General features: G+C 74.3%; 55 protein-coding genes (2 of these 55 running past the window's edge). 27 read left to right on the forward strand and 28 right to left on the reverse strand.

The features are described 5' to 3' along the window. On the reverse strand, positions 1–1041 hold the 5' portion of the coding sequence (glnA, locus tag ATM99_RS08030; protein WP_062102387.1) for a type I glutamate--ammonia ligase. Its footprint begins 384 nt before the window's first position; 1041 of the gene's 1425 nt are visible here — the first part of the coding sequence; the start codon lies at positions 1039–1041; its stop codon lies beyond the left edge, outside the window. A 177-nt stretch (positions 1042–1218) separates the two neighbouring features. Between glnA and ATM99_RS08035 the strand changes: the two genes are divergently transcribed. Further along, entirely contained in the window at positions 1219–1713 is a 495-nt protein-coding gene (locus tag ATM99_RS08035; RefSeq protein ID WP_062102388.1) for an RDD family protein, read from the forward strand. A gap of 52 nt (positions 1714–1765) precedes the next feature. Here ATM99_RS08035 and ATM99_RS08040 read toward each other — a convergent pair whose 3' ends face one another. Next, the gene (locus ATM99_RS08040) at positions 1766–2491 is read right to left on the reverse strand and encodes a DUF4191 domain-containing protein (protein WP_062102389.1); all 726 of its coding nucleotides are present in this window, start codon (positions 2489–2491) and stop codon (positions 1766–1768) included. Positions 2492–2519: 28 nt separating this feature from the next. After that, complete coding sequence (gene lipA, locus ATM99_RS08045; protein WP_062102390.1) at positions 2520–3533, reverse strand: lipoyl synthase; 1014 nt, start codon at positions 3531–3533, stop codon at positions 2520–2522. A 169-nt stretch (positions 3534–3702) separates the two neighbouring features. On the opposite strand from lipA, the gene ATM99_RS08050 reads away from it, so the two are divergent. Continuing rightward, on the forward strand, positions 3703–4194 hold the full coding sequence (locus ATM99_RS08050; RefSeq protein WP_062102391.1) for a flavodoxin domain-containing protein: 492 nt from the start codon (positions 3703–3705) through the stop codon (positions 4192–4194). A gap of 48 nt (positions 4195–4242) precedes the next feature. On the opposite strand, the gene lipB is transcribed toward ATM99_RS08050, so the two are convergent. Both lipB and ATM99_RS08060 read right to left on the reverse strand, forming a co-directional pair. Further along, the gene (gene lipB, locus ATM99_RS08055) at positions 4243–4923 is read right to left on the reverse strand and encodes a lipoyl(octanoyl) transferase LipB (RefSeq protein WP_062102392.1); all 681 of its coding nucleotides are present in this window, start codon (positions 4921–4923) and stop codon (positions 4243–4245) included. Between the two features lie 5 nt (positions 4924–4928). Next, entirely contained in the window at positions 4929–5432 is a 504-nt protein-coding gene (locus ATM99_RS08060) for a MarR family winged helix-turn-helix transcriptional regulator (protein ID WP_082659442.1), read from the reverse strand. Between the two features lie 48 nt (positions 5433–5480). Here ATM99_RS08060 and ATM99_RS08065 point away from each other — a divergent pair, with 48 nt between their 5' ends. The 3 genes from ATM99_RS08065 to ATM99_RS18925 all read left to right on the forward strand — a co-directional run bounded on the left by ATM99_RS08065 (position 5481) and on the right by ATM99_RS18925 (position 10291). Continuing rightward, the gene (locus ATM99_RS08065) at positions 5481–7769 is read left to right on the forward strand and encodes an MMPL family transporter (RefSeq protein ID WP_223304886.1); all 2289 of its coding nucleotides are present in this window, start codon (positions 5481–5483) and stop codon (positions 7767–7769) included. A 10-nt stretch (positions 7770–7779) separates the two neighbouring features. Continuing rightward, a complete protein-coding gene (locus ATM99_RS08070; RefSeq protein ID WP_062102448.1) occupies positions 7780–8817 on the forward strand; it encodes a Gfo/Idh/MocA family oxidoreductase in 1038 nt (345 codons plus the stop codon). 76 nt (positions 8818–8893) lie between these two features. Then, a complete protein-coding gene (locus ATM99_RS18925; RefSeq protein ID WP_150118206.1) occupies positions 8894–10291 on the forward strand; it encodes a hypothetical protein in 1398 nt (465 codons plus the stop codon). Here ATM99_RS18925 and ATM99_RS08080 read toward each other — a convergent pair. From ATM99_RS08080 to lpdA, 3 genes are all read right to left on the reverse strand, one after another. Then, positions 10263–11180, reverse strand: a complete 918-nt coding sequence (locus tag ATM99_RS08080; RefSeq protein WP_062102395.1) for a TIGR01777 family oxidoreductase — start codon at positions 11178–11180, stop codon at positions 10263–10265. The genes ATM99_RS18925 and ATM99_RS08080 overlap by 29 nt on opposite strands. A 170-nt stretch (positions 11181–11350) precedes the next feature. Continuing rightward, on the reverse strand, positions 11351–13168 hold the full coding sequence (sucB, locus tag ATM99_RS08085) for a 2-oxoglutarate dehydrogenase, E2 component, dihydrolipoamide succinyltransferase (protein ID WP_062102396.1): 1818 nt from the start codon (positions 13166–13168) through the stop codon (positions 11351–11353). A gap of 27 nt (positions 13169–13195) precedes the next feature. Beyond that, the gene (gene lpdA, locus ATM99_RS08090) at positions 13196–14578 is read right to left on the reverse strand and encodes a dihydrolipoyl dehydrogenase (RefSeq protein WP_062102397.1); all 1383 of its coding nucleotides are present in this window, start codon (positions 14576–14578) and stop codon (positions 13196–13198) included. A gap of 191 nt (positions 14579–14769) precedes the next feature. Between lpdA and ATM99_RS08095 the strand changes: the two genes are divergently transcribed. Then, positions 14770–15117, forward strand: a complete 348-nt coding sequence (locus tag ATM99_RS08095) for a hypothetical protein (protein WP_062102398.1) — start codon at positions 14770–14772, stop codon at positions 15115–15117. Between the two features lie 41 nt (positions 15118–15158). Here ATM99_RS08095 and ATM99_RS08100 read toward each other — a convergent pair whose 3' ends face one another. Continuing rightward, positions 15159–16640, reverse strand: a complete 1482-nt coding sequence (locus ATM99_RS08100) for a leucyl aminopeptidase (protein WP_062102399.1) — start codon at positions 16638–16640, stop codon at positions 15159–15161. 114 nt (positions 16641–16754) lie between these two features. On the opposite strand from ATM99_RS08100, the gene ATM99_RS08105 reads away from it, so the two are divergent. From ATM99_RS08105 to ATM99_RS08120, 4 genes are read left to right on the forward strand one after another with little or no spacing between them, the layout of a single operon-like run. After that, complete coding sequence (locus ATM99_RS08105) at positions 16755–17114, forward strand: hypothetical protein (protein ID WP_062102400.1); 360 nt, start codon at positions 16755–16757, stop codon at positions 17112–17114. Beyond that, complete coding sequence (locus ATM99_RS08110; protein WP_062102401.1) at positions 17111–17551, forward strand: hypothetical protein; 441 nt, start codon at positions 17111–17113, stop codon at positions 17549–17551. Before ATM99_RS08105 ends, ATM99_RS08110 begins: the two co-directional genes overlap by 4 nt. Positions 17552–17555: 4 nt before the next feature. Then, the gene (locus tag ATM99_RS08115; protein ID WP_062102402.1) at positions 17556–18608 is read left to right on the forward strand and encodes a quinone-dependent dihydroorotate dehydrogenase; all 1053 of its coding nucleotides are present in this window, start codon (positions 17556–17558) and stop codon (positions 18606–18608) included. Next, a complete protein-coding gene (locus tag ATM99_RS08120; protein WP_062102403.1) occupies positions 18608–18820 on the forward strand; it encodes a hypothetical protein in 213 nt (70 codons plus the stop codon). Before ATM99_RS08115 ends, ATM99_RS08120 begins: the two co-directional genes overlap by 1 nt. A gap of 54 nt (positions 18821–18874) precedes the next feature. Here the strand turns inward: ATM99_RS08120 and ATM99_RS08125 are convergent, their stop codons facing one another. Beyond that, positions 18875–20323, reverse strand: a complete 1449-nt coding sequence (locus ATM99_RS08125; RefSeq protein ID WP_062102404.1) for a PLP-dependent aminotransferase family protein — start codon at positions 20321–20323, stop codon at positions 18875–18877. Between the two features lie 62 nt (positions 20324–20385). On the opposite strand from ATM99_RS08125, the gene ATM99_RS19820 reads away from it, so the two are divergent. From ATM99_RS19820 to ATM99_RS08135, 3 genes are read left to right on the forward strand one after another with little or no spacing between them, the layout of a single operon-like run. Continuing rightward, positions 20386–20520 carry a hypothetical protein gene (locus ATM99_RS19820; protein WP_255356813.1) on the forward strand — a complete coding sequence of 45 codons (135 nt, stop codon included), beginning with the start codon at positions 20386–20388 and terminating at the stop codon, positions 20518–20520. Further along, positions 20517–21206, forward strand: coding sequence for a YitT family protein (locus ATM99_RS08130; RefSeq protein WP_223304888.1), 690 nt, complete (start codon positions 20517–20519; stop codon positions 21204–21206). The genes ATM99_RS19820 and ATM99_RS08130 overlap by 4 nt, the downstream gene beginning before the upstream one ends. Before the next feature lie 41 nt (positions 21207–21247). Then, on the forward strand, positions 21248–22000 hold the full coding sequence (locus ATM99_RS08135) for a hypothetical protein (RefSeq protein ID WP_062102405.1): 753 nt from the start codon (positions 21248–21250) through the stop codon (positions 21998–22000). Between the two features lie 49 nt (positions 22001–22049). Here the strand turns inward: ATM99_RS08135 and ATM99_RS08140 are convergent, their stop codons facing one another. Further along, positions 22050–22652, reverse strand: a complete 603-nt coding sequence (locus ATM99_RS08140; RefSeq protein WP_062102406.1) for a DUF3043 domain-containing protein — start codon at positions 22650–22652, stop codon at positions 22050–22052. A 32-nt stretch (positions 22653–22684) separates the two neighbouring features. On the opposite strand from ATM99_RS08140, the gene ATM99_RS08145 reads away from it, so the two are divergent. Beyond that, on the forward strand, positions 22685–24079 hold the full coding sequence (locus ATM99_RS08145; protein ID WP_062102407.1) for a dipeptidase: 1395 nt from the start codon (positions 22685–22687) through the stop codon (positions 24077–24079). Positions 24080–24106: 27 nt separating this feature from the next. Here the strand turns inward: ATM99_RS08145 and ATM99_RS08150 are convergent, their stop codons facing one another. The 3 genes from ATM99_RS08150 to nadA all read right to left on the reverse strand — a co-directional run bounded on the left by ATM99_RS08150 (position 24107) and on the right by nadA (position 26533). Continuing rightward, positions 24107–24625 (reverse strand): thioesterase family protein, encoded by a 519-nt coding sequence (locus ATM99_RS08150; protein WP_062102450.1) that lies wholly within the window; start codon positions 24623–24625, stop codon positions 24107–24109. A gap of 63 nt (positions 24626–24688) precedes the next feature. Then, the gene (locus tag ATM99_RS08155) at positions 24689–25288 is read right to left on the reverse strand and encodes a DJ-1/PfpI family protein (RefSeq protein WP_062102408.1); all 600 of its coding nucleotides are present in this window, start codon (positions 25286–25288) and stop codon (positions 24689–24691) included. 48 nt (positions 25289–25336) lie between these two features. Then, a complete protein-coding gene (nadA, locus tag ATM99_RS08160; RefSeq protein WP_062102409.1) occupies positions 25337–26533 on the reverse strand; it encodes a quinolinate synthase NadA in 1197 nt (398 codons plus the stop codon). Between the two features lie 85 nt (positions 26534–26618). On the opposite strand from nadA, the gene ATM99_RS08165 reads away from it, so the two are divergent. Together ATM99_RS08165 and erpA are read left to right on the forward strand one after the other, a co-directional pair. Next, positions 26619–27830 (forward strand): glycerate kinase, encoded by a 1212-nt coding sequence (locus tag ATM99_RS08165; RefSeq protein ID WP_369798033.1) that lies wholly within the window; start codon positions 26619–26621, stop codon positions 27828–27830. A gap of 129 nt (positions 27831–27959) precedes the next feature. Beyond that, positions 27960–28310 carry an iron-sulfur cluster insertion protein ErpA gene (gene erpA, locus ATM99_RS08170; RefSeq protein WP_046528576.1) on the forward strand — a complete coding sequence of 117 codons (351 nt, stop codon included), beginning with the start codon at positions 27960–27962 and terminating at the stop codon, positions 28308–28310. A gap of 106 nt (positions 28311–28416) precedes the next feature. Here the strand turns inward: erpA and ATM99_RS08175 are convergent, their stop codons facing one another. Further along, positions 28417–29565, reverse strand: a complete 1149-nt coding sequence (locus ATM99_RS08175) for an aminotransferase class V-fold PLP-dependent enzyme (RefSeq protein WP_062102452.1) — start codon at positions 29563–29565, stop codon at positions 28417–28419. A gap of 208 nt (positions 29566–29773) precedes the next feature. On the opposite strand from ATM99_RS08175, the gene coxB reads away from it, so the two are divergent. The 4 genes from coxB to ATM99_RS19695 all read left to right on the forward strand — a co-directional run bounded on the left by coxB (position 29774) and on the right by ATM99_RS19695 (position 33760). Further along, positions 29774–30643: a cytochrome c oxidase subunit II gene (coxB, locus tag ATM99_RS08180; protein WP_062102410.1), complete on the forward strand. Its 870-nt coding sequence runs from the start codon at positions 29774–29776 to the stop codon at positions 30641–30643. Then, a complete protein-coding gene (gene ctaD / locus ATM99_RS08185) occupies positions 30643–32466 on the forward strand; it encodes a cytochrome c oxidase subunit I (RefSeq protein ID WP_062102411.1) in 1824 nt (607 codons plus the stop codon). Before coxB ends, ctaD begins: the two co-directional genes overlap by 1 nt. Further along, on the forward strand, positions 32463–32861 hold the full coding sequence (locus ATM99_RS08190; RefSeq protein ID WP_062102412.1) for a cytochrome c oxidase subunit 4: 399 nt from the start codon (positions 32463–32465) through the stop codon (positions 32859–32861). Before ctaD ends, ATM99_RS08190 begins: the two co-directional genes overlap by 4 nt. Before the next feature lie 146 nt (positions 32862–33007). After that, a complete protein-coding gene (locus ATM99_RS19695; protein WP_223304890.1) occupies positions 33008–33760 on the forward strand; it encodes a VOC family protein in 753 nt (250 codons plus the stop codon). A gap of 97 nt (positions 33761–33857) precedes the next feature. Here ATM99_RS19695 and ATM99_RS08200 read toward each other — a convergent pair whose 3' ends face one another. The 5 genes from ATM99_RS08200 to ATM99_RS08220 form a co-directional block, all read right to left on the reverse strand. Further along, on the reverse strand, positions 33858–34487 hold the full coding sequence (locus tag ATM99_RS08200) for a superoxide dismutase (protein ID WP_046528572.1): 630 nt from the start codon (positions 34485–34487) through the stop codon (positions 33858–33860). Between the two features lie 124 nt (positions 34488–34611). Beyond that, complete coding sequence (locus ATM99_RS08205) at positions 34612–36366, reverse strand: ubiquinol-cytochrome c reductase cytochrome b subunit (RefSeq protein ID WP_062102413.1); 1755 nt, start codon at positions 36364–36366, stop codon at positions 34612–34614. Continuing rightward, positions 36363–37421, reverse strand: coding sequence for a ubiquinol-cytochrome c reductase iron-sulfur subunit (locus ATM99_RS08210; RefSeq protein WP_062102414.1), 1059 nt, complete (start codon positions 37419–37421; stop codon positions 36363–36365). The genes ATM99_RS08205 and ATM99_RS08210 overlap by 4 nt, the downstream gene beginning before the upstream one ends. Continuing rightward, positions 37418–38203 carry a c-type cytochrome gene (locus tag ATM99_RS08215; protein WP_062102415.1) on the reverse strand — a complete coding sequence of 262 codons (786 nt, stop codon included), beginning with the start codon at positions 38201–38203 and terminating at the stop codon, positions 37418–37420. The genes ATM99_RS08210 and ATM99_RS08215 overlap by 4 nt, the downstream gene beginning before the upstream one ends. Before the next feature lie 76 nt (positions 38204–38279). Next, a complete protein-coding gene (locus tag ATM99_RS08220; protein WP_082659444.1) occupies positions 38280–38927 on the reverse strand; it encodes a heme-copper oxidase subunit III in 648 nt (215 codons plus the stop codon). A 183-nt stretch (positions 38928–39110) separates the two neighbouring features. Between ATM99_RS08220 and ATM99_RS08225 the strand changes: the two genes are divergently transcribed. Continuing rightward, positions 39111–39527, forward strand: a complete 417-nt coding sequence (locus ATM99_RS08225) for a response regulator (protein WP_062102416.1) — start codon at positions 39111–39113, stop codon at positions 39525–39527. Then, entirely contained in the window at positions 39524–40573 is a 1050-nt protein-coding gene (trpD, locus tag ATM99_RS08230) for an anthranilate phosphoribosyltransferase (protein WP_062102417.1), read from the forward strand. The genes ATM99_RS08225 and trpD overlap by 4 nt, the downstream gene beginning before the upstream one ends. Before the next feature lie 64 nt (positions 40574–40637). Here trpD and ATM99_RS08235 read toward each other — a convergent pair whose 3' ends face one another. From ATM99_RS08235 to ATM99_RS08245, 3 genes are all read right to left on the reverse strand, one after another. Next, complete coding sequence (locus ATM99_RS08235) at positions 40638–40919, reverse strand: Lrp/AsnC family transcriptional regulator (RefSeq protein WP_062102418.1); 282 nt, start codon at positions 40917–40919, stop codon at positions 40638–40640. Positions 40920–40926: 7 nt separating this feature from the next. Next, a complete protein-coding gene (locus ATM99_RS08240) occupies positions 40927–42750 on the reverse strand; it encodes a DEDD exonuclease domain-containing protein (RefSeq protein WP_062102419.1) in 1824 nt (607 codons plus the stop codon). A gap of 71 nt (positions 42751–42821) precedes the next feature. Further along, positions 42822–44627: a long-chain fatty acid--CoA ligase gene (locus tag ATM99_RS08245; RefSeq protein ID WP_062102420.1), complete on the reverse strand. Its 1806-nt coding sequence runs from the start codon at positions 44625–44627 to the stop codon at positions 42822–42824. A gap of 233 nt (positions 44628–44860) precedes the next feature. On the opposite strand from ATM99_RS08245, the gene ATM99_RS08250 reads away from it, so the two are divergent. Next, positions 44861–45808, forward strand: coding sequence for an ROK family glucokinase (locus tag ATM99_RS08250; RefSeq protein ID WP_062102421.1), 948 nt, complete (start codon positions 44861–44863; stop codon positions 45806–45808). Between the two features lie 56 nt (positions 45809–45864). Here the strand turns inward: ATM99_RS08250 and ATM99_RS08255 are convergent, their stop codons facing one another. After that, positions 45865–46473, reverse strand: a complete 609-nt coding sequence (locus tag ATM99_RS08255; RefSeq protein ID WP_062102422.1) for a hypothetical protein — start codon at positions 46471–46473, stop codon at positions 45865–45867. A 73-nt stretch (positions 46474–46546) separates the two neighbouring features. Here ATM99_RS08255 and ATM99_RS08260 point away from each other — a divergent pair, with 73 nt between their 5' ends. The 3 genes from ATM99_RS08260 (at position 46547) to ATM99_RS08270 (ending at position 50113) form a co-directional block, all read left to right on the forward strand. After that, positions 46547–47344, forward strand: a complete 798-nt coding sequence (locus ATM99_RS08260; RefSeq protein ID WP_062102423.1) for a 1-acyl-sn-glycerol-3-phosphate acyltransferase — start codon at positions 46547–46549, stop codon at positions 47342–47344. A 199-nt stretch (positions 47345–47543) separates the two neighbouring features. Further along, the gene (locus ATM99_RS08265) at positions 47544–48761 is read left to right on the forward strand and encodes a pyrophosphate--fructose-6-phosphate 1-phosphotransferase (protein ID WP_062102424.1); all 1218 of its coding nucleotides are present in this window, start codon (positions 47544–47546) and stop codon (positions 48759–48761) included. Continuing rightward, positions 48761–50113, forward strand: coding sequence for a class II 3-deoxy-7-phosphoheptulonate synthase (locus ATM99_RS08270; RefSeq protein WP_062102425.1), 1353 nt, complete (start codon positions 48761–48763; stop codon positions 50111–50113). Before ATM99_RS08265 ends, ATM99_RS08270 begins: the two co-directional genes overlap by 1 nt. 124 nt (positions 50114–50237) lie before the next feature. Here the strand turns inward: ATM99_RS08270 and pknB are convergent, their stop codons facing one another. Together pknB and ATM99_RS08280 are read right to left on the reverse strand one after the other, a co-directional pair. Then, entirely contained in the window at positions 50238–52238 is a 2001-nt protein-coding gene (gene pknB / locus ATM99_RS08275) for a Stk1 family PASTA domain-containing Ser/Thr kinase (protein ID WP_062102426.1), read from the reverse strand. A gap of 49 nt (positions 52239–52287) precedes the next feature. Further along, positions 52288–53670, reverse strand: a complete 1383-nt coding sequence (locus ATM99_RS08280; RefSeq protein ID WP_062102427.1) for a LysM peptidoglycan-binding domain-containing protein — start codon at positions 53668–53670, stop codon at positions 52288–52290. Positions 53671–53860: 190 nt separating this feature from the next. Between ATM99_RS08280 and ATM99_RS08285 the strand changes: the two genes are divergently transcribed. After that, positions 53861–54271 carry an Rv2175c family DNA-binding protein gene (locus tag ATM99_RS08285; protein ID WP_062102428.1) on the forward strand — a complete coding sequence of 137 codons (411 nt, stop codon included), beginning with the start codon at positions 53861–53863 and terminating at the stop codon, positions 54269–54271. Between the two features lie 122 nt (positions 54272–54393). On the opposite strand, the gene ATM99_RS08290 is transcribed toward ATM99_RS08285, so the two are convergent. Beyond that, positions 54394–55512 carry a polyprenyl synthetase family protein gene (locus ATM99_RS08290; RefSeq protein WP_062102454.1) on the reverse strand — a complete coding sequence of 373 codons (1119 nt, stop codon included), beginning with the start codon at positions 55510–55512 and terminating at the stop codon, positions 54394–54396. A gap of 10 nt (positions 55513–55522) precedes the next feature. Further along, positions 55523–55694 carry the 3' portion of a hypothetical protein gene (locus ATM99_RS08295; RefSeq protein ID WP_062102429.1) on the reverse strand. The gene runs 335 nt beyond the window's last position, so the window shows 172 of its 507 coding nt (coding positions 336–507); its start codon lies off the right edge, out of view; it ends in the stop codon at positions 55523–55525.

Genomic DNA, 55694 nt, shown 5'->3' on the forward strand with positions numbered 1-55694 from the left:
GATGCACGCCGAGCGGTTGCGGGCCGAGTAGACCAGGTTGACCGGCGCCTCGAAGCCCGGCACCAGGCGGTGGTACGAGTTCACCGTCGGGTTGGTGAACGCGAGCAGCGACGGCGCGTGCTTGAGCAGGCCGCCGATGTACCAGCGGGCGATGTCCGACAGGCCGCCGTAGCCCTTCTCGTCGAAGAACAGCGGCTCGCCGTCCTTCCACAGCGACTGGTGCACGTGCATGCCCGAGCCGTTGTCGCCGAAGAGCGGCTTCGGCATGAAGGTCGCCGTGCGGCCGTTCTCGTGCGCGACGTTCTTCACGACGTACTTGAACAGCTGGACCTTGTCGGCCGACTTGGCGAGCGTGTCGAAGCGGTAGTTGATCTCCGCCTGGCCGGCCGTGCCGACCTCGTGGTGCGCGCGCTCGACCTGCAGGCCGAGGGCGTCGAGCTGCAGCGAGATCTGGTCGCGCAGGTCGGCGAAGTGGTCGACCGGCGGGACGGGGAAGTAGCCACCCTTGTAGGGCGTCTTGTGCCCCAGGTTGCCACCCTCCTCCTCGCGGCCCGTGTTCCACGCGGCCTCGACGGAGTCGATGTAGTAGTACGACGCGTTCTGCTTCGTCTCGAAGCGGATGTCGTCGAAGATGTAGAACTCGGCCTCGGGCGCGAAGAACGCGGTGTCCGCGATGCCGGTCGACTTCAGGTACGCCTCGGCCTTGGCGGCGACCTGGCGCGGGTCGCGGCTGTAGGGCTCGTCGGTGTACGGGTCGACGATGTGGAAGTTGATGTTCAGCGTCTTCTCGACGCGGAAGGGGTCGACGTACGCCGTCGTGACGTCGGGCACGAGCTTCATGTCCGACTCGTGGATGGCCTGGAAGCCGCGGATCGACGAGCCGTCGAACATCTGGCCGTCCGTGAAGAAGTCCGCGTCGAGCGAGGCGGCCGGCACGTTGAAGTGCTGCATCACACCCGGCAGGTCGCAGAACCGCACGTCGACGAACTTGACGTCCTCGCTCTTGATGAACGCCAGGACTTCCTCTGGCTTCGTGAACATCCGCTGCTCCTCGGTCGATGGTGCCCGGTCGACCCGGGCGCTGACGAGGCTAGGAGCGGGGGGTTTCCCCGTCATGGCCTCGTTGTTTCCGGCAGGTTACGCGCCGCCGCCCCGTGTAACGATCCTGCGTCTCGCCCACCGGCCGGGTGACGCGCACGCCGCACGTAGGCTGCAGGCATGGCGACGCGTGACTCCGTGGGCTCGTGGCTCGAGGGCGGACCCGGAGGTGACGGGGCCCGGGGCGGCCGCCTCGGGCTGCCCGAGGAGGGCAGCGGCTCGCTGGCGCGGCTCGGCCGTCGGCTCGCCGCTCTGGGCGTCGACTGGGTCGCGTGCCTCGCGGTCTCGGCCGTGCTGGTCCCCGTCCGCGACGACGGCCTGTTCCTGTTCCGTGGGCACGAGCTCGCGACGCTCGCGGTGTTCGCCGTCGAGAACCTCGTGCTGGTCGCGACGCTCGGTCACACGCTCGGTCACCGCCTGCTGGGGCTCCGGGTCCGCCGGCTCGCGCAGACGTCCCTGCGGGCCGCCCCGGCACCCGTGGACGGCCCGCCGGGGATCGTCCCGGCGGCGATCCGGACCGTGCTCGTGTGCCTGGTCATCCCGGCGGTCGTGTGGGACGGCGACGGGCGAGGCCTGCACGACCGCGCCGCGGGCACGGTGCTGGTCCGCCGGTAGTGCTGCTCTGCCGGTAGCGCTGGTCAGCCGGTGGCGGCGGACGGCACGCGGGTCAGCGGCCGCGCATGCCCTTGCGGTCGGGACGCGCACGCATCGGGTCGATGCCCTTGGGCACCGGCAGCTTGACCGCGCCGAGCGACGTCACGCGGCGCAGCACCTCGCCCACCTCGGCCTTGGTGAGGTTGCCCTTGAGCTTCGTGACCGCGCGGGGGAGCTTGCGCAGCGGGACCTGGCCCTCGCCGTCACCCACCTGGATCAGGTGGATCGGGGCGCCGGACACCACGCGAGCGGTGCGCTTGCGCTCGGACTCCAGCAGCTTGCCGATGCGGTGCGCCGGGCCCTCGCCGATGAGCACGACGCCCGGGCGCCCGACACCACGGAACACGAGGTCCTGCGTGCGCGGGTCTGCCGCGACGGGCTCCTGCGTGAACGTCCAGCCGCGGCGCAGCGTGCTCAGCGCGGCCAACGAGGCACCCGGCTGACCGTCGATGCGGCTGTACGCGGCGGTCTCGGCGCGACGTGCGAGCACGAACATCGCCCCCAGGAGCGCGAACGGCACGCTGATGACGAGCAGGTAGACCACGTGGCCCGTGAGCAGGCCGATGGTCACGCCGAGCGCGATCACGCCGAAGAAGATCGCGAGGATGATCCAGGTGACCGCCGGGTCGGTCTGCCGGGTGACCTGGTAGGCCTGCCAGACCTGGTGGTACCACCGGGTCTTCTTGACCTTGCCGCCCTTGGCGGGGGCGTCGGGGGAGGTGGATCGCTCGCGTGCCATGGCCCGGGAGTCTACCGGGCGTCGCAGGTCAGACCGCGCTGGAGCGAGCGAGCAGCGACGACGCCTCCTGGCGTGCCGTGGTCGGCTCGCCGAGGTGCGCGAGCGCGTCCGGGATCGGCAGGCCGCGGCGACGCATCGCCTGCCCCCACAGGCGTCCCGCACGGTACGAGGAGCGGACCAGAGGGCCGGCCATGACGCCGAGGAAGCCGAGCCGCTCGGCCTCGGCCGACAGCTCGACGAACTCCTCGGGCCGCACCCAGCGGTCGACGGGGTGGTGGCGGACCGACGGGCGCAGGTACTGCGTGATGGTCACCAGGTCGCAGCCCGCCTCGTGCAGGTCGCGCAGCGCGTCGGCCGCCTCCTGCGTCGTCTCGCCCATGCCGAGGATCAGGTTGGACTTGGTCACCAGCCCGGCCTCGCGTGCCCGCGTGATCACCGACAGCGACCGCTCGTACCGGAAGCCGGGGCGGATCTGCTTGAAGATGCGCGGCACGGTCTCGAGGTTGTGCGCGAGCACCTCGGGCCGGGACTCGTTGACGACGTCCAGCAGCTCGGGCACGGCGTTGAAGTCGGGGATCAGCAGCTCGACGCCGGTCCCGGGGTTGAGCGCGTGGATCTGGCGCACGGTCTCGGCGTAGAGCCACGCGCCGCCGTCGGCCAGGTCGTCGCGCGCGACGCCCGTGACGGTCGAGTACTTCAGGCCCATCGCCTGCACCGACTCGGCCACGCGGCGCGGCTCGTCGGCGTCGAAGTCGGCCGGCTTACCGGTGTCGATCTGGCAGAAGTCGCACCGCCGCGTGCACTGGTCGCCGCCGATGAGGAACGTCGCCTCGCGGTCCTCCCAGCACTCGAAGATGTTGGGGCAGCCCGCCTCCTCGCACACCGTGTGCAGACCCTCGCGGCGCACGAGGCCCTTGAGCTCGCTGTACTCGGGGCCGGTGGTCGCGCGCGTGCGGATCCACTCGGGCTTCTTCTCGATCGGAGTGGCGGCGTTGCGGGCCTCCACCCGGAGCATGCGGCGTCCCTCGGGTGCGATCGTCACGCGGCCAGACTAACCCGCGGCCCGTGGCCCGGCCCTGCGCGCGGGGTGTGACGGGGACCTCCGTCCCGGGCGTCCGCGCTGACCGGACGGGACGCTGGGGCCAACCGGTCCGCGACCCGCGGGGGGTCCGTGGTCGCCGAGCGACCGGCCGAGGCGAGGAGGTGGCACGGTGCACGTCCTGGTGACGGTCGCGTCGCGGCACGGTGCGACGCGCGAGATGGGCGACGTGGTCGCCGAGGTCCTGAGGTCGGCGGGGCACGAGGTCGACGAGCTCGAGCCGGACGACGTCGAGCACGTCGAGCGGTACGACGCCGCGGTGCTCGGGTCGTCGGTGTACGTCGGGCGGCTCGCGCTGGGCCTGCGCGACCTCGTGGACCGGCAGGGCGGTCAGCTGCGCGAGCGTCCGGTGTGGCTGTTCTGGTCCGGCCCCGTGGGCGACCCGCCCGTGCCGGCGACGGTGCCGGACGACGTCACGGCCGTGGCCGAGGCGGTGGGCGCGCGCGACGTCGCGGTGTTCGCCGGGCGGCTCGACCGCGACGGGCTGAACATCTCCGAGCGTGCGCTCGTGGCGCTCACCCGGGCCGACCCCGGCGACTTCCGCGACCTCGACGCGGTGCGGACGTGGGCCGAGGGCGTCGCGCGCGAGCTGCGCACGGCCTGACCCCGCGCGCCGCCGCGGGCCCGGGGCGCGTCCGGCCGACGCGTCTGCTCAGGCCGGGGCGCCCGCGCTCGCGGCGAGCAGGGGTGCGAGCGCGTCCTGCAGGTGGCCGACGACGAGCGGGGTGACCTCGGCGATCGTGACCTCGCGGCCCGCCTCGGCGCTCAGCGTGGTCACGTCGGCGTCGTCGATGCCGCACGGCACGATGCGCGAGTACCAGTCGAGCGAGGCCGTGCAGTTGAGCGCGAAACCGTGCATCGTGACGCCCCGCGCGACGCGCACGCCGATCGCGGCGACCTTGCGCTCGCGGCGCGGCACGGGGGAGGTGCCGGGCGGGTCCGCGGGGAGCCACACGCCGCTGCGCCCGTCGACGCGCACGGTCGCGACGCCGACGTCGGCGCACGTGCGGATCAGCGCCTCCTCCAGCGCGCGGACGTACCGCACGACGTCGACGGGCTCGCCGAGCCGCACGATCGGGTAGCCGACGAGCTGGCCGGGGCCGTGCCAGGTGATGCGGCCGCCGCGGTCCACGTCGACGACGGGCGTGCCGTCGACCGGGCGGTCCGAGCGCGCGGTGCGCTTGCCCGCCGTGTAGACCGGCTCGTGCTCGACCAGCAGGAGCGTGTCCTCGCGCTCGCCCGCGGCGACGGCGGCGTGCACCTCGCGCTGCAGGTCCCACGTGGGCACGTACGGCTGCAGCCGGGTGCCGAGGTCGAGCGGTTCGACGCGCATGGACGTCAGGCTAAGCCCTCGTCCGTCGAGGTCGGTCCGCCGTGCGCCGCCGTCGTGACCGGCTCGGGCGTGAGGTCCTCGGGCCGGACCACCTCGCGCAGCAGGTCGTCGAGCAGCGCCCGTCGCTCGGGGGACAGGTGACCGAGCACCTGCTCCTGCGCGGGGCCGGGGTCGGCGCACGCGGCCAGCGCCCGCGCACCGTCGGGCGTGATCGCGATGACGTGGCGGCGGCGGTCCTCGTCGTGCCGGCGGCGCGTGACGTACCCCGTGCGCTCGAGCCGGGCGACGACGCGGCTCATGGTCTGCTCGGTGACGCCGCACGCGTCGGCGAGCTCGCGCTGCGACAGCGGCGTCATCGAGACGTGCACGAGGACGGGCAGGCTCGCGTGGTTGAGCTCCCAGGACGCGAGGTGCGCGTCCCAGGCCCGCTCGACGCGGCGCGCGGCCGTCGACAGCAGGCGTCCGACCGGCCAGTGGTCGGGCCTGCCCCGCGACTGCTGCGTGCTCACTCGTCCTCCGGGTTGCCGAGGCGTCCGCGCGACGCCATGATGCTCAGCATGCTGAGGAATCCTGTGGCGCGCGCTGTCGCCGTGGCCGTCGTGCTCGTCTTCTGGCTCGGTCTCGGCTCCGTGGGCGGCATGGCCCAGGGGCGCCTCTCGCAGGTCCAGACGAACGACTCGGCGGCGTTCCTGCCGTCGTCGGCGCAGTCCACGCGGGCGGCCGAGGCCGCCCGCGACTTCGTCGACACGCAGACCCTACCCGCGCTCGTCGTCCTCGCCCCGGCGGACGGCCAGAAGGTCACCGACCAGCAGGTGCAGGCCGTCGCCCGGTTCGCCGCCGACGTGCCGACCCTGCCGTTCGACGGCGGTACGTGGGGCGACCGGCTGACGGGGGACGTCGTGGCGGTCCCGTCCCAGGACGGCGCCGCGATCCTCGTCCCCGTGCCCCTCGACGCGACGGCGGCCGAGCGGCTCGTCGACGACGAGTCGCTCACGAAGCTGCTCGTCGCGGACCTGCGCACCGCGCTCGCCGACGACCTCGGCGCCACGCCCACGCAGGCGGGGACGCTCGGGCTGCACGCGTGGGTGACCGGCCCGGCGGGCTTCGTCTCGGACCTCGGCACCGCGTTCGCCGGCATCGACGGCCTGCTGCTGCTCGTCGCGCTCGGCGCTGTGCTGCTCATCCTCGTGGTCGTCTACCGCTCGCCGTTCCTGCCGTTCGTCGTCATCCTCACGGCCGTCTTCGCGCTCGCGCTCGCCGGGCTCGTGGTCTACGAGCTCGCCGACGCCGGGATCCTCGTGCTCAACGGCCAGGCCCAGGGGATCCTGTCGATCCTCGTGGTCGGGGCCGCGGTCGACTACTCGCTGCTGCTCGTCGCGCGCTACCGCGAGGAGCTGCGGCACGCCGAGCACCCCGCCGACGCGATGCGCGTCGCCTGGCGCCAGACGCTCGAGCCCGTCGCCGCGAGCGCCGGGACGGTCGTCGCCGGTCTGCTGTGCCTCCTGCTGTCCGACCTCGCGTCGAACCGCAGCCTCGGGCCGGTCGCCGCGATCGGGATCGCCGCCGCGCTGCTCGCCGCCCTGACCTTCCTGCCGGCGGTGCTGCTCGTCGCGGGCCGGCGCTCGCGCGCGCTGTTCTGGCCGCGCGCGCCGCGCCCCGTCACGACGCCGGCCCCCGCCGCGGCGACGCACGGCGAGCACGCCGCCGCGCTGCCGCCCGCCGCGGCCGACCCGTCCGAGGGCAGCGGGATCTGGGCGCGCTGGGCGCGGTTCGTGGCCCGCCGTGCCCGACCCGTGTGGCTCGTGAGCGCCGCGGTGCTGCTCGTCGCCGCCGCGTTCGTGCCGACGTTCCGCGCGTCGGGCACGAGCCAGACCGACGTGTTCCTCACGCCGGTCGACTCGGTCGCGGGCGAGAAGGTGCTGGCCGAGCACTTCCCGGCCGGCGCCGTGCAGCCCGCGGTCGTGATCGTCGCGCAGGACGAGCTCGACGCCGTGGTCGCCGCCGCGACGGACGTCGAGGGCGTCGCGTCCGCCACCCCGTACACGGGCGCGACCGGGGCGCCGGGAGGAGCCGCCGGGGGCGCGCCGCCGGCCGAGCCCGTCGTCGTCGACGGCCGCGTGCGCGTCGACGTCGCGACGCAGGCGCCGTCCGACAGCCAGGAGGCGGTCGACACCGTCGCCGACCTGCGCGACGCGGTGGTCGCCGTCGCACCCGACGCGCTCGTCGGCGGTCCCGCGGCGCAGACGCTCGACACCCAGGTCGCCGGTGCGCGTGACCTGCGCGTGATCGTGCCGGTCGTGCTCACGGTCATCCTGCTGATCCTCATGCTCCTGCTGCGCTCGGTGGTCGCCGGGCTGCTGCTCATGGGCGCCAACGTGCTGTCGTTCGCGGCGGCCATCGGCGTCTCGGCGATCGTGTTCGACCACGTCCTGGACCTGCCGTCCGCCGACCCCGTGGTCCCGCTGTACGGCTTCGTGTTCCTCGTGGCGCTCGGCGTCGACTACTCGATCTTCCTCATGACCCGGGTCCGGGAGGAGTCGGCCGCCGTCGGCACGCGGGCCGGCGTCGTGCGGGGGCTCGCGGTCACCGGCGGCGTCATCACGTCCGCCGGCCTCGTGCTGGCCACGACGTTCGCGGCGCTGTCGGTCATCCCGCTGCTGTTCATGGCGCAGCTCGCGTTCATCGTCGCGTTCGGCGTGCTGCTCGACACGTTCGTCGTGCGCAGCCTGCTGGTCCCCGGGCTCGTGCACGACCTCGGCGCGCGCACGTGGTGGCCGTCGGCGCTCGCGCGGCGTCCCGAGCACGGGACGCACGCCGCCGCGGACGCGCCGGCGCGCCGCTCGTAGAGTGGCGGGCATGGAGCCCCTGCGCATCGGACTGGTCGGGTACGGCGGAGCGGGGCGGGGCATCCACGCCCGCCTCGCACGGGCCACGGGGCAGCAGGTCGTCGCCGTCGTGACGCGGAACCGGGCCGAGCAGGTCGCGCAGGACTGGCCCGGGGCGCACGTCGTGCCCGACGTCGACGCGCTGCTGGCGCTGCGCGACGACCTCGACCTCGTCGTCGTCGCGAGCCCGACCGGCGACCACGCCGAGCACGTGCGTGCCGCGCTGGAGGCCGACGTGCCGGTGCTGGTGGACAAGCCGCTGGCCACGACGCGCGTGCAGGCCGCGGCCCTCGAGCGGCTCGCGCAGGAGCGCGGCGGCCGGCTCACCGTGTTCCAGAACCGTCGCTGGGACCCCGAGCAGCTCACGCTGCGCGGCCTGCTCGACGCCGGTGTGCTGGGACGCGTCCACCGCTTCGAGCGCCGCTGGGAGAGGTTCCGGCCGCAGCCGCAGCACCGCTGGAAGGAGCAGGACGCCGTCGCCGGCGGCCTGCTGCTCGACCTGGGCGCGCACCTCGTGGACTCCGCGGTGCAGCTGTTCGGCCCCGTGCGGCGCGTGCACGCCGAGCTGCGCGCGCTGACGACGCCCGCGCTCGACGACGTCTTCCTGGCGCTCGAGCACGCGCCCGACGTCGACGGGCACCACGTCGTGTCGCACCTGTGGGCGGGGGGCCTCGTCGGGGCGCCGGGGCCGCGCACGCGCGTGCTGGGCGAGCGCGGCGCCTACCTCGTGACGAGCTACGAGGGCGAGCCGACACCGTTCTCGGTGCTCGACGACGCGCTCGACGCCGGGCAGGAGCCCCCGCACGAGGGCTGGTTCGTGCGGGGCGCCGAGCGCACCCCGGTGCCGCGCGCCGCCGGCGGCCACGAGGACCTCTATCGTGCCGTGCAGACGTGGCTGCGCGCCGGCGGCCCCGTGCCCGTCGACCCGGCCGACGCCGTCGCGACCGCGCGCGTGCTGGACGCCGCGCGCGTCGCCGCGGAGACCGGCGTGCCGCAGCTCCTCGGCTGACCCGCGCCGCCGGCCGCGGCACGGGCCTGTGGACGACGCGCACGCGCCGCGCCGCGGCGCGTGTTGGATGGCCGCCGTGCACACGGTCCCGCCTCCCGACGACGTCGCCCGGCTCCTGCACGCGCACGGTGCGCGCGTCGCGTCCCCGGTCGGCACCGACGGCGCGTGGTGGGTCGCGCGCCCCCTCGACGACGCGGACGGGCCGTGGCTCGAGGTGCAGGTCGCCGACGTGCCGCCCGACGCCGCGCTCGCCGCCCGCGCGGGCGCGCTGACCGGGATCGACCACCCGCACCTCGCGCGCGTGCGCGCCGTCGAGGTGCTCGGTCCCGGCCGCGTCGCGCTGGTGTGCGAGCACGTGCCGGGCCCGACGCTCGCCGCGGTCCGCGCGGCCCGGACGCCGCTGGTCGACGGCGAGGTCGTGACGGTCGCGGTGCCCGTCGCGCAGGCGCTCGACGCGCTGCACGGCGTCGGGCTCGCCCACGGAGCCGTCGGCGCGGACCGGGTCGTCGTACGGCCCGGGGGAGTGCCCGTGCTGGTCGACCTGCGGGGTGTGCTGCGCGGGGACGGCACCCCCACCGGTGACGTGCACCGGCTGCTCGCGACGCTGCTGGGCCTCATGCCTCCGCTCGACGCACACCTCGCGGCGGGGCTCGACGACGCCGTGCGGCTGCGCGACGCGCTCGAGGGGCTCCTGCGCACCGATGCCCGCGCGGCCGACGTCGTGGACACGGCGTTCGCGTGCGCGGACGCCGAGCCCGTCATCGTCCCCGACGCCGACGCCCTCGCCGGTGCGCAGGTCGCGCTCGCGCACGGCCGCACGTCCGCGCCGCGCGTGGTCGGCGAGGACCCGGCCCCCGCCCGACGTCCGCGCCGGGACCGTCGGGTGCGGCGATCACGCCGTGCCGTGGCCGGCCTCGTCGTGGTCGTGCTCCTGGGAGCCGGCGCGTGGGGCGTCCGTGCTCTCGTGGACCGGGGCGCCGCGGCCGACGCCGCACCGCACCCGTCCTCGCCCTCGTCCCCGTCGGCCCGGGTGGCGGACGCGGACCCGACGCCGGACGACGCGGACGAGCGGGCGCTGCGGGACCGAGAGGACCCCGCGGGCGCCGCCGCCGTCCTCACGCGCCGGCGCGCCGAGGCGCTCGCCACGGTCGACGGCGCCACCCTCGCGGACCTGGCCGTGGCGGGCTCACCGTCGCAGGCGGCGGACGCCGACCTGCTCGCGGCGCTCGCGGGCGCGCGCAGCGAGGGGCTCGTCGTCGAGGTCGAGGACACGACCGTGACGGGCCGCACGCCCGAGGGGGACACGACCGTCGAGGTGACGTCCGTCGTCGGGCCGCACGCGCGCGTCACGCCCGCGGGCGACCGCACGGACGTCCCGGCGGCGCCGTCGCGCACCGTCGAGCTCGTGCTCCGCTGGGCGGACGCGCGCTGGCGCGTGCTCGACGTCAGGGAGCCGAGCGGCGCGACGCCCTGAGCCAGCGCGCGACGTCCTGCGGCGTCGTGTGCAGCGGGGCGAACCCGCTGGCCCGCAGGACGGCCGGGTCGGCGCGCACCGAGCCCAGCACCTCGGACGAGAAGTCCCGCAGGGCCAGGCGCAGCACGGGTGCGGGCACCGGGACCGTCAGCCGGGCGCCCCACGCGCGCCGCAGCGCGGCGAGCAGGTCACCGTGCCGGTCGGCCGACGCGACGAGGTTGGCCGGGCCGTGCACGTCGGCCGTCAGCAGGTGCTCGATCGCCCGGACCTCGTCGAGCAGGCTGATCCAGCTCCAGAACTGCCGCCCGGAGCCCAGACGCGTCGCGACACCGGCGCGCAGGGGGAGCAGCAGCGGTGCGGCCGCACCGCCGTGCGGGCTCAGGACGATGCCCGTGCGCAGCAGAGCGACGCGCACGTCGGCGTCCTGCGCGGGGGCCGTCGCGGCCTCCCAGCGTCGCACGACGCCCGCGAAGAACGTGTCGCCCAGCGGCTCGGACTCCGCCAGCAGCGCGTCGCCGCGGTCGCCGTACGCCCCGATGCCCGACGCCTGCAGCAGCACGCGCGGCGACCGCGTCGCGTCGTCCCCCGCGAGGTCGGCGAGCGTGCGCGACAGCAGACCGGCGGTCTGGACGCGCGAGTCCACGACGGCGCGCTTGCGTGCGGCCGTCAACGGCCGGGAGGCGACGTTGACGCCCGCGAGGTCGACCACGGCGTCGGCGGCCCGCACCGCCCCGACGTCCACACGCCCGGCTGCGGGGTCCCATCCTGCCTCGTCGGCGCCCCGAGGGTCCCGGCGCACGAGGCGCACGACGTCGTGCCCCGACTCACGGAGGTGACGGACGAGTGCCGTCCCGACGAGACCGGACGACCCGGCGACCAGCACGCGCATGCCGCCACCCTAGTGACGGCCGCGCCGCTCGGCGCGGCGGGCGGGACATCGACGCCGGGCGGTCGCTGTGGGCACGCCGTGGCCCGGCCGTGCAGCGGCCGGGCCACGGCCCGACGCGGCGAGGGCCGCCCACCGGACGGTGGACGGCCCTCGCGGGGTGGTGCGTCGTGTCAGAGACCGACCTCGGACTCGAACGCGCCCTCCTCGAGGCGGTTCTTGACCGCCATGAGGTAGCGCGACGCGTCCGCGCCGTCGACCAGCCGGTGGTCGTACGACAGGCACAGGTAGCACATCGACCGGATGGCGATGACCTCCTCGCCGTCGGGGCCCTTGACGACCACGGGGCGCTTGACGATCGTTCCCGTGCCGAGGATCGCGGACGTGCCGCCGGGGACGATCGGCGTGTCGATGATCGCACCGCCCGAGCCGGTGTTCGTGACCGTGAAGGTCGCCCCCGACAGCTCGTCCGGCGTGACCTTGTTGGACCGCGTGCGGCCCGCGAGGTCGTTGATCTTGCGGGCGATCCCGGCGAGGTTGAGGTCGCCCGCGTCGCGGATGACCGGCACGAGCAGGCCGCGCTCGGTGTCGACCGCGATGCCGACGTTCTCCTGGCCGTGGTAGGTGATCGTCTTGTCCTCGAGCACCCCGTTGATCTTGGGGTACGTCTTGAGGGCCTCGACCGCGGCCTGGACGAAGAACGGCAGGAACGTGAGGTTGACGCCCTCGCGTGCCTTGAAGTCGTCCTTGGCGCGCGCACGGAGCTTCGCGATCCTCGTGACGTCGACCTCGACGACCGTGGTGAGCTGCGCCTGCGTGTGCAGGGCCTCGACCATGCGCTCGGCGATGATCTGACGCAGCCGGCTCGCCTTCTCGGTCGTGCCGCGCAGCGGCGACACGGCCGGCGGTGCCGCGGGCTTCGACGCCGCGGGGGCGGCGGCCGGGGTCGCGGCGGCGGGCGCCTCGGCGGCCTTGCGGGCCTCCTCGGCCTTGGCGGCCGCCTCGAGGACGTCCTCCTTGCGGATGCGTCCGCCCACGCCGGTGCCGGTCAGCGTGCTGACGTCGACGCCCTTCTCGGCCGCGAGCTTGCGGACCAGCGGCGTGAGGTAGGAGCCGGACGCGGCCGGTGCCGCAGCAGCCGTGGGCTGCTGGCGCGCGGCCTCCTGCGCGGCCGGAGCGGCGGCGGAGGACTGCGCGGACTCGGCCTCGGGCGCGGGCGCCTCGTAGCCGGCGGCCTGCGACGACGCCTGCTCGGCGGGCTTCGGCTCGGCGGGCTTCTGCTCCGCGGGCTTCTGCTCGGCCGGCTGCTCCGGTGCGGCGGGAGCGGCCTGCGGGGCGGGTGCCGCGGCGCCCGAGCCGACGATCGCCAGCACGGCGCCGACCTCGACGGTCTCGTCCTCGCCGACCTTGATCTCCTGGAGCGTGCCCGCGACGGGCGAGGGGATCTCGGTGTCGACCTTGTCGGTCGAGATCTCGAGCAGGGGCTCGTCGACCTCGACCTGGTCGCCCACGGCCTTGAGCCAGCGCGTGACGGTGCCCTCGGTGACGGACTCGCCGAGCGCGGGCAGCGTCACCTCCTGGCCGTCGCCGGACGGCGCCGAGGACTCGGCCGGGGCCGGGGCGTCCTCGTGCTGCTCGGGGGCCTGCTGGGCCGACTGCTCGGCCGCGGGCTCCTCGGCGGGCGCCTGCTGCGCGGGTGCCTCGGCCTGCGCGGGCTCCTGCTCGGGGGCGTCCCCGGCGGAGTCGCCGCCCTCGCCCGAGCCGATCACGGCCAGGGTCGCGCCGACCTCGACCGTCTCGTCCTCCTCGACGAGGATCTTCTCGAGCACGCCCGCGACGGGCGAGGGGATCTCGGTGTCGACCTTGTCGGTCGAGATCTCGAGCAGGGGCTCGTCGACCTCGACTCGGTCGCCGACCTGCTTGAGCCAACGGGTGACGGTGCCCTCGGTGACCGACTCACCGAGCGCGGGAAGCTGCACGTTCTCGGACATGACCGCTCGTGTCTCCTTCGATCCAGGTCAGTTGTGGGCGTGCAGCGGCTTGCCGGCGAGCGCCAGGAAGGCCTCGCCGAGCGCCTCGTTCTGCGTGGGGTGGGCGTGGACCAGCTGGGCCACGTCCTCGGGGTACGCCTCCCAGTTGACGATGAGCTGGCCCTCGCCGATGAGCTCGCCGACGCGCGCACCGATCATGTGCACGCCGACGACCGGCCCGTCCTTCTTGCGGACGAGCTTGATGAAGCCCTGCGTCGCGAGGATCTGGCTCTTGCCGTTGCCGCCGAGGTTGTACTCGAGCACCTCGACGTTCTCGTCGCCGTACAGCTCCTTGGCGCGCTTCTCCGTGACGCCGACCGAGCCGACCTCGGGGTCGGAGTACGTGACGCGCGGGATGCCGGACTCGTCGATCGTCGGGGGGTTGAGGCCCGCGATCTCCTCGGCGACGAAGATGCCCTGCTGGAACCCGCGGTGCGCGAGCTGCAGGCCGGGGACGATGTCGCCGACGGCGTAGATGTTCCCGACGCCCGTGTGCAGGCGCTCGTTCGTGATGACGAAGCCACGGTCGAGCGTGAGGCCCTGCTCCTCGTAGCCCAGGCCCGACGTGCTGGGCCCGCGGCCGACGGCGACGAGCAGGAGGTCGGCGTCGAACGTCTTGCCGTCCTCGAGCGTGACGTGCACGCCGTTGTCGTCCTGCGTGACGCCCTGGAACCGCACGCCCAGGTTGAAGCCGATGCCGCGCTTGCGGAACGCGCGCTCGAACGCCTTGGAGATCGACTCGTCCTCGTTGGGCACGAGGTGGGGGAGCGCCTCGACGATCGTGACGTCGACGCCGAACGACTTCCACACGCTCGCGAACTCCGAGCCGATGACGCCGCCGCCGAGGATGATCGCCGAGCGCGGGATCCAGTCGAGCGTGAGCGCCTGGTCGGACGTGATGACCCGCCCGCCGATCTCCAGACCGGGCAGCGAGCGTGCGTACGACCCGGTGCCGAGCACGATGTGCTCACCGGTGATCGTGCGGTCGCCGACCTGGACGGTGTTCGGTCCGGTGAGCTTGCCCCAGCCCTCGACGACCTCGATCTTGCGGGACTTGATCAGCCCCTGCAGCCCCTTGTAGAGGCGGCCGATCACGTTGTCCTTGTACTGGTTCACGCCGCCCATGTCGACGCGGTCGAGCGTCGTGTGCACGCCGAAGTGCGCGCCGTCGCGGGCGTTGTCGGCGAGCTCGGCAGCGTGCAGCAGGGCCTTGGTCGGGATGCACCCGCGGTGGAGGCACGTGCCGCCCACCTTGTCGGCCTCGACGAGGGCCACGGTCTTGCCGAGCTCGGCGGCGCGCAGCGCGGCCGCGTAGCCGCCGCTACCTCCGCCCAGGACGACGATGTCGAAAGCGGTGCCGTTGTCGGCCACGTGCGCACTCCTCGCAGGTCGGGATGGGCTGCCGCCCCATCTTGTCATCCCGGCCCCGTCGCGACGAACCGGCTAGCACGTCCCGGGGTGTGAGTCCCGCGACAGTCGTCCCATGTTCCGTCCCGCGGCGTGTGCGGGGCGCACGGCGCTCGTCCAGCGGACGTCCAGGTGCCGTCGCTACGCTGCACGGCATGGGTCTGTTCTCACGTCGTCGACCTCAGCCCACGGACGCGCCGGTGGGCCGCGAGGCGCGCGCCGAGACGCTCGCGTACCTGCGTGAGTTCGTCACGACGCGCGTCGGCGTCGAGGCCTACGTCGAGCCGCGGACCAACGTCACGCCGACGACGCTCATGCTCGTCGCGACCGACGGCGAGTGGACGCGCCGGAAGGTCCCCGACGACCGCGCGGCCGCGGCGCTCGCGCGCGACCTCGACATCCCGGTCTACGACGTGCAGCGCACCGGGTACCCGCAGCGCGTGCGCGACTGGAACGCGCGCCAGCGCCTCGAGCGCAAGCGGCGGGCGGCCGAGCGCGCCTGACGCGCCCGACCGCCCGTGTCGTCCCTGCCGCGGGACGCCGATCAGGACGCGCGCTGCTCCAGCAGACGCAGCAGCGTGCGGACGCCGACGCCGGTGCCGCCGACGGGCGTGTAGCCGAACGCCGTGCGCTCGTTGAACGCGGGGCCGGCGACGTCGAGGTGCGCCCAGGGCGTCGAGCCGACGAACTCCTGCAGGAAGATGCCCGCGGTCAGCATGCCGCCGAACCGGTCGCCGATGTTGGCGAGGTCGGCCACCTTCGACTTCAGGCCGGCGCGCAGGTCGGCCGGCAGCGGCATGGGCCAGAACTGCTCGCCCGCGGCGTGCGCGGCGTCGACCAGCTCGGCCCGTGCGGCGTCGGTGCCCATGACGGCCGAGACGCGGTGACCCAGCGCGACCATCTGCGCACCCGTGAGCGTCGCGATGTCGACCACGAGGTCGGGCTTCTCCTCGACGGCGGCCACGAGGCCGTCGGCCATCACGAGCCGGCCCTCGGCGTCGGTGTTGAGCACCTCGACGGTCTTGCCGCCCCGGATCGTGATGACGTCGGACGGGCGCTGCGCGGTCCCCGACGGCATGTTCTCGGCCAGGCACAGCCAGCCGGTGACGGCCACGGGGAGCCCGAGCTGCGCGGCCGCGACGACCGTGTGCAGCACGGCGGCGGCCCCCGCCATGTCGGACTTCATCGCCTCCATGCCGGCGGCGGGCTTGATCGAGATGCCGCCGGAGTCGAACGTGATGCCCTTGCCGACCAGCGCGACGTGACCCGACGCGCGCGACGGCGCGTACGCGACCTTGACCAGGCGCGGGGGCCGGGCCGAGCCCTGCCCGACGCCGACGATGCCGCCGTACCCGCCCGCGGCGAGCGCCTTCTCGTCGAGGACCGTGACCTTGAGGCCCTTGGCGCCCGACGCCTTGACGGCCGCCTTGGCGGCGTCGGCGAACGCGGCCGGGTACAGGTCGTTGGGGGCGGTGTTCACGAGGTCGCGCGTCGCGTGCACGGCCGCGGCCAGGACCTCGGCGCGGGCGACGGCGGCCTTCGCGGCCTTGTCGCGCACGCGCGCCGTGACCACCTCGACGCGCACGACCGGCGCGTCCTGCTCGTGGTACCGGGCGAAGGAGTAGGCGCCCAGGAGCGCACCCTCGGTCACCGCGGCGACGGCGGCCGCGTCGGGCGTCGGCAGCGCGAGCGCGACCGAGTCGAGCCCTGCCAGCTCGCGCGTCGCGGCGCCGGCCGCGCGGCGCAGGGCCTCGGCGCCCTCGGGCGTGGCGGCGTCGAGCGACGCGTCGCCCAGGCCGGTGAGCACGAGCGTCGCGGCCTTCAGACCCGTGCCGGGCAGGCGGCGGACCTCGTCGGGCGCGCCCGTGATCCCGAGGCGGGCGCCGTCCTGAGTGATCTGCCGCGCGAGCTCGGCGGGCAGCCAGGCCGCGTCGACGGGGGTGACGGACGTGCCCTGGGGGCGGACGGCGACGACGACCGCCTCGACGTCGAGCCGGGCGGGGTCGGTGGAGGTCAGCGAGATCACGCGTCGATGGTAGCGGCGCCCCGGGACCCGACGAGGCGCACCGGGGCGCGGACCCGCGCGTCGTGCGGCCGCCGAAGGGCCGTGGGGCGCGCCGGGCCGGTAGGTTGTCGCCCCGTGGTCATCCCCCTCGCCGTCGTCGTGGCGGCGCTCTGCGTCGCGCTCGCCGGCTGGGCGACCTGGTTCGTCGTGGCCGACCGGGCGGTCGTGCTGCGCCAGCTGTGGGGCGGGGCCGTCGTCGAGGGCGTGCTGCTCGTGCAGGCCGTCGTGCTCGCGGTCGTGCAGGCCACGGGGTCGCAGGACGTCGACGGCGTGCTGCTGTGGGGCTACGTGGTCACGCAGCTCGTGATCCTTCCCGTGGCCGCGGCCTGGGCGTTCGCCGAGCGGACCCGCTGGAGCTCGGTCGTGCTCCTCGTCGCGGCCCTCACCGTGGCGTTCCTCGAGTACCGCCTGCTGCAGATCTGGGGGACCGTGTGACCGACCCGACCGCTCCGCGGCGCCGTCCCACCGGTACGGGTGCCGGCCGACTGCTGGTCGCCGTGTACGGCGTGCTCGCGCTCGCCGCGACGGCGCGCGGCCTGTACCAGGTGGGCACCAAGCTCGACGAGGCGCCCGTCGCCTACGTGCTCTCGCTCGTCGCGGGCGTCGTGTACCTCGTGGCGACGCTCGCGCTCGCGCTCGACCGCCGCCGGCTCGCGTGGGCCGCCGTCGGGTTCGAGCTCGCGGGGGTGCTGGTGGTCGGCCTGCTGTCGATCGTCGACGTCGGCGACTTCCCCGACGAGACCGTGTGGTCCAGGTTCGGTGCCGGGTACGGGTACGTGCCGCTGCTGCTGCCGTTCGTCGGCCTGTGGTGGCTGCGACGCACGGGACGTCCGGACGTCCCGGCGCCGGCGGACCAGTCCACCGTAGGGTGACCGCGTGTACCGGCTGCTGTTCGACCTCGTCTTCCGTCGCATGGATCCCGAGAAGGCGCACGAGGTCGCGTTCGCGCTGATCGGTGCGGTGGGTCGCGTACCCGTGCTGCGGTGGTGCGTGCGGCGCGTGCTGCGGGTCCCGCGCGGCGGTGCCGGCTCCGTCCGGGTCTGGGGACGCACGTTCCCGGGGCGGTTCGGGCTCGCGGCGGGCTTCGACAAGAACGCCCGTGCGGTCGAGGGGCTCGCGATGCTCGGTTTCGCGTTCGTCGAGATCGGCACGGTCACCGCGCACGCGCAGCCCGGCAACGAGCAGCCCCGGCTGTGGCGCGTGCTGCCGCAGCGGGCGCTGCGCAACCGCATGGGCTTCAACAACGAGGGGTCGGCCGCCGTCGCCGCACGGCTGCGCCGGCTGCGTGCGACCCCGCACGGCCGTGCCCTGGTCGTGGGCGTCAACATCGGCAAGACCAAGGTGACGCCCGTCGACCAGGCGGCCGCGGACTACGCGACGAGCGCCGAACGGCTCGCGCCCTACGCGGACTACCTCGTGGTAAACGTGTCCTCGCCCAACACGCCCGGCCTGCGCGACCTGCAGGCGGTCGACGCGCTGCGCCCAGTCCTGTCGGCCGTCCGGGTGGCCGCGGACGAGGCGACCGCGCGCGCCGGACTCCCGACCGTGCCCGTCCTGGTGAAGATCGCGCCCGACCTGAGCGACGACGACGTCGACGCGGTCGCCGACCTCGTGGCCGAGCTGGGGCTCGACGGCGTCGTCGCCGTGAACACCACGATCGCGCACGACCTCGGCCCCGGTGGCCTGTCCGGGCCGCCCGTGCTCGCCCGCGGCCTCGACGTCGTCGCCCGGCTGCGCACGCGACTCGGCCCCGACGGCGTGATCGTCGGCGTGGGCGGGGTCAGCGGTGCCGCCGACGCGCGTGAGTACCTCGCGGTCGGCGCCACGCTCGTGCAGGCCTACACCGCGTTCATCTACGAGGGCCCGTTCTACGCTGCTCGCGTCGCGCGCGCGCTCGCGGGCGACGCCACGGCACGGGAGGTGCGGTGATGGTCGCGCAGCCCCGGTGGCGGTGGCGGCTCGTCGGCGACGACGGGCTGTCCGTCGACCGCCCCGGCAGCCCCGTGTTCCTCGTGCGGTTCGACGCCGAGCAGTGGCTGGGTGAGCACTGGCGCGCGCTCGCCGGGCAGGGCGTCCGGCACGCCGTGCTCCAGCACGACGGCCAGGACCTGCCGCCCGGGCTCGACCTGCCGTCGGACTGAGCCGCCCGCGGGTCCTGCGGGTACCCGACGGTGCGGGGTCGGGCTCGGCGCCGGTCAGACCAGGGCGGGCTGCGCCGCACCCACGCGGCCCGCGGGTGCGCCCGCGAGCACGGCCCACGCGGCCGCGAGCCCGTCGACCGCGTGCCGCAGCGCGTCGACCGGCTGCGAGAACGGCACCCGCAGGTGGTCGTCGAACGTGCCGCCCACCCCGAACGCGGTGCCGGGTGCGACGCGCACGCCGTGGCCGTGCGCGAGCGCCGAGAGCGCCGTGGCGACGGGCCGTCCGAGGTCGACCCAGGTCGACAGACCGCCCGCGGGCACCGGTACCTGCCACTCCGGCAGGTCGTACGCCAGCATCGCGAGCAGTGCGTCGCGCTGCGCACGCATGTCGCGGCGACGCTGCGCCAGCACGTCCTCGGCGCACGCCAGCAGCTCGACGGTGACGAGCTGGTCGAGCACCGACGTCGCGATGTCGACGTGCGCCCGGCGCTGCGCGAGCGCGCCGACGAGGTCCGGGTGCGCGCGCACCCATCCGACGCGGAGGCCACCCCAGAACGACTTGGACGCCGAGCCGACGCTCACGACGTGCCGGTCCGCCGTGCCGTCGCCCGCGAACGGTGCGGGCTGCGGCCCGTCGAGCGTGAGGTCGCTCAGGGTCTCGTCACCCACCACCACCGTGCGGGTGCGGCGCGCGAGCTCGCGCACACGCGCGCGGCCCTCGGCGCTCAACGACGTGCCGGTGGGGTTGTGGTGGTCCGGCACGAGGTAGGCCACGCGGGGAGAGGTCTGGCGGACGGTCGAGTCGAGCAGGTCGAGGTCCGTGCCGGCGAGCGTCACGGGGACCGGGACGGCGCGGGCCCCGGCCCCACGGACGGCGTCGATCGCGTGCGGGTAGGTCGGGTGCTCGACCACGACGCGGTCGCCCGGGCCGGCGAGGCTGCTGGTCAGCAGGTGGATGGCCTGCTGCGCGCCGGTGGTCACGAGCACCTGGTCGGGGGTCGTCGGCACGCCGCGCCGCGTGTACCGCTCGGCGATCGCCGAGCGCAGCGCGGGCAGCCCCAGCGGCGCGTACCCGGCCCCGGCCAGGTGGCGGGGGAGCTGGTCGAGCGCCGCGGCGCACGCTGCCGCGAGCTGCGGCGGTGCCGCGGGTGCGGCGGCCGTGAGGTCCACGAGCGCGTCGTCCGTCGTCCCGAGGCTCGCCGGCGCGCGGTCCCGGCTGCCCGGCGGCAGCGTCGTCACGGTCCCGGAACCGCGCCGGCTGACCAGGAAGCCCTCGTCGCGCAGGAGGTCGTAGGCGGCGGTGGCGGTCGTGCGCGAGACCCCGAGGGCGTCGGCCGTCTCGCGCTCGCCCGGCAGGCGCGTGCCGAGCGGGAGCGCCCCCGAGCGCGTGAGCGCCCGCAGGCCGTCGGCCAGCGCCTGGTAGGCGGGGCCCGGGCGCTGCCACGTACCCAGGAGCGTGCGCAGTCGCTGGCCGTTCACGCGTCGGTCGATGCTGATCGCCATGAGGCCACTATGAGGCAGGTGGACCTGGCAGACAATGCCACTACGCGCGCGATGATGGAGCCATGTGGGTCCTGCTCCTCCTGTTCGCCGCCGCTCTCGTCGGTCTCGGCGTCGCGCTCGCGCGCACCGTCCGCGCCGACGGCCTCGGCCACCGGCCACCCCCGCGCGGCGCGGTCGAGAGCGGGTGGTCCGCATGAGCGACGCGTCCGCACCCGAGAGCGGGGCCGCAGCCGCAGCCGCCCTGGCTGGCTCGGACGCCCCGGCCACGCACGCCCGCACCGGTGCACGCCGCGGCGGGCAGCTGCTCGTGGGCCTGGTGCTCTACGCGGTCTCCATCACGCTCCTGCTGCGCGCCGAGCTCGGGGCCATGCCCTGGGACGTGCTCTCCCAGGGGCTCACCCGCGTCACCGGGTGGACGTTCGGCACCGTGACCGTCGCCGTCTCGCTCGCCGTGCTGGCGTGCTGGGTGCCGCTGCGGCAGCGGCCCGGCGTCGGGACCGTCGCCAACGTGCTGGTGATCGGCGTGCTCGTCGACCCGTTCCTCGCGCTCGCGGCCCTGCTGCCGGAGCCGCTGCCGCTCTGGTCGCGCGCGCTGCTGCTCGCGCTCGGCGTCGGGCTCAACGGCCTCGCGACCGCGCTCTACGTGGGCGCGCGCCTCGGGCCCGGCCCGCGGGACGGGCTCATGACGGGCCTCGTCGCGCGCACGGGGTGGCCCGTCCGGCTCGTGCGCGGCGGCATCGAGGTGGTCGTCGTGGCCGCCGGGTGGGCGCTCGGCGGCACCGTCGGCGTCGGCACGCTCGCCTACGCGCTCGCGATCGGCCCGCTCGTCCACGTGCTCCTCCCGCGGCTGACGGTGCCCGTGGCTCCGGGTGCGCGGCGGTAGCCTGCGGCAGGCAGCGCACACGGCGAGGAGGGCGGACGAGGATGCACACGGTCGGCGCGGTGGTCGACGGCTTCGAGCTCACGGCGTCGGGCGAGTGGGTCCGCGTGTCGCCGACGGCGGGTTCGCCGTACCGGCTCGGCGACGTGGTCGACGGCCACATGCTCACGGCCGACCTCCGGTGGGTGCCGCTGCGGCGTGCGGCCTCCGCCCCGTACGTCGCGGGCGACGTCGTCGACGAGCACGTCCTGACGCCGCAGGGGGAGTGGGTCCCGCTCGCCGAGCGGGTCCGCGAGCGGGTCGCCTCCTCGGGGCGGGCGCGCACGGCGCGGCCCGCGCCGACGTCCGTCGGAGCGGACGCGAGCGCCGCGGAACGTGCGGCGCGGCGCGCCGCCGAGCAGCGCCTGGCGGCGGAGCGGGCCGCGGACGAGCGCCGTGCGGCAGCCGAGCGCGCGTCGGCGCAGCAGCGCGCGGCCGACCAGCAGGCGGCGGCCGAGCGGGCCGCCGAGCAGCGGGCGGCCACCCAGCGAGCGGCGCAGCAGGACGCGTCGGCGCGGACCAGCACGACCGGTGGCGGCACGGCCGCACCGGCCCGTCGGACCTACCGGGTCGGCGACGTGGTCAACGGGCACGTCCTGACACCGGACAACCGCTGGGTGCCGGTCGCCGCGCCGGGGTCGTCCCCGCAGCGGCCGCGCCCGCAGCAGCAGACGCCGGGCAGCGGCTACCGGCGCGTCGCGCCGTTCCTCGTGGCGGCCTTCGTGCTCATCCAGGTCCTGCGGGCCTGCGGCGGCTGAGCAGTACCGACCCGCGGCCGGCGACCAGGGACGGGCGAGGCCCCCGGGGTCAGGACGGGCGCTGCCCGTGCTTGACCTGCGGCTTGGGCAGCCGCGACGGACGCACCTGGAACGAGCGCAGCACCGCGTACATCGGCAGCCCGCGTGCGGGCAGGCCCGACTCGCCGAACTTGGCGACCAGGCGCTTGCGCAGCCCGCGCCACATCCACCACGCGTCGGCCAGCGACGCCATGATGTAGACGTACAGCAGGACGAGCGACGCGAACGCCACGACCGGTGCGCTGCTCGCGGTGGCGAACTGCAGCACGAGCATCACGGCCGCGATCGGCAGGAACAGCTCGCCCAGGTTCCAGCGCGCGTCGACGTAGTCGCGCACGTACCGGCGGACGGGGCCCTTGTCGCGCAGCGGCATGTGCCGCTCGTCGCCCGAGCGCATCGCCTGGTACTCCAGCTCGCGCTGCACGCGCTGCTGGGCGCGCGCGTCCTTGGCGGCGGCCCGGCGGTCGGCGGGCACGAGGGGGCGCTTGTTGCGGGCCTCGGCCTCCTTGCGCGACGGCGTCGGCCGGCCCTTGCCCGTGCTCCCGGGCTTGGGCGGCTCCGCGACGACGGGGGCGTCGACGGTCGGCGGGGGGTCCTGCTTGCGTCCGAACACGAGGCCAGGGTAGTCGAGTAGCGTCGTGGGACGTGACCACCACCGCGGACCTGCCCACCCCCTCCGACGACCGCGTCGCGGCCCTGCGGGCGCGCGTCGCCGCGCAGTTCGCCGACGTGCGCGCCGACCTCGAGGCGCTCGTGCGCATCCCGAGCGTGTCGAACGAGGCGTTCGACCGCGCGCACGTCGAGGACTCCGCCGCCGCGGTCGCGCAGCTGCTGCGCGACGCGGGCATGCCGGAGGTCGACGTGCTGCGGGTGACCGGTGCGGACGGCACCGCGGGCGCCCCGGCCGTCGTCGCACGCCGCCCGGCCCCCGCGGGCGCCCCGACGGTGCTGCTCTACGCGCACCACGACGTGCAGCCCCCCGGCGACGAGGCGCACTGGTCGACGCCGCCGTTCGAGCCGACGCAGCGCGGGGACCGGCTGTTCGGTCGCGGCGCCGCCGACGACAAGGCGGGCGTGGTCGCGCACGTGGGTGCGCTGCGCGCGCTCGGCGACGAGCTGGGCGTGGGCGTCACGGTCTTCGTCGAGGGCGAGGAGGAGGTCGGGTCGCCGACGTTCGTCGACTTCCTGCACGCGCACCGCGACCTGCTGGCGGCCGACGTCATCGTGGTCGCGGACTCCTCGAACTGGAAGGTCGGCGTCCCGGGCCTGACGACGTCGCTGCGCGGCCTCGTGGACCTCGTGGTCGACCTCGAGGTGCTCGACCACGCGGTGCACTCGGGCATGTTCGGCGGTCCGGTGCTGGACGCCGTCACGCTGATGTCGCGCCTGGTCGCCACGCTGCACGACGACGCGGGCGACGTCGCCGTGGCGGGCCTCGTGCACGCCGACGACCCCGAGGTCGACTACGACGAGGACGACCTGCGCGCCGACGCGAGCGTGCTGCCCGGTGTGCGGCTCGCCGGCACGGGGCCGCTCACCGCGCGGCTGTGGACGCGGCCCGCGATCGCCGTCATCGGCTTCGACGCGCCGCCCGTCGCCGGCGCGTACAACGTCATCACGCCGCGCGCCTCGGTCAAGCTGTCGGTGCGGGTGGCTCCCGGGCAGGACCCGGCCGCCGCGACGGCCGCGCTGCAGGAGCACCTGCGCGCGCACGCTCCGTTCGGTGCGCGCGTGTCGTTCCGCGACGGCGAGGAGGGTCGCCCGTTCCAGGCACCGCGCGACTCCGCGGGCATGCGCGCCGCGCGCTGGGCGATGGGCGCGTCGTGGGGCGCGCCGCCCGTCGACATCGGCATCGGCGGGTCGATCCCGTTCATCAGCGACCTGCTGGACGTCTACCCCGACGCCGCGATCCTCGTGACGGGCGTCGAGGACCCCGACTCGCGTGCGCACGGCGCCGACGAGTCCGTGCACCTGGGCGAGCTCGAGCGGGTCGTGCTCGCCGAGGCGCTGCTGCTCGAGGTCCTGGCGCCGCGCGGCTGACCCCCGTCGCCGCGTCGCGGCCCGGGCTCAGCGGTGGGCGACGTCCACCGCGCGGGCCCAGGCCGCGACGTCGGCGGGCAGCTCCGGGCTCTCACGCGGCGCGCCCTCGATGAGCTCGACGACGTCGACGGGTGCGATGCGGTCGCCCGCGCGCGACAGGAACCGGCCCGCGACCCAGCCGCGCGCGACGTGCAGGTCGTCGCGGTCCATCACCTGCTCGAGGTAGACGACCCGCTCGTCCCAGCCCATGACGCGGGTCGTCACGGTGAACCGCTGCCCGAGCGTGAGCGAGCGCCGGTACTTCATCGTGGACGCGGCCACCACCGGGTACCAGCCGCGCTGCGACAGGCTCCCGAACGCGCCCAGGTCGGCCAGCAGGTTCGACCGTGCGACGTCCATGTACTGCAGGTACACGCCGTTGTTGACGTGCCGGTACAGGTCGAGGTCGCCCGGGCGCACCCGCAGGTGCGTGACCGAGTCGTCGAGCAGGTCCATGCCCGGCACCGCGCGGCGCGGTCGGGTCGTGGCGAGCAGCAGCTGGATCATCCGTGACACGCGCAGGACCCTACCGACCGGCGAGCGCTGGTCGTGCGGCCGGCCGAGGATCCCTCAGGCGGGTGCGGGGACGACGTGCTCGATGCCCCACCGGACGCCGTCCGCGGCGGCGGGGGAGTCGAGCCGGGCGACGAGGTGCAGCGCGAGGTCGATGCCGGCCGCGACGCCGGCCGACGTGACGACGTCGCCGTCGTCGACGAACCGCACGCCGCGGCGCACGTCGACGGTCGGGTCGGCGGCGGCGAGCTCGCCGAGCGCGCCGTGGTGCGTCGTCGCGGGCCGCCCGGTCAGCAGGCCCGCGGCGGCGAGCACGAGCGCACCCGTGCACACGCTCGCGACGAGCGGTGTCGCCGCGGCGGCGGACCGCAGCCACGCGAGGTGCGCGTCGTCGGTCATGAGCCGCCGCGCGTCCGGGCCGCCGGGGTGCACCAGGGCGTCGAGCGGGCCGACGTCGGACGCGCGGGTGGTGGGCGTGATCTCCATGCCCTTCGCGCAGCGCACGGGGGCGCCGTCGAGCGAGAACGTCAGCACCTCGGCGCCGAGCGCACCGTGCTTCGCCCACTGCGCGAGCACCTCCCACGGCCCGACGGCGTCGAGCTCCTCCACGCCGTCGAACAGCAGGATGCCCACGCGCGGCGGTCGGGGTGCGGTCACGGCGTCCTCCAGGCCGGTCGGGCGTGCGGGTCGTGCGGAACCTGCGGGTCAGTGGCCGGGGAGCGCGAGCATCTGGTCGAGCGCGACGCGCGCCCAGTGCGCGTCGTCCGGGTCGACCACGATGCGGTTCGGCACGCGCCCGGCGACGAGCTCCTCGAGCGCCCACACGAGGTGCGGCAGGTCGATGCGGTTCATCGTCGAGCAGAAGCACACCGTCGAGTCGAGGTAGTGCACCGTGAGCTCCGGGTGCTGCTGCGCCAGGCGCCGCACCAGGTTGAGCTCGGTGCCGATCGCCCAGGACGACCCGGGCTCGGCGGCGTCGAGGGCCTTGATGATGTACTCCGTCGAGCCGACCATGTCGGCCGCCGTGACGACCTCGTGCTTGCACTCGGGGTGCACGAGCACGGTCACGTCCGGCACCGCCGCGCGGATGTCGGCGACGTTGCGGGCCGAGAACCGGCCGTGCACCGAGCAGTGCCCGCGCCACAGGATCATGCGTGCGTCGCGCAGCTGCTGCGCCGTCAGCCCGCCGCCCGGCCTGCGGGGGTCGAACACGACGCAGTCGTCGAGCGACAGCCCGAGCGCCTGCACCGCGGTGTTGCGGCCCAGGTGCTGGTCCGGCATGAACAGGACCTTGCCGTGCCCGTCGACGCCGCCGACGCGGTCGAACGCCCACCGCAGCGCGACGTGCGCGTTGGACGACGTGCAGACCGTGCCGCCGTGCCGGCCGGTGAACGCCTTGATGGCCGCCGTCGAGTTCATGTAGGTCACGGGGACGGTGTCCTCGGCGACGCCCGCGTCGACGAGCACGTCCCACGCGTCCTCGACCTGGTCGATCGCGGCCATGTCGGCCATCGAGCACCCCGCGGCCAGGTCGGGCAGCACGACCTGCTGCGCGTCCGACGTGAGGATGTCGGCCGACTCGGCCATGAAGTGCACGCCGCAGAAGACGACGAACTCGGCGTCGGGTCGGGCGGCGGCCTCGCGCGCGAGCTTGAACGAGTCGCCCGTGACGTCCGCGAACGCGATGACCTCGTCGCGCTGGTAGTGGTGGCCCAGCACGAACGCCCGGTCGCCCAGCGCGGCACGGGCCTCGCGGGCGCGCTCGACCAGCGCCGGGTCGCCGGGGGCGGGCAGAGCGCCGACGCACTCGACGCCGCGCTCTGACGCGAGGTCCACGCCGCGCCCCAGCAGGAGCAGCGCGGACGGGGCGGGCTCGGCGAACGTGCCTGTGGTGGTCGTCACGGCGGCATGATCCCACAGCGCCCGCCGGGCGCCCGTGCACGTCGCGCGTGCCGGGACGGCCGCACCGGCGTGCCACGATCGTCGCGTGCGCGTCCTCATGGCTCCCGACGGCTTCGGCACCCGACTGACCCCGGCGCAGGCCGCCGACGCGCTGCGCGACGGCTGGCGCGCGGGGGCGCCGCACGACGTCGTGGACGTCTGCCCGCTCGCCGACGGCGGCCCCGGGTTCGTCGCGACGCTGCACGCGAGCCTGGGCGGCGACGTCGAGCCGGTCACCGTCACGTCGCCGCTCGGCGCGCCCGTGCCGGCCGCGCTGCTGCGTGTCGGGACGACCGTGCACGTCGAGTCCGCGCACGCGCTCGGCCTCGACCTCGTGCCCGACGACCGCCGCGACCCCACGCGCACCACGAGCCGCGGTGCGGGGGCGCTCGTCGCCGCGGCGCTGCGCGGCGCGCGGCGCGTGGTCGTCGGGCTGGGGGGCTCGGCGACCAACGACGCGGGCGCCGGTCTGCTGCTCGAGCTCGCGACCGCGCTGCTGCCGCCCGGCGCGGTGGCCGAGCGCGTCGCCGCGCTGCTCGCCGCGGGTGGCGGCGGTCTGGGCGAGGTCACCGCCGACGACCTCGCGTGGCTGCCCGACCTGCGCGCCGCGCTGCGGGACGTCGACCTGCTCGCGGCCGTCGACGTCGACGTCCCGCTGCTCGGCCTGCAGGGCGCGTCGGCCGGCTTCTCGCAGCAGAAGGGCGCGACGCCGGAGCAGGCGCAGGCGCTCGAGCGGGCCCTCGGCGCGTTCGCGCACGCCGCGACCACCGCGCTCGGCCCGGTGCGCACGGGCCCGGGGGCCGACCTGCTCGGCGGCGCCCCCGACGTGCGCGCCGCCCGGCTCACCGGCCTGCCCGGCGCGGGTGCCGCCGGCGGCGTGGGCTTCGCGCTCGCGCTGCTCGGCGCGCGGCTGCTGCCGGGCGCCTCGCTGGTGGCCGACGCGGTCGACCTGCCCGGGCGCATCGCCGAGCACGACCTGGTGGTCACGGGCGAGGGACGCACCGACTGGCAGTCCCTGCACGGCAAGGTCGTCGCCGAGGTCGCGGCGCGCGCGCTGCCGCTCGCGGTCCCGACGGTCGTCGTGTCGGGCGAGGTGCAGGTCGGGCGGCGCGAGCTGTCGGCCGCGGGCGTGACGGCCGCCTACGCGGTCGCCGACGACCCGCGCGACGTCCCTGCCGCGCTCGCGGACCCGGTCGGGTCGCTGCGCGCCCGCGCGGCGCGGGTGGCGCGCACCTGGTCGCCCGCGCACGGGTCCTGAGCGGGCCCGGCGGGCCGTCCTCGCGGGGCCCTCGTCGCGAGCTCGACGGGGCGTACGCTGGTCGGGAACAACGGCCCGGTCATCGGTGTTGGCGACGACGAGGACCGTTCTGGCGAACCCGGGAGTGACATGAGCGAGACCACGCAGACCGCGACGCACGGCGTCCAGCTCACCGACGTGGCGGCCGACAAGGTGCGCAGCCTGCTCGAGCAGGAGGGGCGCGACGACCTGCGCCTGCGCGTCGCGGTGCAGCCCGGCGGCTGCTCGGGCCTGATCTACCAGCTGTACTTCGACGAGCGCCTGCTCGACGGGGACGCGACGCGCGACTACGACGGCGTCGAGGTCGTCGTCGACCGCATGAGCGTCCCGTACCTCGAGGGCGCGACGATCGACTTCGCGGACACGATCGAGAAGCAGGGCTTCACGATCGACAACCCGAACGCGGGCAGCTCCTGCGCGTGCGGCGGCTCGTTCGGCTGACCCGCAGCGCTCGACCCGCGAGCCCGTACCCGTGAGGGTGCGGGCTCGCGGCGTACCCGGGCGCCTCGTCCCCGCGGCGTCGGCCGCCCTCGGCGCGCCGGGCGCGTCACGCGCCCAGCGCCGCCCGCACGTCCGCCACGGCGCCCGGCAGGACGTCGCAGAACCGGTGCACGGCCGCGGCGTCGACGTCGTGGGGGAGCGCGAGCCGCACGTTGCCCTGCGTGAGCACGCCCATCGCGACCAGCACGTGGCTGGGCTCGAGCGTGCTCGACGTGCAGGCCGAGCCCGAGCCGACGCCGAAGCCCGCGCGGTCGAGCCGGTCGACGATCGCCTCGCCGTCGACGTACAGGCACGAGAACGTCACGACGTGCGGCAGCCGGTCGACGGGGTCGCCGACGACCTGCACGTCCGGGACCTCGGCGGCCACGCGGCGGCGCACGAGGTCCACGAGCGCGCGCCGGTGGGTGTCCGCGGCCGGCGCACCGGCCTGCGCCTCCTGGAGGGCGACGGCGGCGGCGAGCGCGGCGGGCACCGCGACGCCGCCGGGCGACCAGCGGTCCTCGTCGTCCGGCCAGTCCGGGCTGCGGCGCACGCCGCGCCGCGTCACGACGACGCCGAGCGGTGGTCCGCCCCAGTCGCCCGCGTCGGCGACCAGCACGTCGCCGGACGCGCCCACGGGGACGTGGCCCGCGCTCGCGCCGACGTCGACGAGCAGCGGGACGCCCGCGGAGCGCAGCTTCTCGTGGACCTCGGCCACGGGCTGCAGCGTGCCGACCTCGCCGTTCGCGTGCTGGAGCGCCGCGAGCGCGACCGGGCCCGCGGCGGCCGCGGCGAACGCGTCGGCGTCGACGCGCCCGTGGACGTCGACGCCGACGGTCCGGACCGAGCCGCCTGCGCCGGACGTCACGAAGTCGGCGGCGTGGTGGACGGCGGCGCGCTCGACGGCCCCGACGACGACGTCGGCGCCCGCCCGCCGCCGGCCGCGCGCGACGGAGCGCACCGCGTTGTGCAGCGCGAGCGTGTGCGACGCGACGAGGTCGACCTCCTCGGTGCGTGCGCCGAGCGCCGCGGCCAGCGCCTCGCGTGCGCCGTCGAGGAGCAGCCGCGCGCGACGGCCCTCGGCGTGCAGGCGGCGCGGATCGGCCCAGCCCTGGTCGAGGGCCTCGACGAACGCGGTGCGTGCCGCCGTGCGGAGCGGGGCGTGCCCGGCGACGTCGAGGACCGCGCGGACGGGAGGTGCGGGGTGGGTGGCCACGCGTGCACGGTAGCCGCGGCGTGCGCGCACGACCTCCACGCGGCGTGCACGAGGTGTGACGGTGCTGACACCACGTCGTCAAACGCGCGACACGGCACGTGAGCGGCGCCACGGCGCGCTAGGCTGCTCGCGTCGAGGACGAAGGTCCCAGACCGCGTGCGCCCTCTGCGGGGCCGCACCCGGCGGGACGTCGAGTGGAAGGTCCCCCGTGCACCCGGTTTCCCCCCGCCGCACCCGGCGCACCGTCGCCGCCGTGGTGGCCACGGCCGCCGTGCTCGTGCTCAGCGGCTGCTCCGAAGCGGTCCAGCGAGGCTGGCTCCCCGGCCACTCCGACCAGGAGGTCACCGACCACACCGGTCGTGTCGTCTCCCTCTGGGTCGGGTCGTGGATCGCCGCCCTCATCGTCGGCGGAATCACCTGGGGCCTGATCCTGTGGTGCGTCGCGGTGTACCGGAAGCGCAAGGACGACCACACGCTTCCCGTGCAGCTGCGCTACCACGTGCCGCTCGAGGTCATGTACATCCTGCTGCCGATCATCATGGTCGGGGTGCTCTTCTACTACACCAACCGGGACACGACGGCGCTGACGGACACGTCGGCCGAGCCGGACGTGAACATCCAGGTCATCGGCAAGCAGTGGAGCTGGGACTTCAACTACCTCGACGACGACGTCTACGACACGGGCCAGCACGCGCAGGACATCGGCTCCGACGCGTCGGTGCTGGGTGACCAGATCACGCTGTACCTGCCGGTCAACGAGCGCGTCGAGTTCACGCTCGACTCGCGCGACGTCATCCACTCGTTCTGGATCCCCGAGTTCCTCTACAAGCTCGACATGATCCCGGGGCGCACCAACACGTTCCAGGTCACCCCGACGCGTGAGGGCTTCTACGCCGGCAAGTGCGCCGAGCTCTGCGGCGAGGAGCACTCGTCGATGCTGTTCAACGTCGCCGTGGTCTCGCAGGAGGAGTACGACGCCCACATGGAGGAGCTGCGCGACCGCGGCCAGACCGGAGCGCTCGGCCTCGAGTACAGCCGGCAGCAGGACCTGAACGACGTGGCGAAGGGCGAGGACTGATGGCTGCCCACACCGAGGTCATCCCGGGCCTGGCGCCGCGTCGCCAGACGCTCGGCCGCACGGTCGTGAAGTGGATCACCTCCACCGACCACAAGACGATCGGGTACATGTACCTGATCACGTCGTTCGTGTGGTTCGCGATCGGCGGGATCCTGGCGCTGCTCATCCGCGCCGAGCTGTTCGCGCCCGGCATGGACCTGTTCCAGTCCAAGGAGCAGTACAACCAGGCGTTCACGATGCACGGCACGATCATGCTGCTGCTGTTCGCGACGCCGTTGTTCGCCGGGTTCGCCAACATCATCCTGCCGCTGCAGATCGGTGCGCCCGACGTCGCGTTCCCGCGGCTCAACATGTTCGCGTACTGGCTGTACCTGTTCGGCGGGCTCATCGCGGCGGCCGGCTTCCTCACGCCGCAGGGCGCGGCGTCCTTCGGGTGGTTCGCGTACGCGCCGCTGTCGAACCAGATGTACTCGCCGGGGCTCGGCGGTGACCTGTGGGTCTTCGGGCTCGCGCTCACCGGCTTCGGCACGATCCTGGGTGCCGTCAACTTCATCACCACGGTCGTCACGATGCGTGCGCCCGGCATGACGATGTTCCGGATGCCGATCTTCACCTGGAACATCCTGGTGACGTCGCTGCTGGTCCTCATGGCGTTCCCGCCGCTGGCCGCCGCGCTGTTCGCGCTCGGCGCGGACCGACGCCTCGGCGCGCAGGTCTTCAACCCCGACAACGGTGGTGCTCTGCTCTGGCAGCACCTGTTCTGGTTCTTCGGTCACCCCGAGGTCTACATCATCGCGCTGCCGTTCTTCGGCATCGTCACCGAGATCCTGCCGGTCTTCAGCCGCAAGCCGATCTTCGGGTACAAGGGCCTCGTCTACGCGACGGTCGCCATCGCGGCGCTGTCGGTCACGGTGTGGGCGCACCACATGTACGTCACCGGTGCGGTGCTGCTGCCGTTCTTCTCGTTCATGACGATGCTCATCGCGGTGCCGACCGGTGTGAAGTTCTTCAACTGGATCGGCACGATGTGGCGCGGCAAGCTCACGTTCGAGACGCCGATGCTGTGGACCATCGGCTTCCTCGTGACGTTCCTCTTCGGCGGCCTGACGGGCGTCATCCTGTCCAGCCCCGCCCTCGACTTCCACCTGTCCGACACGTACTTCGTCGTCGCCCACTTCCACTACGTGGTGTTCGGCACGGTCGTGTTCGCGATGTTCGCGGGCTTCTACTTCTGGTGGCCCAAGTTCACCGGGCGGATGCTCGACGAGCGCCTGGGCAAGATCCACTTCTGGGTCCTGTTCGTGGGCTTCCACATGACGTTCCTCGTGCAGCACTGGCTGGGCGTCATCGGCATGCCGCGTCGCTACGCGGACTACTCGCCGGCGGACGGCTTCACGTGGATGAACCAGCTCTCCACGGTCGGCTCGGTGATCCTGGCGGCCTCGACGCTGCCCTTCCTCTGGAACGTCTACGTGACGTGGCGCCACGCGCCCAAGGTCACCGTCGACGACCCGTGGGGCTACGGCGGCTCGCTCGAGTGGGCCACGAGCTGCCCGCCGCCCCGGCACAACTTCACGTCGCTGCCGCGCATCCGCTCCGAGCGTCCCGCGTTCGACCTGCACCACCCCGAGGTGGCCGCGCTCGACCACGTCGAGCCCGAGGACCCGGGTCCCCTCGATTGGGCACCCGACCGTGCCGGGGAGCGCGAGCTCGCCGAGGAGCGCATCGCCAACGGCACCGGTGAGGAGCACCAGTCGTCGGCGACGGTCATCGAGCACGACCAGGACGACGTCGACCGGCGCCGCGAGGAGGACGAGCGATGAAGATCGAGGCCAAGCTCTTCCTGTACGGGATCCTGTTCTTCGTCCCCGTCGGCCTGATCTACGGGTTCTGGAGCGGCGGCGAGCCCGTCGGGACCGTGAGCATCCCGCTGACCGGTGGCCTCGTCGGCATGATCGGCGGCTACTTCGCGCTCCTGGCCCGCCGCGTCGGTCAGCGGCCCGAGGACGACGAGCTCGGCGAGATCGAGCAGGGCGCCGGCAACCAGGGCACGTTCAGCCCCTGGAGCTGGTGGCCGCTCGTCGTCGGTCTGGCCGCGTCGATCGCGTTCCTCGCGCTGGCCGTCGGCTGGTGGCTGATGGTGCCGGCCGTCGCGCTCGCCGCGATCGGCCTCGTGGGGTGGCTCTTCGAGTTCTCCCGCGGGCAGCACGCGCACTGACGCACGTCGTTCGACCTCGAGGAGGGGCGTACCACCGGTCCGCTGGTACGCCCCTCCTGCGTCTCCCGCCACACACGCCTGCGCATGCGCTGCTGGATCCTCGCGGCGCCCGGTGCGATGTCCGACGGCCCCGCTAGCCTCGCCCCGTGCGCATCCAAGAGCTCGTCGTCGACTGTCAGGACCCGTCACGCCTCGCGGCGTTCTGGGGCGCGCTGCTGGACGCCCCGTGGGCGCTCGTGCACGACGGGTGGGCGGTGCTCGACGCCGACGGCCTGCGCCTCGCCTTCCAGCGGGTCCCGGAGGGCAAGCAGTCGCACAAGAACCGGCTGCACCTCGACGTGGAGGCGCAGGACGTCCGGTGGGCCCTCGCGCGTGCCCGCGCCCTCGGCGCCGTGCCGACGGGGCACCGCGAGCTCGACGCGCAGGGGGACGGCTACGTCGTGCTGCGCGACCCGGAGGGCAACGAGCTGTGCCTCGTCGTCGACCAGGCGGGCGGGTGGGGCGAGTCCCAGCGCTCGGCGCTGGCGGCGGTGCCGGCCCCGGTGCGCGTCTGGCACGTCATGACCGCCGCCGCTCTCGAGGCGTTGCTCACCCGCATCGACGTCGACGCGCACGACGAGGGGCCGGCAAGGGCCGGCGCGTCGGACCAGGACGAGACGTTCCCGGTCTGTGATGCGGTCGACCTCGTCGCCGTGGCGGAGCGGGTCGCCGCGGGGGAGAGGTCCGCCACGGGTGGGACGCCGGCGCTCGTCGCGGTCGAGCTCGATGCCGGCCTCGCGATGCAGGGCGGGCAGCGCGGCCTGGCGGACGGTGCGGGGGCGACCACCGGACGGGAGCGGTGCGCGGGTCCGCTGGATCCCTCCTGGATCGTCGGCGTGCGGCCGCTGGCTCGGGCCTGACGGCCGGGACGGGGCCTCACCGCGGCCGACGGCCGTGCCCGCGCAGCGCGACGGCCGCCCACCACGTAGGTGAGCGGCCGTCGGGACGATCAGCGCGTCAGAGCGAGGGGACGATGAGCCCCGACGTCTGCGAGCGGGCCGCCGTGAAGCGCTTCTCGGCGTCCGCCCAGCTGACGATGTTCCACCACGCCTTGACGTAGTCCGCCTTGACGTTGACGTAGTCGAGGTAGAACGCGTGCTCCCACATGTCGAGCACGACGATCGGCGTCAGGCCGAGCGGGATGTTGCCCTGCTGGTCGTAGAGCTGGAAGATCGCGAGCTTCTGGCCGACCGAGTCCCACCCGAGGATGGACCAGCCGGACCCCTGGATGCCGACCGCGTTGGCGGCGAAGTGCTTCTGGAACGCGTCGAACGACCCGAAGAACTCGTCGATCGCGGCGGCGAGCTCACCGGTGGGCTTGTCGCCGCCGTCCGGGGAGAGGTTCTGCCAGAACACCGAGTGGTTGACGTGCCCGCCGAGGTTGAACGCGAGGTTCTTCTCGTGCAGGTTCACCGCCGCGAAGTCGCCCGACTCGCGGGCCGCGGCGAGCTTCTCGAGCGCGGTGTTCGCGCCCGTCACGTACGCGGCGTGGTGCTTGTCGTGGTGCAGCTCCATGATCCTGCCGGAGATGTGCGGCTCGAGCGCCGCGTAGTCGTACGGCAGATCCGGGAGCGTGTAGTCAGCCATCTCTTACCTCTCCTGCGTCGGGTGGCGGGTGCTCGCGCACCGGCCCGGAAACGCCGTCGCGGTGCCCGGCCACGTCGGCCGGACACCGCGCACGGTCGTCGTTCAGGTCAACTCTCGACCAGGTTCAGCTGTTCCGCCCGTCGGCGTCCGTCTCATCCTCCGAGCGCAGCCGGCGACCGCCGCCCGTGGGCGCGCCCTCGCCGAGCAACTGCGCCGGCGCCTTCTCCTGGTCGGAGCCGAGCGCGTCGTGCTCGCCGTGCGAGTGCGACGCGGCCAGCTCGGCGGGCGTCACCGGCTCGATGCGGTCCTCGTAGAAGACCTGCGAGAGCCGCTGACGCATGCGGTCGAGCCGGTAGCCCGTGCGCCGCACGCCGCGCGAGTCCTCGGCGGGCTCGATCTCGACGGGGCGGATCGCGTCGTGCTGCACCCGCAGCCACCGCTCGTGCGCGTCGAGGGGCTTGTGCACCTCGATGTACTCGCCAGACGCGAAGCGCACGATCTGGCCGGTCTCGTGGCCGTGCAGGACCAGCTCGCGGTCCTTGCGCTGCAGCCCCAGGCAGATCCGCTTGGTGACTACGAACGCGGCCCACGGGCCGAGGAACAGCAGGAACCGGAACGCCCACGTGATGTCGTTGAGCGACATGTGGAAGTGCGTCGCGATGAGGTCGTTCGACCCCGCGAGCACGAGGATGAAGAACGCCGTGAGCAGCGCCACGCCGAAGCCGGTGCGGAACGGGCGGTTGCGCGGGCGGTCCAGCACGTGGTGCTCGCGCTTGTCGCCCGTCGCGAAGGACTCGACGAACGGGTACAGGGCGAGCAGCGTGAACAGCACGCCCGGCACCACGACCGCCGGGATCAGGACGTTGAGGGACAACGTCCAACCGTCGGGCCCGAACAGCACGTACTCGGTCTGGCCCGGCATGAGCCGCAGCGATCCCTCGAGGAACAGCATGTACCAGTCGGGTTGCGCACCCGCGGACACGGGGGAGGGGTCGTACGGGCCGTAGTTCCACACCGGGTTGATCGACATCGTCGCGCCCATGAGCGCGATGACGCCGAACACGATGAAGAAGTACCCGCCGGCCTTGGCCACGTACACGGGGAACAGCGGGTAGCCCACGACGTTCGCGTTGGTGCGGCCCGAGCCCGGGTACTGCGTGTGCTTGTGCAGCACCACGAAGAACAGGTGGAGGCCGATGAGCGCGAGGATCAGGCCCGGCACGAGCAGGATGTGCACCGTGAACAGGCGCGGGATGATGTCGTGGCCCGGGAACTCGCCGCCGAAGATGAAGTACGACAGGTAGCTGCCGAGGATCGGGATCGATCGCACGACGCCGTCGGTGATGCGCAGGCCGTTGCCCGAGAGCACGTCGTCGGGGAGCGAGTAGCCCGAGAAGCCGGCGGCGAGGCCCAGGATCAGCAGCACGAAGCCGACGACCCAGTTGAGCTCGCGGGGCTTGCGGAACGCGCCCGTGAAGAACACACGCATCATGTGCGTGACGATCGCGGCCATGAAGATGAGCGCGGCCCAGTGGTGGATCTGCCGCATGAGCAGACCGCCGGTGACCTCGAACGACAGGCGCAGCGTCGAGGCGTACGCCTCGGACATCTCGACGCCCTGCATCGCCGGCCAGGGGCCGTCGTAGTGCACCTCGTTCATGCTGGGAACGAAGAACATCGTGAGGAACACGCCGGAGATGAGCAGCGTGACGAAGCTGTAGAGCGCGATCTCGCCCAGCAGGAACGACCAGTGGTCGGGGAAGATCTTGCGGGCGAACTCCTTGACCGCGCCGCCGATGCCGGTGCGCTGGTCGAGGTAGTCCGCGGTCTTGGCGGCGGCCTTCTGGCCGCCGGTCGGTGCGCTGGTGGTGGTGCTCATCGCAGCCGCTCCCAGAAGCTCGGTCCGATGGGCTCGTGGAAGTCGCTCTGCGCCACCAGGTAGCCCTCGTCGTCGACGGTGATCGGCAGCTGGGGCAGCGGCCGCTTGGCGGGACCGAAGACGACCTTCGCGCCGTCGGCCACGTCGAACGTGCTCTGGTGGCACGGGCACAGCAGGTGGTGCGTGTGCTGCTCGTAGAGCGCCACGGGGCAGCCGACGTGCGTGCAGATCTTCGAGAACGCGACGATCCCGTCGTACGACCAGCCCTCGCCCTGCTCGGACTTGATGTCACGCGGGTCCAGACGCACCAGCAGGACGACGGCCTTGGCCTTCTCGTCGAGCGGGGCCTCGGTCTCGTGCAGGCCCTCGGGGATCACGTGGACGACCGAGCCGATCGTCACGTCCGAGGCCTTGATGGGTCGACCCGTCGGGTCGATCGTGAGCTTCTTGTTGCGTGCCCACATGGTGCGCTTGAACTTGGAGACGTTCCAGTCCTCGCCGACCTCGCCGATCAGCGGGAGGGCGATCGTCAGCGGGAACAGCGCGAGCGACGACACGAGCGCGCCCTTGAGCACGCCGCGGCGTCCGATCGCGGAGTCCTGGGCGCCGTCCTTGAGGGCGGCGACCGCCTCCGCGCGCGTCTGGTCCGAGCTGCGCTGCGCGTGCCGGTCCTCGGCCTTCTCGTGGTCGTTCATGAGCGACTTCGCCCAGTGGACGGCCGCCAGCCCGATGCCGAGCAGCGCGAAGGCCAGGCCCAGCCCGAGCGCGAGGTTCGACACGCGCATCGACGCGATGGTCTCGCCCGGGGGCAGGGCGAAGTACGCCGTGATGAACCCGAGGGTCCCGAGGATCGAGATCGTGAAGAGCGCGACGACCTGGCGCTCCGCGCGCTTGTTCGCCTCGGGCTCGACGTCCGAGCGACGAGGCCGGTGCGGCCCGAAGCCGGGGTTCTCGAACTTGTCGACGGCGTCGTCGCCCTGGCGCAGCGCCAGGTCGGAGCCCGCGGTGTCGCGGGGCTCGAGCTCGTCGTGACCGTGGTCGTGGGTGGTGCTCACGAGGACCTCGCTCCGATCCAGACTGCCGCTGCGATGAGCAGACCCATGCCGACGACCCAGGCCCACAGGCCCTCGCTCACGGGCCCGAGGCTGCCGAGCCCGATGCCGCCGGGGGCGTCCTCGCCCTGCAGGTCGAGGTAGGCGATGATGTCGCGCTTCTCGTCCGGCGTCAGCGTCGCGTCGTTGAAGACGGGCATGTTCTGCGGGCCGGTCGCCATCGCCTCGTAGAGGTGGGCCGGCGTGGTCTCCCACAGGTTCGGCGCGAACTTGCCCTGCGAGAGGGCGCCGCCGGCGCCGACCGCGTTGTGGCACATCGCGCAGTTCGTGCGGAACAGCGCCATGCCGTTGGCCGGGTCGCCGAGAGCGGGGTCGACCTGCTCGTCCGAGGGCACGGCCGGGCCGGGGCCCAGCGACGCGACGAACGCCGCGAGGGCCGCGATCTGCTCCTCGTCGAACTGCGCGGGCTTGGCCTGGGCCTGCGGACCGTTCATCTGCATGGGCATGCGGCCCGTGCCGACCTGGAAGTCGACGGCTGCGGCGCCGACGCCGACGAGCGACGGCACGGCGTCGGTCCCGGTCGCGTCCGGCCCGTGGCAGGTCGCGCAGTTGGCCTGGAACAGCTTCTCACCGGTCTCGACCTGGTCCGCGCTCGGTGCCGCGGGGGCGGCGTCGGCGGAGGTCGGTGCCAGGACGGCGTACAGCGCGCCGGTGAGCAGCAGCGCCAGCAGGAGCAGCACGGCCGGCGCACGCCGGTCGTGCCTGCGGGCTGCGAGTGCCTTCACGGATCGGTCCTCGTCTCGCGTGTCGGGGGGAGTACGGATGGGGGCGGTGCCGGGCGGTCGGCGACCGCCGGCGGTGTCATCGCACGAGGTAGATGATCGCGAACAGCGCGATCCACACGACGTCGACGAAGTGCCAGTAGATGGAGGTGACGATCGCGGTCGTCTCCTCGTGGTGGCCGAACCGCTTGGCGGCGAACGAGCGCCCCAGCAGGAAGAGGAAGGCGATGAGCCCGCCGACGACGTGCAGGCCGTGGAAGCCGGTCGCGAGGTAGAACACCGAGCCGTAGGGCGAGGACGAGATCGTCAGGCCGTGCTCGACGAGCTCCGCGTACTCGAAGATCTGGCCGCCGATGAAGACGGCGCCCATGACGTACGTCAGGGTCATCCACTCGTTCATGCCCCAGCGCCAGAACTGCACGATCGACCCGCTGCGGACGGGCTGCAGCCGCTCGGCCGCCCACACGCCCATCTGGCACGTCACCGACGACAGCACCAGGATCGTCGTGTTCGCGAACGCGAACGTGAGGTTGAGCTTCTCCGTCTGGACGGCCCACTCCTCGGGCACCGCCGCGCGCACCGTGAAGTACATGGCGAACAGGCCGGCGAAGAACATGAGCTCGCTGGCGAGCCAGACGATCGTGCCGACCGTCACCGGGTTGGGCCGGTTGACGGTCACACGGGGGACTGGGCGCGAGGCAGCCGTTGCGGTCGACACGCGAGCCATTATGGCTGACGAGTGCCGCGCATGGGTCGTTCGACCCACGTTGCGGAGCAGGGATATGTCACATCGTCACTTTCTCGTGACCTGCGGGCGCGGCCGGGTGGTCCGCCGCGTCGCGCGTGCGGCGGGCGCGGGCGCGGACGTGCCAAGATGCCCCTGGCACGTCGACGACGAGTGAGGGGCACCATGAGCACCGCCGACCCCGCGGCCCGCGGGCCGCGCATCCTGCTGTACAGCGACGACGTCGACGCACGCGAGCAGGTGCGTCTCGCGGTCGGCCGCCGGCTCGGGCGCGGCGAGCCCGACATCGAGTGGACCGAGGTCGCCACGGCCGACGCCGCGATCGCGGCGACCGAGGCCGGCGGACTCGACGTCCTCGTGCTCGACGGCGAGGCCGACAAGGTCGGTGGCCTCGGGCTGTGCCGCCAGCTCAAGGACGAGGTGTACGCGTGCCCGCCCGTCGTGGTGCTCACCGGCCGTCCGCAGGACGCCTGGCTCGCGTCGTGGTCGAACGCCGACGCGGTGGTGAGCCGGCCGTTCGACCCGGTCGTGCTGCACGCCGCGATCGCCGACATCGTGCACGCGGGCGCGTCCGGCCGATGACGGTCGGGACGACCTGGCCCGACCTGCTGACGTCGCTCGTGCGCGGCGAGGACCTCGACAGCGGGCGCGCCGCCTGGGCGATGGACCGCATCATGTCCGGCGAGGCGACGCCGTCGCAGGTCGCCGGCTTCCTCGTCGCGCTGCGCGCCAAGGGCGAGACGGTCGCAGAGCTCGCGGGCCTCGCGGACGTCATGCTCGAGCACGCGCACCGGTTCTCGGCGCCCGGCCGGTCGGTGGACGTCGTGGGGACGGGCGGCGACCGGCTCCACACCGTCAACATCTCGACGATGGCCGCCGTCGTCGTGGCCGGCACCGGGCTGACCGTCGTCAAGCACGGGAACCGGGCCGCGTCGTCCTCGACCGGCTCCGCCGACGTGCTGGAGGCCCTCGGGATCCGCCTCGACCTCCCGCTCGAGCGCGTCACCGCCCTGGCGTCCGAGGTCGGGATCACGTTCTGCTTCGCCGGGGCGTTCCACCCCTCGATGCGTCACGCGGGAGTCACGCGCCGCGACCTCGGGATCGCGACGGCGTTCAACTTCCTCGGGCCGCTCACCAACCCCGCCCAGCCGCAGTCCAGCGCGATCGGCGTCGCCGACGCGCGCATGGCCGGGCTCATCGCCGGTGTCCTCGCCGCGCGCGGAAGGTCGGCGCTGGTGTTCCGCGGCGAGCACGACGGGCTCGACGAGGTCGCCGCGACCGGAGCGACCCGGTTCTGGGAGGTCCGCGACGGCGACGTGCGGGAGGAGGTCGTCGACTGGGCGTCCGCCGGCGTGCGCCCCGTGACGGTCGACCAGCTGCGCGGCGGGGACGCCCGGCAGAACGCCGACGTCGTGCGCGCGCTCGTCGCGGGGGAGCACGGGCCGGTGCGTGACACGGTCGTGCTCAACGCCGCCGCCGCGCTCGTGGCCGACGGCACGCTCCCGGGCACCGCGCAGGGCACGCTCGTCGAGCGCCTCGTGGCGGGTGCGGGCCTGGCCGAGCGCTCGCTCGACGACGGTGCGAGCGCCGACGTGCTCGAGCGGTGGCGGGCGGCGGCCGCGGCCTGAGGGTGCCGGTGGGGCCGCACGACGCCGTCGGGCGGCGTGCGTGCGGCGCCGCCGATCCTCGCGGTCAGTCCTCGAGGCCCAGCGAGAACGCCTCCTCGAGGTCGTGGCGCGAGTAGGCGCGGAACGCGATGTAGGTCTGCGTGCGCAGCACGCCCTCGACCTTGCTCACCTTGTCGGCGATGACGTCGGCGAGGCTGTCGTGCTCGCGCACGCGGACCATCGCGATGAGGTCCACCTCGCCCGTGACGGAGTACACCTCGCTCACGCCCTCGATCTCGGCGGTCGCGGCGGCGACCTCGGGGATGCGGGCGGCGTCGCAGTCGATGAGGACGATGGCGGTCAGCATGCCGCCATCATGCCGTGCGCCGCGTGCCGGGCGCTGCCGTCCCCACGGTGTCGTCCAGCAAGGGGGCACCGGGAGCGGCCAGCGCGACCGAGACCGCCGCCGCCGCGTCCCGGACGGCCTGCGCGGACAGCACGGGCGAGGACCACTCGCCGTCGAGCTCGACGAGGCGGACGCCCGGCTGGTCGAGCCACGCGAGGAGCAGGTCCGTCTCCTCGGGGTGGGCCGCGGTGGCGGGCAGCGGCGGGGCCGCCACGTGCTCGCCGCCGGCCCGCAGGCTCGCGACGACGGGACGCGGGTCGGTCGTGCGGGGCACGACGGCCGTGCCGGCGAGGCGGCCGTACCGGACGAGGACGAGCTCCCACCCGCCCTCCTCGGTCCGCCGCGCGGCGACGAGCTCGCGGCACGCGGCCGCCCGCGCGTGCCGCTGCGCGCGTGCGGCGCCCCGCACGAACGCGGTCATGCGGTCGCGGACCGCTGCCGCCTCCTCGAACCGCTCCTGGACGACCAGCGTCCGGATGCGCGCGGCGTGCGCGTGGACGACGTCACGGGGGTCGCCGGCCATGGCACGACGCACGGCGGCCGACACGGGCGCGTACGCCTCGACGTCCTGACCGCCGGTGCAGGGTGCGCCGCAGCGCCCTACCTCGGCGAGCACGCACGCGGCTGCCCCGGAGGGCGCGACCGCCGGCAGGCGTCCGGTGCACTGCCGCACCGGGAACGTCGCGTGCAGCGCCTCGACCGCCTGCTGCGCGAGCGAGCGCGACGCGAACGGGCCGATGTGCGCGGTGCCGGAGCGCACGTCGCGCACCACGGACAGCCGGGGGTACGGCTCGTCGGTCAGGCGCACCCACGGCATGCGCTCGGGCGCGCGCGACCGGCGGTTGTACCGGGGTGCGTGCTCGGCGATGAGTCGCAGCTCGCGCACGCGCGCCTCGAGGGGAGAGGCGCACACCACCGGGTCGACGCGCTCGGCGAGCCGCACCATCTCCGTCATGCGGCCGCGCTTCTCCGCCGACGTGAAGTAGCTGCGCACGCGGCGGCGCAGCGACCTCGTCGACACGCCGACGTAGAGCACCTCGTCGCCCGGTCCGCGGAACAGGTACACGCCCGGCGCGTCGGGCAGGCCGTCGGCGAGAGTGCGGCGGCGGCGCACGTCGCCCGGGACGGGGTCGGCGGCGGTCGCGAGGTCCTCGAGGTGGGTCACGCCCCACGGTGCGAGCCGTCCCAGCAGCGCGTGCAGGACGTCGACGGTGGCGCGCGCGTCGGACAGGGCCCGGTGGTTGGGCGTCACCTGCGCGCCGAAGAGCGCCGCGAGCGTGCCGAGCTTGTGGTTCGGCGCCTCGTCGCGCGGCACGACGCGCCGCGCGAGCCGCACGGTGTCGACCACCTGGAAGCCGGGCCACGGGTGGTCGAGCCGGGCGGCGGCGGCGCGTAGGAACCCGACGTCGAACGGTGCGTTGTGCGCCACCAGGACGCTCCCGCGGGCGAACTCCAGGAACCCGGGCAGCACCTGCGCGATGGTCGGCGCGCCGATCAGCATCGACGTCGTGATGCCCGTGAGCACCTGGATGTAGGGGGGCACCGGACCGCCGGGGTCGACGAGGGTCTGGAACTCCCCGAGCACCTCGCCGCCCCGCACCTTGACCGCGCCGATCTCGGTGATCGAGTCCTCGGCCGCGCGGCCGCCGGTCGTCTCGAGGTCGACGACGACGAACGTCACGTCCTGCAGCGGCGTCCCGAGCTCGTCGAGGCCGAGCTGCACCGGGCGGGCTCCCGGCACCGGGGCGGTCGCGACGGGTTCCGCGGGACGCAGTCGCCGTGTCGTGGACATGCCCGCGACGGTACCGGCGGGATCCGACACGGCCGTGGTCGGCCCCGGTGGCGGGGCCGACCACGGCTGCGTCAGTGGTGCTGCTCGTCGGCGTACAGCGCCTCGACGTCGGCGGCGAAGTCCTTGAGCACCTCGTTGCGGCGCACGCTCAGCTTGGGCGTGAGGTAGCCGTCCGCGATCGTGAGGTCCCGGTCGAGGATGCGGTAGCGGCGGATCGACTCGGCACGGGACACGGCCTTGTTGGTGCGCTCGACCGCACGGTCGAGCGAGGCCAGCACGTCGGGGTCCTTGGCCGCCTCCTCGAGCGTCATGGCGGGCTTGCCGTGCGCCGTCAGCCAGCCGGGCACGCCCTCGGGGTCGAGCGTGATCAGCGCACCGATGAACGGTCGCTGGTCGCCCACGACGACGACCTGGCTCACGAGCGGGTGGCCGCGCAGCCGGTCCTCGAGGACGTTGGGGGCGACGTTCTTGCCGCCGGCCGTGACGATGATCTCCTTCTTGCGGCCGGTGATCCGCAGGAACCCCTCGTCGTCGATCGTGCCCAGGTCGCCCGTGCGGAACCAGCCGTCGTGCACGGCCTCGTCGGTGGCCTGCGGGTTGTCGTGGTACCCCCGGAAGACCTGGACGCCCTTGATCTCGACCTCGCCGTCGGCCGCGATGCGCAGCGCGGTCCCGGGCAGCGCGGGGCCCACGGTGCCGATCTTGGTGCGCTCGGGCAGGTTGACCGTCGCGGGCGCGGTCGTCTCCGTCAGGCCGTAGCCCTCGAGCACGCGGATGCCGGCGCCGCGGTAGAAGTGACCGAGGCGCTCGCCGAGCGGCGCGCCGCCCGAGATCGCCCACTCGACCTGCCCGCCCAGCACCTTGCGGAGCTTGGACAGCACCAGGACGTCGGCGACCTTGTGCTGCAGCCGCAGCCACGGGCTCGGCCCGTTCGGCGTGTCGAGCGCGCGCGAGTAGACGATCGACGTCTTCGCGGCGCGCTGGAAGATCCCGCCCTTGCCGCCCGCCGCGGCCTTCTGCTCGGCCGAGTTGTAGACCTTCTCGAACACGCGCGGCACGGACAGGATGAACGTGGGACGGAACGAGCCGATGCCCTCGACCAGCGTCTTGGTGTCAGGCCAGTGCCCGAGCACCGCGCCCGCCGGGATCGTCAGGACGTGCACGAACCGCGCGAACACGTGCGCGAGCGGCATGAACAGCAGCGTGCGCGCGTTCGGGGACTGGACGACGACGTTGAGCTTCTCGACCGAGTTGGTGGTCAGGACCGAGAAGTTGCCGTGCGTCAGCTCGACACCCTTGGGGCGGCCGGTCGTGCCCGACGTGTAGATGATCGTCGCGACGTCGTCGCGGGCCGCGAGCGTGCGCCGCCGCGCGATCTCGGCGTCCTCGACGTCACGTCCCGCCGCCACGAGCGTGGTGATCGCGCCGTCGTCCAGCACGAGGACCTCGCGCAGGGACGGGGCCTGGTCGGCCACCTCGGCGACGACGGCGGCGTGCGCGGGGGTCTCGACGACCAGGAGGCTCACGTCGGAGTCCGACAGGATCCACGCGACCTGCTCGGCCGACGAGGTCTCGTACAGCGGCACGGGGACGGCGCCGGCCGCCCACGTCGCCCAGTCGAGCAGCGACCACTCGTAGCGCGTGCGGGACATGATGCCCACGCGGTCGCCGGGCTGGACGCCGCGCGCGACCAGACCCTTGGCGGCGGCGAGGATCTCGGCCTCGTACTCGCGCGCGGTCAGCGGCTCCCAGGTGCCCTCGCTCCACCGTTCCACGAGGACCTTGTCGGGCGTGGAGCGCACCCGAGCCGCGAGCAGGTCGTTGAGGTTCTCGGAGGCCGGGACCTCGACGAGGAGCGGGCTGTGGGACTCGTCCATGCTGACTCCAGTGGCAGGGGGGCGAAGTGTGCCACGAGGATACGGGACGTCCGCCCCTGGTCACGGGCCCCGTGCGGGTGGTGTCGCGTGGTCGCGCGACCGCGCCGGCGGCGCGTGCACGCCTCGGCGCGGCGGGGCGGCCGTGGACGCGCTCCCGCCACCCTCGCGGTGCCAGTAGCGTGGGGGGCTGCGCGAGCGACGCGCACGGGCGAGGAGCAGGAGCGGACCAGGACATGCACGCCATCGGGGTCGACATCGGCGGGACGAAGATCGCGGCGGGCGTGGTCGACGAGGAGGGCACGATCCTGGCCCAGACGCGTCGCGACACCGACCCGGACGACGTCGCGAGCATCGACGCCGCGATCGCCGACGTCTACCGCGAGCTGTCCGCGTCCTACGAGGTCAAGGACGTCGGGCTCGCCGCGGCGGGGTTCGTCGCCGCCGACCGCTCGGGCGTGCTGTTCGCCCCGAACATCGCGTGGCGCGAGTACCCGCTGCGCGACAAGGTCGCCGCGCTCATCGGCGACCCCGACGTGCGGATCGTCGTCGAGAACGACGCCAACGCAGCGGGCTGGGCCGAGTTCCGGTTCGGCGTCGGCCGCGACGTCGAGGACATGGTCATGCTCACGCTCGGGACGGGCCTGGGCGGCGCGATCGTGATCAACGGTCGCCTCGTGCGCGGCGCGTGGGGCGTCGCGGCCGAGATCGGGCACATGCGCGTCGTGCCCGGCGGGCACTACTGCGGCTGCGGCCACGAGGGCTGCTGGGAGCAGTACGTGTCGGGCTCGGCGCTCGTGCGGGACGCGCAGGCCGTGGCCATCACGCAGCCCGACCGTGCGGCGGGTCTGCTCGAGCGTGCCGGCGGTCGTGCCGACAAGATCACGGGCCCGCTCGTGACGCTCGCCGCGCAGGAGGGCGACGAGCTCGCGGTCGACCTGCTGCGCGAGGTCGGGCGGTGGGTCGGCGAGGGTGCGGCGAGCGTCGCGGCCCTGCTCGACCCGCAGATGTTCGTCATCGGCGGGGGTGTCAGCGCGGCGGGCGACCTCGTGCTCGCGCCGGCGCGCAACGCGTTCGCCGAGCAGCTGTCCGCCCGTGGGCACCGACCCGAGGCCGCGATCGTGCTCGCCGACATGGGCAACGACGCCGGCATGGTCGGCGCCGCCGACCTGGCACGCGTCTGAGCAGGCGCCCGCGCGGCGCGCGGACCTCGTGGGCCGCGCGCGCTGCGGCGTGCCCGTCAGACGACCGCGCCGTCGCCGTCCGACGGCTCGCGGCGGTGCGGCATGCGCCACACGAGCACCGCGACGGCCACCACGAAGAGGCCGACGGCGGTCCGGACCAGGAGCGCGGGGGCGTCGCGCCACGCCACGACGACGACCAGCAGGAACAGCGGGACGCCGACGGCGGCCGTCCAGGCCATCGTGAGCAGCGGGTCGCCGCCCAGCACGGGGCCGGGGTCGGAGGGCACGAAGTGCTCGAGGTCGTCGACCTCGTTCTCCGCGGCGTCGTACTGCGCGGTCCCGTCCCAGTCGCGGCCAGCGAGCTCGGGCGGCGGCGTGGTGCCCTCGCGAGGGGGCGCCGGTGGGTCGTCGGGCTCGTCCCGGGGTGCCTGCCGGACCACCCGGGGCGGACGCGTGTCGTCGGCCTGGTCGACGTCGGTGAGCCGCGCGACCAGCGAGGCCCAGACCTCGTCGTCCGACGGCTCCGGGGCGCTCGGCGAGCCGCCGCGCTCCCCGTCGCGGAGCGCGGGGGAGCGGCCGTCGTCGGGGCCGCGGTCGGTGTGCGGGTCGCCCTGCGCACCCGTGGCGTCGTCGGCGCCGGCGTCGTCGTCGGGACGTGCGTCCATGGGAGCACTCTAGAGTCGGACCCGACGTTCCGGCCTTCCGCGGTCGGCGCCGGACGGCGAGCGAGGAGACACGTTGTTCTACTGGTTGATGAAGCGGGTGTTCGTGGGCCCGCTGCTGCGCCTGGTCTACCGACCCTGGGTGCGCGGTGCGCAGCACGTGCCCGCCGAGGGTGGCGCGATCCTCGCGAGCAACCACCTGGCCGTCATCGACTCGTTCTTCCTGCCGCTCGTGCTCGACCGGGAGATCGTGTTCATCGGCAAGCAGGAGTACTTCACCGGGCGCGGGCTCAAGGGCCGCATGACCGCGGGCTTCATGCGCGGCGTCGGCACCATCCCCGTGGACCGTGGCGGCGGCAAGGCCGGTGAGGCCGCGCTCCGCACGGGTCTGCGACGCCTCTCGGAGGGCGGGCTGTTCGGCATCTACCCCGAGGGCACGCGCAGCCCCGACGGGCGGCTGTACCGCGGCAAGACCGGCGTCGCGCGCCTCGCGCTCGAGTCCGGGGCGCCCGTCGTGCCGGTCGCGATGGTCGGCACGGACGTCGCGCAGCCGATGGGGCGGCGCATCCCGAAGGTCATGCGGATCGGGATCGTCATCGGCGAGCCGCTCGACTTCTCGCGCTACCGCGGGATGGAGAACGACCGCTTCATCCTGCGGTCGGTGACCGACGAGATCATGTACGCGATCATGAGCCTGTCGGGCCAGGAGTACGTCGACGTGTACGCGGCGACGCAGAAGGCGCGCATCGCCACCGGGCGGACCGCGTCCGACCCGGCGGCGGAACGGCTGCCGGCGGCGCCGGGCGGTCGCCCCGCTCCCGATGTCCAGGTTCCGGTACCGCCGGAGGACGAGGCCCCGACGTCAGTAGGATGACGCGGACCCGGACGTGCGCCGGGTCCGCGTGCGCTGCCGTGAGGTCGCGCACCCGTCGCGACCCGCGCGCCCGCGCGACGCCCGCCGGAGGACCTCGGTCCCGGCACGGGCTCGTCCGCAGGCTCCACGCTGGGCGCCGGCCGGGTGCGCACCGCGCGCCGCGTGCTTGCCAGTGCTCGACCTACGAGAGGTGTTCCCCATGTCGGTCCGTCGCGTCGCCCTCCTGACCGCCGGCGGTTTCGCTCCCTGCCTGTCGTCCGCCGTGGGTGGGCTCATCGAGCGCTACACCGAGATCGCCCCCGAGGTCGAGATCATCGCCTACCAGCACGGCTACCACGGCCTGCTGCTGGGCGAGAGCGTCACGATCACGCCCGAGGTCCGCGCCAAGGCCGGGGTCCTGCACCGCTTCGGCGGCTCGCCGATCGGCAACTCGCGCGTCAAGCTCACGAACGCCAAGGACTGCGTCAAGCGCGGCCTGGTCGCCGAGGGTCAGGACCCGCTGCAGGTCGCCGCGGAGCAGCTCAAGGCCGACGGCGTCGACGTGCTCCACACGATCGGCGGCGACGACACCAACACCACCGCAGCCGACCTGGCCGCGTACCTGCACGAGAACGGCTACGAGCTCACGGTCGTGGGCCTGCCCAAGACGATCGACAACGACGTGGTGCCGATCCGCCAGTCGCTCGGCGCGTGGACCGCGGCCGAGGAGGCCGCCGGGTTCGCCGCGAACATCATCGGCGAGCACCGCTCGGGCCCGCGCATGCTCATCGTCCACGAGGTCATGGGCCGGCACTGCGGGTGGCTGACGGCCGCCGCGGCCTCCGAGTACCGCAAGTGGCTCGACACGCAGGAGTGGGTCCCCGGCATCGGCCTGTCGCGCGAGCGCTGGGACGTGCACGCGGTCTTCCTGCCCGAGCTCGCGCTCGACATCGACGCCGAGGCCGCTCGCCTCAAGACCGTCATGGACTCCCAGGGGAACGTCAACATCTTCCTCTCCGAGGGTGCGGGCATGCACGAGATCGTCGAGCAGCTCGAGGCGGCCGGCGAGACCGTGGAGCGCGACCCGTTCGGCCACGTGAAGCTCGACACGATCAACCCGGGCCAGTGGTTCGCCAAGCAGTTCGCGGAGAAGCTCGGCGCCGAGAAGGTCATGGTGCAGAAGTCCGGCTACTACTCGCGTGCCGCCGCCGCGAACGCCGAGGACCTGCGCCTCATCAAGTCGATGACCGACCTGGCCGTCGAGTGCGCGCTGCGCGGCGAGTCCGGCGTGATCGGCCACGACGAGGAGAACGAGGACCGCCTGCGCGCGATCGAGTTCCCGCGGATCGCCGGTGGCAAGGCGTTCGACGTCACGCAGGGCTGGTTCGGCGAGCTGCTCGCGGACATCGGCCAGCCGCTCGTGCGGGCGAACCACTGATGAGCGTCGAGCCGGACCCGCAGGTCGTCGCGGGGCTCGACGCGTGGGAGCAGCTCCCCGCGGGTCAGCAGCCGCAGTGGCCGGACGCGGCGCAGGTGCGCCGCGTCCGGGACCGGCTCGCCGCGGTGCCGCCGCTCGTCTTCGCGGGCGAGTCGGACGCGCTGCGCGCCCAGCTCGCGGCCGCGCAGCGCGGTGAGGCGTTCGTGCTGCAAGGCGGCGACTGCGCCGAGACGTTCGCCGAGGCCACGGCCGACAACATCCGCAACAAGATCAAGACGATCCTGCAGATGGCGGTCGTGCTGACGTACGGCGCCAGCCTGCCGGTCGTGAAGATGGGCCGCATGGCGGGGCAGTACGCCAAGCCCCGGTCGTCCGACGTGGAGACGCGCGACGGCGTCACGCTGCCCGCGTTCCGCGGCGACATCATCAACGGCTTCGACTTCACGCCCGAGGCCCGCACGCCCGACCCGCAGCGGCTGCTCGAGGCGTACCACACGTCGGCCTCGACGCTGAACCTCATCCGCGCGTTCACGACCGGCGGCTTCGCGTCGCTGCTGCGCGTGCACGAGTGGAACCGCGGCTTCACCTCGAACCCCGCGTACTCGCGCTACGAGGAGATCGCGGCCGAGATCGACCGCGCCATCCGCTTCATGGCCGCGTGCGGCGCGGACTTCGAGGCGCTGCGCACGGTCGACTTCTACTCGGCGCACGAGGGTCTGCTGCTCGACTACGAGCGGCCCCTGACGCGCATCGACTCGCGCACCGGGCTGCCGTACGACTGCTCGGCGCACTTCGTGTGGATCGGGGAGCGGACGCGTCAGCTCGACGCCGCGCACGTGGACTTCTTCTCGCGCGTGCAGAACCCGCTCGGCGTGAAGCTCGGCCCGACCTCGACGGGCGACGACGCGATCGCGCTCATCGACAAGCTCAACCCCACGGGCGAGCCGGGGCGGCTGACGTTCGTCACGCGCATGGGTGCCGGCAAGGTCCGTGACCTGCTGCCCGCGCTGGTCGAGAAGGTGACGGCCGACGGCCGGCCCGTGACGTGGGTCTGCGACCCGATGCACGGCAACGGCATCACGTCGGCCACGGGCTACAAGACCCGTCGGTTCAGCGACGTCATGGACGAGGTCGCCGGGTTCTTCGAGGTGCACCGCGCGCTCGGCACCGTGCCGGGTGGGCTGCACGTCGAGCTCACGGGCGACGACGTGACCGAGGTGCTCGGCGGCACCGAGGAGATCGACGACGAGGGCCTGGCGCGCCGGTACGAGACGCTCGTCGACCCGCGTCTGAACCACCAGCAGTCGCTCGAGATGGCGTTCCAGGTGGTGGAGCTGCTCCGGCGCTCCTGACCCGCCTCACGTCGAGCGCCCCGTCACCGGTCGTCCGGTGGCGGGGCGCTCGTGCGTGCGCGGCCGGTCCGACGGGCGCCGTGCGTGCTCACCGCGGCCCGCGGCGAGCACGCACGCGCCGCCGTCAGACGACCGTGAGCGTGATCTCGGAGCCCTTGCGGACCTGCTCGCCCGTGGGCACGCTCTGCGAGCGCACGGTCCCGAACAGGCCGCCCAGCACGTTCTCGCGCTTCGCGGTGAGGCCGAGCGCCTCGAGCTCGGCCTTGGCCTTGTCGAACTGCTTGCCGGTGAGGTTCGGCATCTCGACGGTCTCGGGACCCTTGGAGACCTTGACCGTCACGACGTCGCCGCGGTGGGCCGTCGCACCCGCCGCCGGGGACTGCTCGACGATCCGCCCGGCGGGTACGGAGTCGTGGAAGACCTCCTCGCCGACCTCGACGCCCAGGGCGTCGGGCGCGAGCTGCTCCTGGGCCTGCTCGACCGTGATGTTGACGACCGACGTCACCGACACCGGGGCGGGACCGTCCGACAGCACGAGCACGACGGTCGCGCCTCGCTCCACCTGGGCGCCCGCCTCGGCGGGCGTGCCGTCGGGCAGCGTGGCGCTGAGGACGGCGCCCTTCGGCGCCTCGTCGTCGTGCACCGCGTCGCCGTAGTCCACGGCGAGGTCGGCGGCCTCGAGAGCAGCGGCCGCGTCGGCCTGCATCGCGCCGACCACGCCGTCGGGCACCGTGACGAGGTCCGGACCGCGTGACACCGTGAAGGTGACGGTGCCGTCCTTGCGGACGCGCTCACCCGGACCCGGGTCGGTCGCGACGACCTCTCCTTCCGGGACGTCGGGGTCGAACGCGTCCTCCCGGGTGTGCTCGAGCCCTGCGGCGTCGAACGCGGCGACCGCGTCGTCCGCGGACGACCCGACGACCGGCGGGACCTGGGTGTAGGCCCCGGGGCCGACCTGCAGGTACCACCACGTGCCGCCGCCGAGCAGCGCCGCGAGCGCCAGGACGGCGACGAGCAGCGGCCAGCGTCGGCGGCGTGGCGCCTCCGGCGTGGGTGCGGGCGCCTCGAGGACACCGAGGCCGATCGGCAGGGCCACCGTGCGACCGCGCTCGTGGGCGCCGACCGGGACGGCGACGGTCGCGTCGGCGTCGACGTGCTCGCGACCCTCCGGTGCGTCGTCGGTGTCCTCGTCGTCGCCCGGACCGGGGTCCGTCGCGGCAGGCAGGGCCACGCTCGGCGCGACGTCGGCCCGGCGCGCGAGCGTCGCGTCGTCGAGGGCCGCGCGCGTGCGGCGCACGAGCTGGAGCGCCGCGCCCGCGTCGGTGGGGCGGTCGTCGGGGTCCCGTGCGGCGAGCGCGCCGACCAGCTCGTCGACCTCCGACGGCAGCCACGTCACGAGCGACGACGGAGCGGGGATCTCGGAGTTGACGTGCTGGAACGCGACCTGGATGGGGGTCTCGCCGGTGAAGGGCTGCTGGCCGGCGAGCATCTCGAACAGCATGACGCCGACCGCGTAGACGTCGGTCCGTGCGTCGCTGGCGCCGCGCTGCACGAGCTCGGGTGCCAGGTAGGCGACCGTGCCGAGCAGCGTCCCGGTCGTCGTGGACGTCACCTCGGTGACGGCGCGCGCCAGGCCGAAGTCGGCGACGCGCACGCGGTCGTCCGACGCGATCAGGACGTTCTCGGGCTTCACGTCACGGTGGACCACGCCGCCCCGGTGGGCCGCGGCGAGCGCGTCGAGCACCGACTCGGTCACGCGCAGCGCCTCGCCGACGGTGAGCGCCCCCTGCTCCGCGACCCGGCGCCGCAGGTTCGACCCGTCGACGTACTCCATCGTCAGGTAGCTCGTCTCGCCGTCGACTCCCTGGTCGTAGACGCCGACGATGCCGGGGTGCGTGAGCCGGGCGGCGCTGCGCGCCTCGCGGCGGAACCGCGCGACGAACGCCCCTCCCGACGAGCCCTCCGCCAGGTGCGCGTGCATGACCTTGAGCGCGACCTCGCGGTCCAGACGTCGGTCGATCGCGAGGTAGACGGTCGCCATCCCGCCGCGCGCGATGCGCGAGACGATCTCGTACCGCCCGTCGACCAGGCGGCCGACGAGCGGATCGGTGACGGTGGCTCCCACGTGCCGAAGTCTACGGTCGGTGCTCACCGGATCCGGGGAACCGGTGCCGTCAGGAGTAGCGCGTCATGAGCGTCTGCACGTTCGCGACGTACCGGCGCGTGTCGGAGAACATGCCGTTGCGCTGCACCGAGCCGGAGCCCTGGTAGTACGACGCGATGGCGCGCGGCAGGTCGTCGTGCGTGCGCACCAGCGAGCGCAGGATCGCGACGCCGGCGGTGACGTTGTCGTCCGGGTCCAGCAGGTTCAACGGTCGGCCCACGAGCTGCGACGCCCACTCGCCGGACGACGGGATGACCTGCATGGTGCCGATCGCGTTCGCGGGGGAGACGGCGGTCTGGTCGAAGCCGGACTCCTGGAACGCGATCGCCTGCGCGAGCGCGGGGTCGACACCCATCGCGCGCGCCGTCGCGACGACCTTCGCCTGCATGTCGGCACGCGACGGCACGCCTGACGCGAGCAGGGCCGCCTTGTTCTCGTTGGCCGCACCGACGACCTGCGGCGAGTACGTCCGTCCGGCGAACGTGTTGCCGACGAGCTGCGTGCCGCCGGACGACGCGCCGCCGCCCGAGGTGGAGGTCGCGGCGGTGGCCGCAGGCGCCGCCGCGCCGGGCACGGCGAGGGTCTGGCCGGCGCGGATGAACGCGCGGCCGTCGAGGCCGTTGGCGGAGACGACGGCGGCCACGGTCGTGCCGTGCCGCTTCGCGATCGCTGCCACGGTGTCGCCGCTGCGGACCGTGTAGGTGCCGGCCGCGGGCGCCGCCGGCGCTGCGGGTGCCGGTGCGGGCGCGGTGGTCGGTGCGGTCGCCGCGGCTCCCGGGATCGTGAGGGTCTGGCCGGCGCGGATGAACGCGCGGGCGTCGAGGCCGTTGGCGGACACGACGGCGCCGACCGTGGTGCCGTGCCGCTGGGCGATGCTCGACACGGTGTCGCCGCTGCGGACGGTGTAGCTGCCGGCTGCGGGTGCTGCCGGTGCGGGTGCCGGTGCGGCGCTCGACGTGGTGCTCGGGATCGTGAGGGTCTGGCCGGCGCGGATGAACGCGCGGGCGTCGAGGCCGTTGGCGGACACGACGGCGGCGACCGTGGTGCCGTGCCGCTGGGCGATGCTCGACACGGTGTCGCCGCTGCGCACGGTGTAGCTGCCGGTCGTCGGCGCGGGAGTGGCGGGCTGGGCGGCCGGCGCCGTCTCCACGAGCCGCAGCACCTGGCCCGCGCGGATCCGCGAGGGGTCGGACAGCGCGTTGTCCGCGGCGATGCGGGCCGCGGTCGTGCCCGTCCGCTGAGCGATCGCGGTGAGGGTGTCGCCCTCACGCACGGTGTAGTCGGCGGCGTGGCCGGCGGTCCCGGTGGCGGCGAGCGCGACGGTCGCGAGCGCGAGCGTCGCGCCCGTGCCGGTCGTGACGCGCGCGGCGGTGCGCGGAGAAGGTGCGGACATGGCCCCCCCAGAGGCGGTGGTGGTCGTGCTGTCTCGGACGTGGGTCGCCCCGTCGCGACCGCGCTCGTCCGTGACGCATGGTGCTGGTGTGACAGGTGTGACGTAAGTCGACGCTAGACGACAACTGGCGTGGGGGAAACCCCGGAGGGTCGATGACGGCCCGTCTGCCCGCGACCCGTAGGCTGACCGGGTGAGTTCGACCACCGATCCCGACCAGCTCGTCGACAGCTGGCTGACCGTTCCCGACGTCGCCGAGCGGCTCGGGGTGGACCCGGGCAAGGTCCGCCGGCTGATCCAGGAGCGCAAGCTCGTGGGAGTCCGCCGCGGCACCCCTCCGGTGCAGAGCGTCCCTGCCGACTTCCTGGTCCCGGGGCACCTGGCCAACCCGGCCGCGCCCGATCGCCCGTCGGAGTCCCGCCCCTGGACGGTGCTCGCCGCGCTGCAGGGCACGCTGACGGTGCTCGCGGACGACGGCTTCAGCGACGCCGAGGCGATCGTGTGGCTCTTCCGGCACGAGGAGTCGCTCGGCACCAGCCCGATCGCGGCGTTGCGCGCGGGTCGCAAGACCGAGGTGCGCCGGGTGGCGCAGGCTCTGCTCTAGACGGCCCGCCCCCGACGCGGAGGGCGCCAGCAGGGTCGAGCGGACGAGCGGCGACGTCGTGCTGCGCGGGCGCCGGACGGTCCCGGCGGCGCTGTCGGCCCCGGCCGGTGCCGGTGCCGGTGTCAGGCCGAGCGCTCGACGGCGGCGCGTGCCAGCGCGACCAGCGTGCTGCGCGCGGGGTCGACCCACCCGCGCGCGTCGATCGCCGCGAAGGCCTGGGCGGTGAGCTCGGCGATGAGCCGCTCGACCTCGGCGACGGCACCGGTGCGGACCAGCACGTCGGTGAGCGCGGCGACGCCCTCGTCGTCGAGCGACGGGTCACCGACGCCGTGCGTGATCGCGGCGACGGCGGCGTCGTCGCCCGCGGCGGCCGCGAGGCCGAGAGCGCGTGCGACGAGCACCGTCCGCTTGCCCTCGCGCAGGTCGTCACCGGCGGGCTTGCCGGTGGTCGCGGGGTCGCCGAGCACGCCGAGCAGGTCGTCGCGCAGCTGGAACGCCTCGCCGAGCGGCAGGCCCACCGCGCGGCAGCCCTCGAGCGCGTCGGCGCCGGCACCCCCGAGCGCCGCGCCCAGCACGAGCGGGTGCTCGACGCTGTAGCGCGCCGACTTGGCCCGCACGACCTCCCGGGCGCGCCGCTCGTCGTCGGACGCGTCGCCCCACGGCATCGCCTGCGCGAGCAGGTCCAGGTACTGCCCGACGGTGACCTCCGTGCGCATGAGGTCGAACACCGCGCGCGCTGCGCGGGCGGCACCGGGCTCGACGTCCGCGAGGGCGGCCGACATCTCCTCCTCGCTCGCGACGAGCGCGAGGTCGCCGAGGAGGATCGCGGCGCCGTCGCCGAAGCGACGTGCCGAGCCCCGGTGGCCGGCGGTCGCGTGCTCCTCGGCGAACACCAGGTGCGCGGTCGGCCGACCCCGCCGCGTGGAGGAGTCGTCCATCACGTCGTCGTGGAAGAGCGCCGCGGCCTGGAACAGCTCGAGGGCGGCGCCGGCGCGCAGCACGGCCTGCTCGCCCGGTCCGCCCGGCTCGCCGCCGTGGGCGCGCCACGACCAGTAGCAGAACGCCGCACGCAGCCGCTTGCCGCCGCCGACCATGCGCTCCACCGCGTCGGCCAGGGGAGCGGCCTCGGGGCTCACGGCGGCGACCGTCCGGCGCAGGCGTACGACGTGCTGCGCGAGCGCGCCGTCGACACCCGCGCGCAGGTTCTCACGGTCCACGAGGGCGAGGGTCTCCGGGGGCACGGGCCCCACCCTAGGGGGCCGGTCGGGCCACCGTCCCGCCCAGCGTCATCGTGCGCGTGCCGTCGCGGTCGAGGATGCCGACGACGAGCAGCTCGGCGCCCTCGGTGCGCGAGAAGGTCGTCTGCGCCGCGAGCCCCGCCTCGGGCTGCGGCGGTGCGGACTCGGAGAAGCCCGCCGCGACG

This window comes from Cellulomonas sp. B6, from assembly GCF_001462455.1.
In the GTDB taxonomy this organism is placed as follows: Bacteria; Actinomycetota; Actinomycetes; order Actinomycetales; family Cellulomonadaceae; genus Cellulomonas.

Coding starts and splice junctions, on each gene's coding strand:
- ATM99_RS08150 (WP_062102450.1), bottom strand. CDS start 24,625: ATGATCCAGCTGCTGCTCGCCACGACCCGACCGCGCCGCGCGGTGCCG.
- erpA (WP_046528576.1), top strand. CDS start 27,960: ATGAGCGAGACCACGCAGACCGCGACGCACGGCGTCCAGCTCACCGAC.
- ATM99_RS08205 (WP_062102413.1), bottom strand. CDS start 36,366: ATGAGCACCACCACCAGCGCACCGACCGGCGGCCAGAAGGCCGCCGCC.
- ATM99_RS08120 (WP_062102403.1), top strand. CDS start 18,608: ATGGTCGCGCAGCCCCGGTGGCGGTGGCGGCTCGTCGGCGACGACGGG.
- ATM99_RS08235 (WP_062102418.1), bottom strand. CDS start 40,919: ATGCTGACCGCCATCGTCCTCATCGACTGCGACGCCGCCCGCATCCCC.
- ATM99_RS08095 (WP_062102398.1), top strand. CDS start 14,770: ATGGGTCTGTTCTCACGTCGTCGACCTCAGCCCACGGACGCGCCGGTG.
- ATM99_RS08040 (WP_062102389.1), bottom strand. CDS start 2,491: ATGGCACGCGAGCGATCCACCTCCCCCGACGCCCCCGCCAAGGGCGGC.
- ATM99_RS08065 (WP_223304886.1), top strand. CDS start 5,481: ATGCTGAGGAATCCTGTGGCGCGCGCTGTCGCCGTGGCCGTCGTGCTC.
- ATM99_RS08135 (WP_062102405.1), top strand. CDS start 21,248: ATGCACACGGTCGGCGCGGTGGTCGACGGCTTCGAGCTCACGGCGTCG.
- ATM99_RS08250 (WP_062102421.1), top strand. CDS start 44,861: ATGCACGCCATCGGGGTCGACATCGGCGGGACGAAGATCGCGGCGGGC.
- ATM99_RS08080 (WP_062102395.1), bottom strand. CDS start 11,180: ATGCGCGTGCTGGTCGCCGGGTCGTCCGGTCTCGTCGGGACGGCACTC.
- ATM99_RS08130 (WP_223304888.1), top strand. CDS start 20,517: ATGAGCGACGCGTCCGCACCCGAGAGCGGGGCCGCAGCCGCAGCCGCC.
- ATM99_RS08255 (WP_062102422.1), bottom strand. CDS start 46,473: ATGGACGCACGTCCCGACGACGACGCCGGCGCCGACGACGCCACGGGT.
- lipB (WP_062102392.1), bottom strand. CDS start 4,923: ATGCGCGTCGAACCGCTCGACCTCGGCACCCGGCTGCAGCCGTACGTG.
- ATM99_RS08270 (WP_062102425.1), top strand. CDS start 48,761: ATGAGCGTCGAGCCGGACCCGCAGGTCGTCGCGGGGCTCGACGCGTGG.
- ctaD (WP_062102411.1), top strand. CDS start 30,643: ATGGCTGCCCACACCGAGGTCATCCCGGGCCTGGCGCCGCGTCGCCAG.
- ATM99_RS08125 (WP_062102404.1), bottom strand. CDS start 20,323: ATGGCGATCAGCATCGACCGACGCGTGAACGGCCAGCGACTGCGCACG.
- trpD (WP_062102417.1), top strand. CDS start 39,524: ATGACGGTCGGGACGACCTGGCCCGACCTGCTGACGTCGCTCGTGCGC.
- ATM99_RS08245 (WP_062102420.1), bottom strand. CDS start 44,627: ATGGACGAGTCCCACAGCCCGCTCCTCGTCGAGGTCCCGGCCTCCGAG.
- ATM99_RS08225 (WP_062102416.1), top strand. CDS start 39,111: ATGAGCACCGCCGACCCCGCGGCCCGCGGGCCGCGCATCCTGCTGTAC.
- ATM99_RS08070 (WP_062102448.1), top strand. CDS start 7,780: ATGGAGCCCCTGCGCATCGGACTGGTCGGGTACGGCGGAGCGGGGCGG.
- sucB (WP_062102396.1), bottom strand. CDS start 13,168: ATGTCCGAGAACGTGCAGCTTCCCGCGCTCGGTGAGTCGGTCACCGAG.
- ATM99_RS08265 (WP_062102424.1), top strand. CDS start 47,544: ATGTCGGTCCGTCGCGTCGCCCTCCTGACCGCCGGCGGTTTCGCTCCC.
- ATM99_RS08200 (WP_046528572.1), bottom strand. CDS start 34,487: ATGGCTGACTACACGCTCCCGGATCTGCCGTACGACTACGCGGCGCTC.
- ATM99_RS08240 (WP_062102419.1), bottom strand. CDS start 42,750: ATGTCCACGACACGGCGACTGCGTCCCGCGGAACCCGTCGCGACCGCC.
- ATM99_RS08220 (WP_082659444.1), bottom strand. CDS start 38,927: ATGGCTCGCGTGTCGACCGCAACGGCTGCCTCGCGCCCAGTCCCCCGT.
- ATM99_RS08035 (WP_062102388.1), top strand. CDS start 1,219: ATGGCGACGCGTGACTCCGTGGGCTCGTGGCTCGAGGGCGGACCCGGA.
- ATM99_RS08190 (WP_062102412.1), top strand. CDS start 32,463: ATGAAGATCGAGGCCAAGCTCTTCCTGTACGGGATCCTGTTCTTCGTC.
- ATM99_RS08280 (WP_062102427.1), bottom strand. CDS start 53,670: ATGTCCGCACCTTCTCCGCGCACCGCCGCGCGCGTCACGACCGGCACG.
- ATM99_RS19820 (WP_255356813.1), top strand. CDS start 20,386: ATGTGGGTCCTGCTCCTCCTGTTCGCCGCCGCTCTCGTCGGTCTCGGC.